General features: G+C 62.3%; 46 protein-coding genes and 1 tRNA gene (1 of these 47 running past the window's edge). 25 read left to right on the forward strand and 22 right to left on the reverse strand.

Annotated elements, in window-relative coordinates:
• Positions 1–645 (reverse strand): HNH endonuclease (locus N7650_RS16450; protein ID WP_279899143.1); only part of this gene is annotated, 645 nt, incomplete at its 3' end.
• A gap of 352 nt (positions 646–997) precedes the next feature.
• Here N7650_RS16450 and N7650_RS16455 point away from each other — a divergent pair.
• The gene (locus N7650_RS16455; protein WP_279899144.1) at positions 998–2,056 is read left to right on the forward strand and encodes a DNA cytosine methyltransferase; all 1,059 of its coding nucleotides are present in this window, start codon (positions 998–1,000) and stop codon (positions 2,054–2,056) included.
• Here the strand turns inward: N7650_RS16455 and N7650_RS16460 are convergent.
• From N7650_RS16460 to N7650_RS16470, 3 genes are all read right to left on the reverse strand, one after another.
• Complete coding sequence (locus N7650_RS16460; RefSeq protein WP_279899145.1) at positions 2,022–3,206, reverse strand: hypothetical protein; 1,185 nt, start codon at positions 3,204–3,206, stop codon at positions 2,022–2,024. The genes N7650_RS16455 and N7650_RS16460 overlap by 35 nt on opposite strands.
• Positions 3,199–5,178, reverse strand: a complete 1,980-nt coding sequence (locus N7650_RS16465) for an ATP-binding protein (RefSeq protein ID WP_279899147.1) — start codon at positions 5,176–5,178, stop codon at positions 3,199–3,201. The genes N7650_RS16460 and N7650_RS16465 overlap by 8 nt, the downstream gene beginning before the upstream one ends.
• Positions 5,179–5,254: 76 nt before the next feature.
• The gene (locus tag N7650_RS16470; RefSeq protein WP_009395495.1) at positions 5,255–6,073 is read right to left on the reverse strand and encodes a pyruvate, water dikinase regulatory protein; all 819 of its coding nucleotides are present in this window, start codon (positions 6,071–6,073) and stop codon (positions 5,255–5,257) included.
• 188 nt (positions 6,074–6,261) lie between these two features.
• On the opposite strand from N7650_RS16470, the gene ppsA reads away from it, so the two are divergent.
• The 9 genes from ppsA (at position 6,262) to N7650_RS16515 (ending at position 15,134) form a co-directional block, all read left to right on the forward strand.
• Complete coding sequence (gene ppsA / locus N7650_RS16475) at positions 6,262–8,637, forward strand: phosphoenolpyruvate synthase (RefSeq protein WP_279899148.1); 2,376 nt, start codon at positions 6,262–6,264, stop codon at positions 8,635–8,637.
• A 97-nt stretch (positions 8,638–8,734) separates the two neighbouring features.
• Positions 8,735–9,733 carry an alpha/beta fold hydrolase gene (locus N7650_RS16480; RefSeq protein WP_279899149.1) on the forward strand — a complete coding sequence of 333 codons (999 nt, stop codon included), beginning with the start codon at positions 8,735–8,737 and terminating at the stop codon, positions 9,731–9,733.
• 45 nt (positions 9,734–9,778) lie between these two features.
• Complete coding sequence (locus N7650_RS16485) at positions 9,779–10,078, forward strand: Rieske (2Fe-2S) protein (protein ID WP_279899150.1); 300 nt, start codon at positions 9,779–9,781, stop codon at positions 10,076–10,078.
• Between the two features lie 97 nt (positions 10,079–10,175).
• On the forward strand, positions 10,176–10,664 hold the full coding sequence (rraA, locus tag N7650_RS16490; RefSeq protein ID WP_009404503.1) for a ribonuclease E activity regulator RraA: 489 nt from the start codon (positions 10,176–10,178) through the stop codon (positions 10,662–10,664).
• 27 nt (positions 10,665–10,691) lie between these two features.
• The gene (locus N7650_RS16495; RefSeq protein WP_279899153.1) at positions 10,692–11,687 is read left to right on the forward strand and encodes a zinc transporter ZntB; all 996 of its coding nucleotides are present in this window, start codon (positions 10,692–10,694) and stop codon (positions 11,685–11,687) included.
• A gap of 542 nt (positions 11,688–12,229) precedes the next feature.
• A complete protein-coding gene (locus N7650_RS16500) occupies positions 12,230–12,475 on the forward strand; it encodes a hypothetical protein (protein ID WP_009404506.1) in 246 nt (81 codons plus the stop codon).
• A 2-nt stretch (positions 12,476–12,477) separates the two neighbouring features.
• A complete protein-coding gene (locus N7650_RS16505) occupies positions 12,478–13,302 on the forward strand; it encodes a mechanosensitive ion channel domain-containing protein (protein WP_279899155.1) in 825 nt (274 codons plus the stop codon).
• An 89-nt stretch (positions 13,303–13,391) separates the two neighbouring features.
• Positions 13,392–13,982 (forward strand): RNA polymerase sigma factor SigX, encoded by a 591-nt coding sequence (gene sigX, locus N7650_RS16510; protein WP_170394408.1) that lies wholly within the window; start codon positions 13,392–13,394, stop codon positions 13,980–13,982.
• Positions 13,983–14,093: 111 nt separating this feature from the next.
• Entirely contained in the window at positions 14,094–15,134 is a 1,041-nt protein-coding gene (locus N7650_RS16515; RefSeq protein WP_009404513.1) for an OmpA family protein, read from the forward strand.
• Positions 15,135–15,195: 61 nt separating this feature from the next.
• On the opposite strand, the gene N7650_RS16520 is transcribed toward N7650_RS16515, so the two are convergent.
• The 4 genes from N7650_RS16520 to N7650_RS16535 all read right to left on the reverse strand — a co-directional run bounded on the left by N7650_RS16520 (position 15,196) and on the right by N7650_RS16535 (position 20,347).
• Positions 15,196–16,866, reverse strand: a complete 1,671-nt coding sequence (locus tag N7650_RS16520) for a bifunctional protein-serine/threonine kinase/phosphatase (RefSeq protein ID WP_279899158.1) — start codon at positions 16,864–16,866, stop codon at positions 15,196–15,198.
• A gap of 5 nt (positions 16,867–16,871) precedes the next feature.
• Positions 16,872–18,083: a nitrate/nitrite transporter gene (locus tag N7650_RS16525; protein WP_009404517.1), complete on the reverse strand. Its 1,212-nt coding sequence runs from the start codon at positions 18,081–18,083 to the stop codon at positions 16,872–16,874.
• A gap of 483 nt (positions 18,084–18,566) precedes the next feature.
• A complete protein-coding gene (locus N7650_RS16530; protein WP_009404519.1) occupies positions 18,567–19,142 on the reverse strand; it encodes an ANTAR domain-containing protein in 576 nt (191 codons plus the stop codon).
• Positions 19,143–19,156: 14 nt separating this feature from the next.
• Positions 19,157–20,347, reverse strand: a complete 1,191-nt coding sequence (locus N7650_RS16535; protein ID WP_279899161.1) for a CmpA/NrtA family ABC transporter substrate-binding protein — start codon at positions 20,345–20,347, stop codon at positions 19,157–19,159.
• A gap of 157 nt (positions 20,348–20,504) precedes the next feature.
• Between N7650_RS16535 and N7650_RS16540 the strand changes: the two genes are divergently transcribed.
• The gene (locus N7650_RS16540) at positions 20,505–21,530 is read left to right on the forward strand and encodes a quinone-dependent dihydroorotate dehydrogenase (RefSeq protein WP_279899163.1); all 1,026 of its coding nucleotides are present in this window, start codon (positions 20,505–20,507) and stop codon (positions 21,528–21,530) included.
• Positions 21,531–21,676: 146 nt separating this feature from the next.
• Here the strand turns inward: N7650_RS16540 and rmf are convergent, their stop codons facing one another.
• Positions 21,677–21,892, reverse strand: coding sequence for a ribosome modulation factor (gene rmf / locus N7650_RS16545; RefSeq protein WP_009404525.1), 216 nt, complete (start codon positions 21,890–21,892; stop codon positions 21,677–21,679).
• A 551-nt stretch (positions 21,893–22,443) separates the two neighbouring features.
• Between rmf and rlmKL the strand changes: the two genes are divergently transcribed.
• Together rlmKL and N7650_RS16555 are read left to right on the forward strand one after the other, a co-directional pair.
• A complete protein-coding gene (rlmKL, locus tag N7650_RS16550) occupies positions 22,444–24,636 on the forward strand; it encodes a bifunctional 23S rRNA (guanine(2069)-N(7))-methyltransferase RlmK/23S rRNA (guanine(2445)-N(2))-methyltransferase RlmL (RefSeq protein ID WP_279899165.1) in 2,193 nt (730 codons plus the stop codon).
• 99 nt (positions 24,637–24,735) lie between these two features.
• Complete coding sequence (locus tag N7650_RS16555) at positions 24,736–27,114, forward strand: diguanylate cyclase (RefSeq protein WP_279899167.1); 2,379 nt, start codon at positions 24,736–24,738, stop codon at positions 27,112–27,114.
• Positions 27,115–27,342: 228 nt separating this feature from the next.
• Here the strand turns inward: N7650_RS16555 and dacB are convergent, their stop codons facing one another.
• The gene (dacB, locus tag N7650_RS16560) at positions 27,343–28,797 is read right to left on the reverse strand and encodes a D-alanyl-D-alanine carboxypeptidase/D-alanyl-D-alanine-endopeptidase (RefSeq protein WP_009404531.1); all 1,455 of its coding nucleotides are present in this window, start codon (positions 28,795–28,797) and stop codon (positions 27,343–27,345) included.
• Between the two features lie 216 nt (positions 28,798–29,013).
• On the opposite strand from dacB, the gene N7650_RS16565 reads away from it, so the two are divergent.
• Entirely contained in the window at positions 29,014–29,355 is a 342-nt protein-coding gene (locus N7650_RS16565; RefSeq protein ID WP_009404533.1) for a YggL family protein, read from the forward strand.
• Between the two features lie 40 nt (positions 29,356–29,395).
• Here N7650_RS16565 and N7650_RS16570 read toward each other — a convergent pair whose 3' ends face one another.
• The 7 genes from N7650_RS16570 to N7650_RS16600 all read right to left on the reverse strand — a co-directional run bounded on the left by N7650_RS16570 (position 29,396) and on the right by N7650_RS16600 (position 37,580).
• Positions 29,396–33,058 carry a transporter substrate-binding domain-containing protein gene (locus N7650_RS16570; RefSeq protein ID WP_009404536.1) on the reverse strand — a complete coding sequence of 1,221 codons (3,663 nt, stop codon included), beginning with the start codon at positions 33,056–33,058 and terminating at the stop codon, positions 29,396–29,398.
• The gene (locus tag N7650_RS16575; RefSeq protein WP_009404540.1) at positions 33,055–33,681 is read right to left on the reverse strand and encodes a response regulator transcription factor; all 627 of its coding nucleotides are present in this window, start codon (positions 33,679–33,681) and stop codon (positions 33,055–33,057) included. Before N7650_RS16575 ends, N7650_RS16570 begins: the two co-directional genes overlap by 4 nt.
• A gap of 225 nt (positions 33,682–33,906) precedes the next feature.
• The gene (locus N7650_RS16580) at positions 33,907–35,238 is read right to left on the reverse strand and encodes a deoxyguanosinetriphosphate triphosphohydrolase (RefSeq protein WP_009404548.1); all 1,332 of its coding nucleotides are present in this window, start codon (positions 35,236–35,238) and stop codon (positions 33,907–33,909) included.
• Positions 35,239–35,302: 64 nt separating this feature from the next.
• On the reverse strand, positions 35,303–36,466 hold the full coding sequence (locus N7650_RS16585) for an EAL domain-containing protein (RefSeq protein WP_009404550.1): 1,164 nt from the start codon (positions 36,464–36,466) through the stop codon (positions 35,303–35,305).
• 79 nt (positions 36,467–36,545) lie between these two features.
• Positions 36,546–36,890: a hypothetical protein gene (locus N7650_RS16590; protein ID WP_009404552.1), complete on the reverse strand. Its 345-nt coding sequence runs from the start codon at positions 36,888–36,890 to the stop codon at positions 36,546–36,548.
• Positions 36,887–37,255 (reverse strand): phage holin family protein, encoded by a 369-nt coding sequence (locus tag N7650_RS16595; protein WP_279899168.1) that lies wholly within the window; start codon positions 37,253–37,255, stop codon positions 36,887–36,889. The genes N7650_RS16590 and N7650_RS16595 overlap by 4 nt, the downstream gene beginning before the upstream one ends.
• Positions 37,256–37,265: 10 nt before the next feature.
• Positions 37,266–37,580, reverse strand: coding sequence for a YqjD family protein (locus N7650_RS16600; RefSeq protein WP_279899169.1), 315 nt, complete (start codon positions 37,578–37,580; stop codon positions 37,266–37,268).
• A gap of 308 nt (positions 37,581–37,888) precedes the next feature.
• Between N7650_RS16600 and N7650_RS16605 the strand changes: the two genes are divergently transcribed.
• Positions 37,889–39,097 (forward strand): ammonium transporter, encoded by a 1,209-nt coding sequence (locus N7650_RS16605; protein WP_279899170.1) that lies wholly within the window; start codon positions 37,889–37,891, stop codon positions 39,095–39,097.
• A gap of 121 nt (positions 39,098–39,218) precedes the next feature.
• Here N7650_RS16605 and N7650_RS16610 read toward each other — a convergent pair whose 3' ends face one another.
• The gene (locus N7650_RS16610; protein WP_279899171.1) at positions 39,219–41,177 is read right to left on the reverse strand and encodes a monovalent cation:proton antiporter-2 (CPA2) family protein; all 1,959 of its coding nucleotides are present in this window, start codon (positions 41,175–41,177) and stop codon (positions 39,219–39,221) included.
• A 167-nt stretch (positions 41,178–41,344) separates the two neighbouring features.
• On the opposite strand from N7650_RS16610, the gene N7650_RS16615 reads away from it, so the two are divergent.
• From N7650_RS16615 to N7650_RS16630, 4 genes are all read left to right on the forward strand, one after another.
• Entirely contained in the window at positions 41,345–41,581 is a 237-nt protein-coding gene (locus N7650_RS16615) for a glutaredoxin family protein (RefSeq protein ID WP_009404566.1), read from the forward strand.
• A gap of 120 nt (positions 41,582–41,701) precedes the next feature.
• On the forward strand, positions 41,702–42,133 hold the full coding sequence (locus N7650_RS16620; protein WP_009404568.1) for a D-Ala-D-Ala carboxypeptidase family metallohydrolase: 432 nt from the start codon (positions 41,702–41,704) through the stop codon (positions 42,131–42,133).
• Positions 42,134–42,227: 94 nt separating this feature from the next.
• Positions 42,228–42,539, forward strand: a complete 312-nt coding sequence (locus N7650_RS16625) for a transcriptional regulator (RefSeq protein ID WP_279899172.1) — start codon at positions 42,228–42,230, stop codon at positions 42,537–42,539.
• A 50-nt stretch (positions 42,540–42,589) separates the two neighbouring features.
• Positions 42,590–43,474 (forward strand): pseudouridine synthase, encoded by an 885-nt coding sequence (locus N7650_RS16630; RefSeq protein ID WP_279899173.1) that lies wholly within the window; start codon positions 42,590–42,592, stop codon positions 43,472–43,474.
• Between the two features lie 159 nt (positions 43,475–43,633).
• Here the strand turns inward: N7650_RS16630 and N7650_RS16635 are convergent, their stop codons facing one another.
• Positions 43,634–45,199: a PAS domain-containing methyl-accepting chemotaxis protein gene (locus N7650_RS16635; RefSeq protein ID WP_009404571.1), complete on the reverse strand. Its 1,566-nt coding sequence runs from the start codon at positions 45,197–45,199 to the stop codon at positions 43,634–43,636.
• A 310-nt stretch (positions 45,200–45,509) separates the two neighbouring features.
• A complete protein-coding gene (acnA, locus tag N7650_RS16640) occupies positions 45,510–48,197 on the reverse strand; it encodes an aconitate hydratase AcnA (RefSeq protein WP_279899174.1) in 2,688 nt (895 codons plus the stop codon).
• A 225-nt stretch (positions 48,198–48,422) separates the two neighbouring features.
• On the opposite strand from acnA, the gene rlmM reads away from it, so the two are divergent.
• The 4 genes from rlmM (at position 48,423) to pdxB (ending at position 53,253) form a co-directional block, all read left to right on the forward strand.
• Positions 48,423–49,487: a 23S rRNA (cytidine(2498)-2'-O)-methyltransferase RlmM gene (rlmM, locus tag N7650_RS16645; RefSeq protein ID WP_009404573.1), complete on the forward strand. Its 1,065-nt coding sequence runs from the start codon at positions 48,423–48,425 to the stop codon at positions 49,485–49,487.
• A gap of 24 nt (positions 49,488–49,511) precedes the next feature.
• The gene (gene tusA / locus N7650_RS16650; protein ID WP_009404574.1) at positions 49,512–49,754 is read left to right on the forward strand and encodes a sulfurtransferase TusA; all 243 of its coding nucleotides are present in this window, start codon (positions 49,512–49,514) and stop codon (positions 49,752–49,754) included.
• 212 nt (positions 49,755–49,966) lie between these two features.
• A complete protein-coding gene (locus tag N7650_RS16655; RefSeq protein WP_279899175.1) occupies positions 49,967–52,024 on the forward strand; it encodes a methyl-accepting chemotaxis protein in 2,058 nt (685 codons plus the stop codon).
• An 89-nt stretch (positions 52,025–52,113) separates the two neighbouring features.
• Positions 52,114–53,253 (forward strand): 4-phosphoerythronate dehydrogenase PdxB, encoded by a 1,140-nt coding sequence (gene pdxB, locus N7650_RS16660; RefSeq protein WP_279899176.1) that lies wholly within the window; start codon positions 52,114–52,116, stop codon positions 53,251–53,253.
• A gap of 117 nt (positions 53,254–53,370) precedes the next feature.
• Here the strand turns inward: pdxB and N7650_RS16665 are convergent, their stop codons facing one another.
• Entirely contained in the window at positions 53,371–53,541 is a 171-nt protein-coding gene (locus N7650_RS16665) for a PA1571 family protein (RefSeq protein WP_009404578.1), read from the reverse strand.
• A gap of 196 nt (positions 53,542–53,737) precedes the next feature.
• On the opposite strand from N7650_RS16665, the gene N7650_RS16670 reads away from it, so the two are divergent.
• Positions 53,738–55,501 (forward strand): ABC transporter transmembrane domain-containing protein, encoded by a 1,764-nt coding sequence (locus tag N7650_RS16670; RefSeq protein WP_279899177.1) that lies wholly within the window; start codon positions 53,738–53,740, stop codon positions 55,499–55,501.
• A 346-nt stretch (positions 55,502–55,847) separates the two neighbouring features.
• On the forward strand, positions 55,848–57,434 hold the full coding sequence (mqo, locus tag N7650_RS16675; protein ID WP_279899178.1) for a malate dehydrogenase (quinone): 1,587 nt from the start codon (positions 55,848–55,850) through the stop codon (positions 57,432–57,434).
• A gap of 228 nt (positions 57,435–57,662) precedes the next feature.
• On the opposite strand, the gene N7650_RS16680 is transcribed toward mqo, so the two are convergent.
• Positions 57,663–57,671, reverse strand: a tRNA-Pro gene (locus N7650_RS16680) (it continues 68 nt past the right edge of the window).

Raw genomic sequence — 57,671 nt, forward strand, 5'->3', positions numbered from 1 at the left:
GACATCGATAATGCCCTCACCTGCCGGGCCATACGTCTCGGCGAAATCGAAGCCACAGACTTCGCATTGCAGGCGCCCTTGCTTTTGCAATACTTCCTTCTTTTTTGCATTGACTAAGCTTCGATTACGCTCCCTATACCGATGTAGCCGGGTTAGCACTTTTCCTTCTTCTGCTTCCATGATTTCGGGTTCTTCCCAACCAGTCAATGCATCGGGCTCCAAGGTATGGGTCTCCACCGCGCCGCGAATTGCAGCAACCGCGATAGATAGTTTGATGGGGGAATCTGCAAATTGATCCCATACCACTTTCTCATTTTTATTGCCCTTAGCCAGTCCTGTCTTACCATCCTTGACATACTCTGGATCCCAGCGTCGGAAATTACCGAGTTTCATGTAGACGCCGTTCTCATTGCGAAAGCTACCGCCTTTGTTTAGGCCGAGTGCTTTACCAAGCATGCCAAGTAGCTGAGACAGTTCCTTTACTTCCGGATGATATTTTCCGGGTAGCGAGTAGCGATGTTTTAGGTAGAGGTCAAGGGCTAGGATTAATTCGTCTTGAGTCCAGGCAGGATTGGATTGAGATCTCTGGATAGGCTCGTATAGAGCTTGGACCTTCGATTCCTTTGATGCTGCTTTGATCGCCACGAGGGTATGCCTTTTCGCTAATCTGCGTAGGAAATTTCGTACGATCGCAAAAATAGCCTAATGTTTTAGCATAAGCAATAGTCAAGTGCTGTCGCTCTTTAGAGATTTGGTCGGGTAATTGAGGGGAAGGTTGTCATGTTTTAATGTCTTGAATTTCCAGAGCTTTGGATTTCGGCAAGATATTTGTTGGCGGTTGCAAGTTTCGGCGATGGTGGGCTGTGTCTTGGTTGGTTTGTATTGGTTCTGCTGGTCTTGAAGTTTAAATTCTTTTAGTGGCAGGGGGTCGTGAAATGTAGTATAGTGCCAGATTTTAAATTGGCCTGATTATTATGGCTTGCACTCTGAGGATTGTATGTTACTGAGCTTGTTTTGTGGCGCCGGCGGGCTCGATCTTGGCTTCGAAGAAGCTGGTTATGATGTAGGGCTCGCTTTTGATATTCGGCCAGATAGCATTGCTTCGTACAACCATAATAGAGTTGCGGGTGCGAAAAATGGACACTGCATAGATATTAGGGATTTGACGTTAGATAGGCTTGATGCTTTTCACGGTGGCGTTTTCACTCCTATAGGAGTGATTGGTGGGCCGCCTTGTCAAAGCTTTAGTCGAGCCAATAAAAACCCTAAAGAAAATGATCCTCGGCACGACTTGCCATTTATCTATGCGGATATAATAAGGCAGCTAAATGAGCGCGCTCCGCTTCATTTTTTTGCTTTTGAGAATGTTCCTGGTCTCAATGAGGGAGATCATAAAGAGCATTTTGAAAAGATTAAGAGTTACTTAGAAGGGATTGGATTTAATGTTCAGGTGCAGATTGTAAACGCGACTGACTTTGGAGTTCCGCAAAGTCGCGAACGTTTGTTGATGGTGGGCATTAATGCGCATCTATACCCGCAATCGTTGTGGTGTGGTCTAGTGAAGCAATACTTTGAGCCTGCTCAGCTTACGGTAGGTTACGCGATAGGTGATCTCCCGGAGCCAACGTTCTATCGTCGGGGGATTTCAAAGGATGCGATCTCTTACCATCCTAATCATTGGTGCATGCAGCCAAAATCCAAAAAATTCACTACTCCAGGTGCCTTGGCTCCTGGAAAAAGAGCTAATCGTAGCTTTAAAACATTAGAACTCGGAAAACCTAGTATTACAGTTGCATATGGTAATAGAGAAGTTCATATTCATCCGAACTGCCAGCGGCGGCTCAGTGTGTTTGAAGCGATGCGTTTGCAGGGTTTTCCTGATAGTTACGAACTGTTGGGTTCGTTATCCTCCCAAATAACACAAGTGAGTGAGGCTGTTCCGCCACCTATGGGAAGGGCCTTGGCAGAGTCAATATCGTTGACTCTGCCTGGTATGCGGGGGCGGTGTAGGTTAAGTAATGCTATTGAGCATGCGCATTGTCTGTCACCTGGCTAATCAGCTCTTGTGAATAGTTGGCTGATCTCAACAGGTTGTGAGTCTCCTGCGTCAAGTCGTTTAGCAAGTTCGCATCATTTGCCACCTTTAAGTCTATATCAATGAGAGATGTAGTCTTCTGGGCGGCAGTGATGCCTGCTGCTATTTCTACCTCTTCGTGGTTTATTTCAGGTCCTTGGTCGAACGCTGTCCTGACTTGTGGGGAGCACTTGTAGACCAGGGATAGCATATCTTTACTCCCTTGTTCCACAGAGTAAATTTGACTGCTTTGCATTTCTAGGGCAATCGCTGGCCTAGCAGTGCAAAGATTTCCTATAAGCCATTTTGTAAAGCCTAGACAGAAAAACCGCACAAATGCATCTAGCGGTAAGTTCTTAGGATTTTCAAGTGCGATCTCTTGGTCGACTTCATGGGCTTCACAAAGCTTGTTGAATTCCTCTTGGAATTCTGCTGAGGCTGCTATGTTAGAGTTGACTGCTTTTAAGAAATTGGCCACGTGTTCGTCTGGAGTATTTCCCTGTTCTATTTTAGTTGTGATAAATAAGAGCCAAGGTTCGCTGTTGTGTCGGCACTGAATTCTAAATACCTTAATTAAGGCATCTATTATCGTTGGTGCTCCTCCTCGTTGGAGGGTGATGTTCTGGCATAGATCAAAGTTTATCGCGTGATAAGGGCCGTGACGTTCTACTGCTCGAAGTGCGGTCGAGCGTTCTCCTGCAGCGATATCTTCTAGTCTGTGCCAAAGAGTTTCGGAGTTGCGATCAATCCATTCATAGCTGCGTATTTGATTTTGAGCTAATAATATTTCGGCTTCATCCTTAGACCCTTTTGGGCTGAAGCCAGTATATTTTAGCTTGTATCCAGATTTTACGGTTGCGTCTTCCAGTTGGCGGATATCTAACATGTCTGGACCTGCCAAGGTTAGATATCTGAATGTGGGAATAGCCCCCTTAGGAAAATGCAGTCTCCTCATCAAGTCTCGAATGTGATGAGTCCAGCTGCGTCTAACTAATTGTTTTCTGGGTTTGTGCCAGGGCCGAATTTGTTTTACGATCGCGACGGCTCTCTGGCCTGGTGGTGGGGCGGCTGGTGGGACCACCGACTCAGCAAAGTCATCATCAGTCGCGACATCCTGTGTAATTTCAGTCATTGTCAAGCTCCGGAGACAATGCGTTGATAATATCTGTAAATAAATCTTGTTGTTTTATGTAGGGTATTTCATCCAATAAGTTGTACGCTGAGAGCACGACCATAACTGCTTTGGCCTGTTCAATAGTAGTTAGTGGTGGCTGTGTAGGTGGTCTCGATAGAACTTCTAGTCGCTGTTTGTCGAGTTTAAATACAAGTTCGGAATCTTGATGGGCAGTCTTCTCAGTGAAATCTGTTTGTCCGTCTTTTGGATCGGAAATAATGATTATGTCTGGCTTGCTAGTGAGTGCGTCAGCCTTTTTTTCCCAGACGTCATTCAAATGGCTTTCAATTGCCGTTAGAACTGTGGCGCGAACGTTGCTTTTTTCTTCGTCGCGAGATTTTTTTCCTACATCTTTTAGCTTGTTGGTTACTTGCCTTAAGGCAGCGTGTACCCATTTTGTTAAGTATTGGTAGTGGGGGTGGCTTACGTTGAACGACTCGCGGTCTATGTTTAGGGCAGGGTCAAGCCCTTTAATGATGAAGATTTCCGCTGTTATTTGGGAAAGCCTATTAAGTTCGGATATTTGATAGTCCATAAAGCGATCATCATAAAGTACGCCGCTGGCGTTGTTTATCCTGATCAATATTCCCCTGTTTTGCTTGGGGACTATGAGCGAGTTCCAGTAAAAATATGCTTCGAATTCGAGGCCGCCGCCGCCTCGATCTGCAGGTATGGTCCCTAATGAAGTTTGGACCTTTCCCACGAACATCATTGGGTTTTCGGCTCTTACTTTCTTTCGATTGCCGAGTAATGTATCAGGTAGTAATACTGGTCTCTTTAATGCAATTCCGTCGACGAAAACGGAGAACCCGCCGCATGGATCCGGAGAGTTTGATTCCAGATTCATTGCTTCTGAGATTGTTTCATCTTTGCTGATGGTCAAAGGCTGAGCTTGGCTTCTGGCTTTGTTTTGTAATTGATAAAAGTCTATGGTTTTAGAGCCGCGAAATAATAAAGGGTTTTCGTCTAGGTATTCGAGTGGTGCGGACAAGCTCAAGAGCCAAATCATTCCCAGGTAGGTGTCTAGGTACTCTTCTATATCTGGGTTTTTAGTTGTGGTCCCCGTTCCCTCTACAACTTTTCTGTAGAGTTCGCGAAAACGCTGAGTGTCGTCGTCGCTATCTGCCCATGGCATCTTTGGGGGGATCGTATACTCGATTTCATTTTTCCTCACATAACCTATATGAAACTGCGGGGGTAAGCGCTCTGATTTCTGGTCGAGAGGATCGGTGGCTTGAGTCGTTTCAAGATGGTTTTCCCAGAAATCCGATGATTTTAGATTGTTTCTAGTCTGTTCCCGAATTTCTAAAAGTACAATTTCGGTGCCGTGAGTGTCAGGATCGGAGGCCGGCTCAACAGAGAACACAACGTCACCGGTTACAAACTCACCATCATCTTCCGGAGCATTGCGTAGGTTTTCTTCCGTCCAAGTCTTCATCCAGACTTCAGCAATTAGTCTATGGCTTTGTCCTTTTCTTTTTGTAATAACCCTGAAGTGGGTAGTTAGGTGGGTGACCGCGAACATGCCTATCCCTATTTTTCCAATAAGCTTACGGCCCATTGGAGTAAGGTCTGGGTCTTCACTATGGACGGTGCCCAGTTCAATGCCTTTGTGAGTTCGCTTTGAGCTGCCGCCGATATGTTTGAATAAGTTGGCTAGTGTATGTTCATCCATGCCGCGGCCATTGTCACGGACTGATATATATTCAAATCTCGGGGCTCCGGTATCAATTACAACCTCCGTGGCGTCTGCATCATAAGCATTAAATATTAGCTCGCGAAGTGCTGCGGATGGGCGTCGGTAGATTCCGTCGGTGATTCTCGCTAGGACGCGGTCGTCAACTGTGAGCTGAGAGGGGAGATCGCCTCCTCGTTCCTTCAGCTCGTTAATCTGTTTCGCTAGTAGTGTTGCATCATCTGTATCGATCATTTGGTAACATCCATTTAAATTACCTACTTGAGCTGCGTAGTTTTTGCTAGATTCCTTCGCTCGCCAATAAATATTGCTACTTAAACCGCCGCTCCACCCCTTTCTCCACCAAAATCTTCGCCGAAATCTCCTCCACCGAAAAATGCGTGGAGTTGATATGCGGAATATTCTCCCGCCGGAACAGATTCTCCACCTCCCTTACCTCGAACTCGCACTGCGCAAAGCTCGCATACCGGCTATTGGGCTTCCGCTCATGCCGAATAGCCGTCAACCGATCCGGATCGATGGTCAAGCCAAACAGCTTGTGCTGATGATTCTTCAACGCGGCCGGCAGCTGCAGCCGCTCCATATCATCCTCGGTCAGCGGATAGTTCGCCGCCCGAATCCCAAACTGCATAGCCATGTACAGACAAGTCGGCGTTTTCCCGCAGCGCGATACCCCCACCAGGATCAGGTCCGCCTTGTCGTAGTAGTGCGTCCGCGCGCCGTCGTCGTTGTCCAGCGCGAAGTTCACCGCCTCGATCCGTTCCATGTAGTTGGAGTTCCCGCCGATCGAGTGGGATTTGCCTACGGAATACGACGAGTGGGCCGTCAGCTCCTGTTCCAGCGGGGCGAGGAAGGTGGAGAAGATGTCGATCATGAAGCCGTTGGAGGTGGCGAGCACCTCGCGGATGTCCTGGTTGACGATGGTGTCGAAGATGATCGGGCGTACGCCGTCACGCTCGGCCGCGGCGTTGATCTGCTGGACCATCACTCGGGCCTTGTCGACGCTGTCGATGTACGGGCGGGTGAACTTGTTGAACGGAATGTTCTCGAATTGGGCTAGAAGACTTTGCCCGAGGGTCTCCGCGGTGATGCCGGTGCCGTCGGAAATGAAGAAGGCGGATCGTTTCATTTGCGCCATGGGCCTTAAGCTGGTGACGATTCTTGGATATGATAGGTTCGGTTTGCCGAACGCCATCGTAACGACATCGTCGGCATTCTCACTTATTTTCCAGGTCCAGGCCACAAGCGCCCGGCCAGCCCCAGCGGGGATTCGCCGGCGTCCTGAGCTTTTCCAATACAGTTAGTGGAGAGATCACCTTGGTAGAGTACGTAGTTTCCCTCGATAAGCTCGGCGTCCATGATGTGGAGCATGTGGGGGGCAAGAACGCATCCCTGGGCGAGATGATCAGTAACCTCGCAGGTGCCGGTGTTTCGGTACCGGGCGGCTTTGCCACTACGGCTCAGGCGTACCGTGACTTCCTCGAGCAGAGCGGCCTGAACGACAAGATCCATGCCGCACTCGATGCGCTGGATGTGGACGATGTGAACGCCTTGGCCAAGACCGGCGCGCAGATCCGCCAGTGGGTGATGGAAGCCGAGTTCCCGGCGCGCCTGGACGCGGAAATCCGTACCGCCTTCGCCGCCATGGCCAACGGCAACGAGAACATGGCCGTGGCCGTGCGCTCCTCCGCCACCGCCGAAGACCTGCCCGACGCGTCCTTCGCCGGCCAGCAGGAAACCTTCCTTAATATCCGTGGCGTGGACAACGTGATCCGCGCGGCCAAGGAAGTCTTCGCCTCCCTCTTCAACGACCGCGCCATTTCCTACCGCGTGCACCAGGGCTTCGACCATAAGCTGGTGGCCCTGTCTGCCGGTGTGCAGCGCATGGTGCGTTCGGAAACCGGAACGGCCGGCGTGATGTTCACCTTGGATACCGAATCGGGCTTCCGCGACGTAGTCTTCATTACCGGTGCCTACGGCCTGGGTGAGACCGTGGTGCAAGGCGCGGTCAACCCGGACGAGTTCTATGTCCACAAGAACACCCTCGAAGCCGGCCGCCCGGCCATCCTGCGCCGCAACCTGGGCAGCAAGGCGATAAAGATGGTCTACGGCGATGAAGCCAAGGCCGGTCGTTCGGTCAAGGTGGTGGATGTGGACCGCGCCGACCGCGCGCGTTTCTGCCTGACCGACGCCGAAGTGGCCGAGCTGGCCAAGCAGGCGATGATCATCGAGAAGCACTACCAGCGTCCGATGGACATCGAGTGGGCGAAAGACGGCGACGACGGCAAGCTGTACATCGTGCAGGCCCGCCCTGAGACCGTGAAGAGCCGCGCCAGCGCCAACGTGATGGAGCGCTACCTGCTGAAAGAGAAGGGCACCGTGCTGGTCGAAGGCCGTGCCATTGGTCAGCGCATCGGCGCTGGTAAGGTCCGTGTGATCCACGACGTATCGGAAATGGACAAGGTCCAGCCGGGCGACGTGCTGGTCTCCGACATGACCGACCCGGACTGGGAACCGGTGATGAAGCGCGCCAGCGCCATCGTGACCAACCGCGGCGGCCGTACCTGCCACGCGGCGATCATCGCCCGTGAGCTGGGTATTCCGGCGGTGGTCGGTTGCGGCAACGCCACCCAGGTGCTGAAAGACGGCCAGGGCGTGACCGTTTCCTGCGCCGAAGGCGATACCGGTTTCATCTTCGAAGGCGAACTGGGCTTCGATGTGCGTCAGAACTCGGTAGACGCCATGCCCGAGCTGCCGTTCAAGATCATGATGAACGTCGGCAACCCGGACCGCGCCTTCGACTTCGCCCAGCTGCCGAACGCAGGTGTCGGCCTGGCCCGTCTGGAATTCATCATCAACCGCATGATCGGCGTGCACCCCAAGGCACTGCTGAACTACGCGGGCCTGCCGCAAGAGCTGAAGGACAGCGTCGACAAGCGCATCGCCGGTTACAACGATCCGGTCGATTTCTACGTCGAGAAGCTGGTCGAGGGCATCAGCACCCTGGCCGCGGCGTTCTGGCCGAAGAAGGTGATTGTGCGTCTGTCGGACTTCAAGTCCAACGAATACGCCAACCTGATCGGCGGCAAGCTGTACGAGCCGGAAGAAGAGAACCCGATGCTGGGCTTCCGCGGTGCGTCGCGCTACATCAGCGAGTCGTTCCGTGACTGCTTCGAGCTGGAATGCCGTGCGCTGAAGCGTGTGCGCAACGAGATGGGCCTGACCAACGTCGAGATCATGGTGCCGTTCGTGCGTACCCTGGGCGAAGCCAGCCAGGTGGTCGACCTGCTCGCCGAGAACGGGCTGGGCCGCGGCGTCAACGGCCTGCGCGTGATCATGATGTGCGAACTGCCGTCCAACGCCATCCTGGCGGACGAGTTCCTCGAATACTTCGACGGCTTCTCCATCGGCTCCAACGACCTGACCCAGCTGACCCTGGGCCTGGACCGCGACTCCGGGATCATCGCCCACCTGTTCGATGAGCGTAACCCGGCGGTCAAGAAGCTGCTGGCCAACGCCATCCAGGCGTGCAACAAGGCCGGCAAGTACATCGGCATCTGCGGCCAGGGCCCTTCGGACCACCCGGACCTCGCCAAGTGGCTGATGGAGCAGGGCATCGAAAGCGTGTCCCTGAACCCGGACTCCGTGCTGGAAACCTGGTTCTTCCTGGCCGAGGGTCAGGCTGCGGTCTGATGTAGATAGGCGTCGGCATTCCCTGTGAATGTCGGCGCGGCGCTTTTATCCAGGGCGTGTCCAATGACGGACGCGCCCTTTTTCGTACAAGAACCCTATGCAAAGCAGCAGCTCCCTATTTCCCGTGGCCCTGCTCAGGGCCGAACGTTGCGGTGACCTGAGCGAGGACGTGTACCGCCTGAAGGCCGGCAACAGCCCTGACCCGAGTGTCGAGCTGGCGCTGACCCGCCTTGGCCTGGCCGACCAGGAGCGGGCCCGGGGCGTGCCGGTGATCCTTCTGCACGGCAGTTTTTCCAACCGGCGCTTCTGGTTTTCGCCGAAGGGCATCGGCCTGGGCGCCATGCTGGCGCGGGCCGGTTTCGATGTGTGGATTCCGGAAATGCGCGGCCACGGCCTGTCGCCGCGCAATCGCGACTATGCGCGCAATCGCGTGGCCGACTACGCGGGCTACGATCTGCCGGCCATCGCCGCCTTCGTCCACGAGCAAACCGGGCAGCCGGCGCACTGGCTCGGCCATTCCCTCGGCGGCACCACCCTGGCGGCAGCTTTGGGCGGGCGATACCTGGACGAGTCGCTGATCGCCAGCGCCGCCTTCTTCGGCACCCAGGTCAGCCGTACCTATTGGCCGCTGAAGATCCCGCCGGTGGAGTGGGGCAGTCGCCTGCTGCTCAAGCGCTTCCCGCATATTTCCGGCTCGCGGCTCAAGCGCGGGCCGGAAGACGAGCCGATCGGCCTGGCCATCGAGAGCATGCGCTGGTTCGGGCTGTTCGGGCGTTTCGGTGAGAAAGACCGCGACTGGTGGGCCGGCCTGGCCGAGGTTCGTGTGCCGGTATTGGCCGTGGGCGGGGCAGGGGACTTCCAGGATCCGGTCTGGGCCTGCCGCAAGCTGTTCGAGCAGATCGGCAGCGAGGACAAGCGCTTCGTCACCCTCGGCGTGGCCAACGGATTCGACAACTTCGGACATGTGGATATGCTGGTGAGCAAGGCGGCGCAGGCGCAGGTCTGGCCGTTGGTGGAGCGCTGGCTGCGCGATCCGTTGTCGATGGTCGAGCGTCCGGCGCCGGAGGAAGTTTCGCAGGAAGTGGTTAGCGGCTAAGATGTGACGCTTTTCGGATAACTGGTCATTTTCTGGGTTATTTTCATGTTCGTTGCCCTCGAGCGTCTGATCAATCTGCACGACGGATATCGCAAGACCTTCCGCGTCAACGGCCAGGCCTTGTTGCTGCTGGTGGTGGATAACCGCCCGGTGCTGCTCGAAGACCGTTGCCCGCACCAGGGCGCGCCGCTGGCCGCGGCTACCCTGGAGGGCGAGGTGCTGAGGTGTCCGCGTCATGGGTTGAGCTTCAGCCTGGCCTCGGGGCGCGCCCTGCAGCCGGGCTGCGCGGCGCTGAACCTGATCACCCTGGCCTATGAAGGTGACCGTATCGGCATTGACCTGTAGGCTGGATCTGGTCTAAAGCCGTATTGCCAGGTTTCGTCCGTTTCAGTGATCGTGAATTCCGACATCCATTCATCTTGGTACTGACAGGAGTTTTCCCATGCATTACGTAACGCCCGATTTGTGCGACGCCTACCCTGAACTGGTGCAGGTGCTGGAGCCGATGTTCAGCAACTTCGGCGGTCGCGATTCGTTCGGCGGCGAAATCGTCACCATCAAGTGCTTCGAAGACAACTCGCTGGTCAAGGAGCAGGTCGAGCTGGATGGCAAGGGCAAGGTCCTGGTGGTCGATGGCGGCGGTTCGCTGCGCCGTGCGCTGCTGGGCGACATGCTCGCCGAGAAGGCGGCGAAGAACGGCTGGGAAGGCCTGGTGATCTACGGCTGTGTGCGCGACGTGGACGTGCTGGCGCAGACCGATGTCGGCGTGCAGGCCCTGGCCAGCCACCCGATGAAGACCGACAAGCGTGGTATCGGCGACCTGAATGTCGCGGTGACCTTCGCCGGTGTCACCTTCCACCCGGGGCAATACGTCTATGCGGACAACAACGGCGTGATCATCTCGCCCAGCCCGCTGAAGATGCCCGAGTAATCACGCAGACAGGACGATGGGGTAAGGATGTTCGAGGAAGAAAACGCGCAATGGGGGCTGGTTCATGCCCTGGTGCTCGATGGCAGGGGCGGTGCGCGCTCCATCGCTCGGACGCAGCTCGACGGCCTGGTCCTGCAGCCGGAGGAAAGCCTCTGGCTGCACTGGGACCGCGGCCACCCGCAAACCCAGACCTGGCTGCGCCAGGACAGCGGGCTGAACGAATTCTCCTGCGATCTGCTGCTGGAAGAAAATACCCGCCCGCGCATGCTGCCGCTGCCCGATGCGCAGATGCTCCTGTTCCTGCGCGGGATCAACCTCAATCCCGGTGCCGAGCCTGAAGACATGGTCTCGGTGCGTATCTTCGCCGAAGCGCAGCGGGTGATCTCGCTGCGCCTGCGGCCGTTACGGGCCACCGACGAGCTGTTGCAGCAACTGGATGAAGGACGCGGGCCGCGTACCGCGTCGGAATTGCTGCTGAGCCTGGCCCAGTTGCTCACCGACAAGATCCAGGCGGTGGTTTCCGACCTGTCGGAACTGGTCGATGACCAGGAAGAAAAGCTCGAAGCCGACGAACGCTACACCCCGGAGCACGGCGCCCTGCAGCAGATGCGCCGCCGCGCCGCGGGCCTGCGCCGTTTTCTCGCGCCGCAGCGGGAAATCTACGCGCAACTGGCGCGCAACAAATGCCCGTGGTTCGTCGAGGACGATGCCGACTACTGGAACGAGCTGAACAACAGCCTGATCCGCTACCTCGAAGAGCTGGAACTGACCCGCGAACGGGTGGCGCTGGTGCTAGAAAGCGAGGACCGGCGGCTGAATGAGCGGATGAACCGGACCATGTACCGGTTCGGCATCATTACCTGCATTTTCCTGCCGATGAGTTTTGTCACCGGGCTGCTGGGCATCAATGTTGGCGGGATTCCGGGGTCGGAAAGTCCCTATGGCTTCCTCTATGCCAGCCTGCTGGTGGTGGGCCTGGCCCTGGGTCAATGGTGGCTGTTCCGCCGGTTGCGGTGGGTTTGACGCCATGCTGATCAAAGCACACCGCGAATCCTGTGGGAGCTGGCTTGCCAGCGATAGCAACAGTGGCCCCACCACCGCAATCGCGGGTAAACCCGCTCCCACAGTGACCGTGTCGAACACAAAACCCGCGGTTGGCCGAGAAACCTGTGGGAGCGGGTTCACCCGCGATTACGATAGTGGCCTCACCACCGCAATCGCTGGCAAGCCAGCTCCCACAATGACCGTGTCGCACACAAAACCCGCGGTTGGCCGAGAAACCTGTGGGAGCTGGCTTGCCAGCGATAGCAACAGTGGCCTCACCACCGCAATCGCGGGTAAACCCGCTCCCACAGTGACCGTGTCGAACACAAAACCTGCGGCTGGCCGAGAAACCTGTGGGAGCTGGCTTGCCAGCGATAGCAACAGTGGCCTCATCACCGCAATCGCGGGTAAACCCGCTCCCACAGGGTCCGAGGCGACGGCAAAACCTGTTTCAGGCCAAATTGTTCATGTGACCCACAACAACGCGACCTCGTCTCTGACAGACATTACGCGAGGTGCCCATGCACGATCCGTTTGAACAATCCCTGCGCGACATGCTCAAGGCTTCGCCCTCCGCCCTGGAGCGCGATGACGACGCTTGCCTTGGGCGTGTGCTGAAAACCGCCAACCGCCAGGTCGGCGCCGGCGATATGTTCAGCCTGCTTGGCCGTTGGGGCCAGGCGCTGATGATCGCCATCAACAATGGCTCGGCGCATGTCGCGCCGGTTCGCCGCACCGCTTCCAAAAAAGCTGATAAGGCCGATTGAATATGGAACTTGATCTCTGGACCCAGAGCCTGGTCACCGCAATGACCGCGTTGTGGACCAAAGTCGCGAACTTCATCCCCAACCTGTTTGGCGCCCTGGTCGTCGTGCTGCTTGGCTTCGTGGTCGCCAAGCTGCTCGATACCCTGCTGTCCAAACTCCTGGCCAAGCTGGGCCTGGACCGCCTGATGAGCGGTACCGGCCTGACCAAGATGCTCGGACGGGTCGGCATCCAGGTGCCGATCTCGACCCTGATCGGCAAGATCGTCTATTGGTTCGTGCTCCTGGTATTCCTGGTTTCCGCCGCCGAGTCCCTGGGCCTGGAGCGGGTGTCGGCGACCCTCGACATGCTCGCCCTGTACCTGCCGAAAGTGTTCGGCGGTGCCCTGGTGCTGCTCGCCGGCCTGCTGCTGGCCCAGGTGGCCAACGGCCTGGTGCGGGGCGCCGCCGAAGGCATCGGCCTGGAATACGCCGCCGGCCTGGGGCGCATCGCCCAGGGCCTGGTGATCATCATCAGCATCTCGGTGGCCATCAGCCAGCTCGAAGTCAAGACCGACCTGCTCAACCACGTGATCGTCATCGGCCTGATTACCGTTGGTCTGGCCGTTGCGCTGGCCATGGGCCTGGGCAGCCGCGAGATCGCCGGGCAGATCATCGCCGGCATCTATGTGCGCGAGCTGTACCAGGTAGGGCAGGACGTGCGGATTGGCGACGTCGAAGGGCAGATCGAAGAGATCGGCACGGTGAAGACGGTAGTGCTGACCGACGAAGGCGACCTGGTCTCGCTGTCCAACCGGACCCTGCTGGAACAGCGTGTCAGTAGCCGCTGACCGGGCAAATCTCTGCTAATGTATGCCGCCGCAAAACTGCCCCCTCCGGGCAGGCGGCGATGAATACCTGACTGTCGGCCTGATTTGTTTTGAATAGAACCTCACCGCTGCCCATGCGTTACGACCCCCGCGAACTCACCGATGAGGAGTTGGTGGCGCGTTCGCATGAGGAGCTTTTTCATGTCACCCGCGCCTATGAAGAACTCATGCGGCGCTATCAGCGCACCCTTTTTAACGTATGCGCACGTTATCTCGGGAACGATCGCGATGCGGACGATGTCTGTCAGGAGGTGATGCTGAAGGTGCTCTATGGGTTGAAGAACTTCGAGGGCAAGTCCAAGTTCAAGACCTGGCTCTACAGCATCACTTACAACGAGTGCATTACCCAGTACCGCAAGGAGCGACGCAAGCGCCGGTTGATGGATGCCCTGAGCCTGGACCCGGTCGAGGAGGCCTCTGAAGAGAAGTCGCCGAAGCCGGAAGAGAAGGGCGGGCTGGACAGGTGGCTGGTTCATGTGAACCCCATCGACCGAGAAATTCTGGTGCTGCGATTTGTCGCAGAGCTGGAGTTCCAGGAAATAGCCGACATCATGCACATGGGCTTGAGCGCAACGAAAATGCGTTACAAGCGCGCGCTGGACAAGCTTCGCGAGAAATTTTCCGGGCAGATGGAAACTTAGTCTGTCGGAAAATTCTCTAACGGTTCGGTGAGTTCTGCTAAACTTGCCGACGAGTTGTCCCCCGGTTATTGGTGGGGACTACTTAACAATCACCAAATGGGGATTTAACGGATGAAATTGAAAAACACCTTGGGCTTGGCCATTGGTTCGCTGGTCGCCGCCACTTCCTTCGGCGTACTGGCTCAAGGCCAAGGCGCAGTCGAAATTGAAGGCAACGTCACCAAGCAGTACTACGACAGTGAGCGTAACTTCAAGAATGACGGCACCAACCCTGGCGTGCGTCTGGGCTACTTCCTGACCGACGACCTGTCCCTGGACCTGGGCTACAACGAGACTCACAACGCTCGTGGCGAAGTCTTCAACAAGGACATCAAGGGTTCCAAAGCCAAGCTGGACGCTACCTACCACTTCGGTACCGTTGGTGACGCGCTGCGCCCGTACGTTTCGGCCGGTTTCGCCCACGAAAGCCTGGGTCAAGCTACCCGCAACGGCCGTGATCACTCCACCTTCGCCAACCTGGGCGCTGGTGCCAAGTGGTACATCACCGACAACTTCTTCGCCCGTGCCGGCGTTGAAGCCAACTACAACATCGACGGCGGCTACACCGAGTGGGGCCCGAGCGTTGGTGTTGGTCTGAACTTCGGCGGCAGCGGCGGCAAGCAACCAGCTCCAGCACCGGCTCCGGTTGCTGAAGTCTGCTCCGACAGCGACAACGACGGCGTTTGCGACAACGTCGACAAGTGCCCTGACACCCCGGCCAACGTTACCGTTGACGCCGATGGCTGCCCGGCTGTTGCCGAAGTCGTTCGCGTTGAGCTGGACGTCAAGTTCGACTTCGACAAGTCGGTCGTGAAGCCAAACAGCTACGGCGACATCAAGAACCTGGCTGACTTCATGAAGCAGTACCCACAAACCACCACCACCGTTGAAGGTCACACTGACTCCGTCGGTCCTGACGCTTACAACCAGAAACTGTCCGAGCGTCGTGCAAACGCCGTTAAGCAGGTTCTGACCCAGCAGTACGGTGTTGAGTCGAGCCGCGTTCAGTCGGTTGGCTACGGTGAGACCCGTCCGGTTGCCGACAACGCCACTGAAGCTGGCCGCGCCGTTAACCGTCGCGTAGAAGCTCAAGTAGAAGCCCAAGCCAAGTAATTGGTCTAAGCGCTACTAGAAAAACCCGGCCTCGGCCGGGTTTTTCTTTTTCTGCGGTTCGTCAGCCTTTCAGCAGGCCGATCAGCAACACCAGGTTCAACAGCAGCGACAACAGCGCCAGGCCACGCCAGACTTTCAGCGGTTCGCGCTCCAGCAAGGGTTTCGCGCGCAGGGCCAGCGGCTGGTGTTCGCCCTGGTCGAGCAGCAACAGCCATTGCTCGGCGGTTTCGAAGCGCTGACGCGGGTCGCTGGCCAGCGCCTGGGCCAGGTTGTGCTCCAGCCATTCCGGTAGGTCCGGGCGCAGGCGTGCAGCGCTGGTGGGCGTGGTGAAACGCGGATGCTGGAAGGCTTCGATCTCGCCGTAGGGATAATGCCCGGTGAGCAGCCAGAAAAGGCTGACGCCCACGGCGTAAAGGTCTTGTTGCACCGACGGCGGTTGCCCCTCGTAGGCTTCCGGCGCGATGAACGAGGGCGTGCCGGGCAGATCCTGCGAAGGCGCCTCCGACAGGCCCGGGCAGAAGGCCAGGCCGAAGTCCAGCAGGCGTACCTGGCCGTCATCGCCCAGGTGCAGGTTCTCCGGCTTGATATCGCGGTGCAGGATGTTGCGCCGGTGCAGCATGCCTGCTGCGCGCAGGGTCTGGCGGGCGATATCCAGCCATTGCGCCAGGGGCAGCGGGCCATGTTGCTGGAAGTGCCCGGCCAGGGTCTGGCCCGGGTACTCGCGCATCAGGTAGTACAGGTGCTGGCGCTGGTTGCCCGGGTGTACTTCGGGAAAGCAGCGCCCGGCTACGCGGCGCAGGAACCATTCTTCCATCAACAGCGCTTGCTGGGCGCCTGCGTCCTGTTCGCGGCTGGCCGGCAGGGTTTTCAGCAGCCAGGCTTGTCCCTGGCGATCGAGCACGCGGTAGAGCAGGGATTGACGGCTCTTGCCGACGATACTTTCGACCTGCCAGCCCTCGAAGGACTGCCCCGAGCGCAGATTCGGCGGCAGCGGCCAGTGGTGCAATTGCGCCAGGGTGTCGCCAAGGCTGCTGGCACCGAGTTCCTCGACCCCGGCCAGCACCGCACTGGCATTGTCCTGGCTGCCGGCCAGGTGAGCCATGCGCACCAGGGTGTCGGCTGCTTGCTGAAGATCCGGGGTATCGCGCAGCACACTGGCGATCTGCCTGTCGTTGAGCACGCACCAGACACCATCGCTGAGCAGGACGAAGCGTTCGCCCTGCTGCAACTCGCCTTCCTGGTAATCCACCAGCAGATGCTCATCCAGGCCGAGGGCGCGCTTGAGCACATGCTGCATGCCGGGCTGGTCCCAGACATGGTCCTGGCTGATGCGCCGCAACTGCCCGGTATGCCAGCGATAGGCCCGGCAATCGCCGACATGGGCCAGGGTAAAGCGCCGGCCACGCAGCACCAGTGCGGTCAGGGTGGTCAGCAGCGGCTGGCCGCCGCCGTTCGCCCGCAGCCAGCGATTCTGCGCCGACAGCAGACGGTCCAGGGCCTGGGCCACGCCCCAGGTGGGCGGCGTGGCGTAGTAGTCCATGGCCAACGCCTGCAGGCTGGCCCGCGCCGCCAGGCCGCCGTCGGCGCACTGGCTGACACCGTCGGCGAGGGCGACCAGGTAGCCCTTGCTCGCCGCCAGCTCGGGCCCTGGGGTAACCAGGCGCGTGGCGTCCTGGTTTTCTTCCCGCGGGCCGCTGGCGCTGGCTTGGGCGATGCTCAGTCGCAGGCTCACCGGCGTCAGACCCGCGCTGCCGTAACGGCGGCGGAGCCCCAGGTGGTGCGCCAGCGGCGCTTGACCCCATGCAGGCCGAACCAGGCCAGCACGCCGAGGCTGGCGAACAGCCACAAGCCCAGCTGGTAATCACCGCTGTGTTGCTTGATCGCGCCCAGGCCGGCGGCCAGGAGGAAGCCACCGATACCGCCGGCCATGCCGATCAGCCCGGTCATGACCCCGATTTCCTGGCGGAAGCGCTGTGGCACCAACTGGAACACCGCACCGTTGCCCGCACCAAGGCCGAGCATGGCGCTGACAAACAGGGCCAGCGCCGCTATCGAACTGGGCAGGTTGAAGCCGACTGCGGCAATGCACACCGCCGCCACGCTGTACATCGCCAGCAGGGTGCGAATGCCGCCGAAGCGGTCGGCCAAGGCGCCGCCCAGCGGACGCATCAGGCTGCCGGCGAAGACGCAGGCGGCGGTGTAGTAGCCGGCCTTGACCGGGTCGAGGCCGTACTGGTCGTTGAAGTAGCCGGGCAGGGCGCTGGCCAGGCCGATGAAGCCGCCGAAGGTCACGCTGTAGAAGAACATGAACCACCAGCTGTCACGGTCGCCCAGGGCCTTGAGGTAATCGGCCACGGCCTTGGGTTTCGGCCGCTGCGGGGCGTTGCGCGCCAGCAGGGCGAAGAGCACGACCGTCAGCGCCAGCGGCAGTACAGCAAAGCCGAACACGTTGTTCCAGCCGTAGGCGGCGGCCAGCACCGGCGCCAGCAGGGCGGCGAACACGGTGCCGGAGTTCCCCGCGCCGGCGATACCCATGGCCTTGCCCTGATGCTGCGGTGGATACCACTGCGAGGCCAGCGGCAGGGACACCGCGAACGAAGCCCCGGCCACACCGAGGAACACCCCGAGCAGAAGGGCCTGCTCGTAGCTGTTGACCCCCAGCTTCCAGGCGCTGAACAGGGCGACGATAACGATCACCTGGCCGATCAGGCCGGCGGTCTTGGGGGAGAGGCGGTCTACGAGGATGCCCATGACGAAGCGCAGCACCGCGCCGGCAAGAATCGGCGTCGCCACCATCAGCCCGCGTTGTTGCGCGGTGAGTTGCAGGTCGGTGGCGATCTGTACGGCGAGCGGGCCGAGCAGGTACCAGACCATGAAGCTCAGGTCGAAATACAGGAAAGCGGCAAACAGGGTCGGGACATGCCCGGATTTCCAGAAGCTCGTATTCATGGGACACCTCACGGGGCTGAAACAAAAAAACGCCGCTTCCCGGCTCGCATGGGTGGCGAGGGGGAGAGCGACGTCTTTGTCGGTATTGGGGGTTGGGGCAACCGCCGTTGGCTACCGGAATATTCCTAGCAAGAGCTGGGCCAGATGCCTGTCATGGGATTTGTGTCCGACACATAGCCCTGTGGGAGCTGGCTTGCCAGCAATGGGGCCGGCTTGAGCAATGATGGTGTCAGGCCAGGCGCAATCGCTGGCAAGCCAGCTCCCACCAGGTTTTGGGCCAGCTATGGGATGTGTGTTCGACACATAGCCCCTGTGGGAGCTGGCTTGCCAGCGATGGGGCCGGCTTGAGCAATGATGTTGTCAGGTCGTGCCCAATCGCTGGCAAGCCAGCTCCCACAAGGTTTTGAGCCAGCTATGGGATGTGTGTTCGACACATAGCCCTGTGGGAGCTGGCTTGCCAGCGATGAGGCCCTGAAGAACACCTCAACCCAACAAGTCATGCATCGCGATGATCTGCTCCGCCACCTGCACCAGCTTCTGCTGCTTGCTCATGGCCTGCCGGCGCATCAGGGTGTAGGCCTGTTCTTCGTCGCAGTCCTTCATCTTCATCAGCAGGCCCTTGGCCAGTTCGATGCGCTTGCGCTCCGCCAGTTGCTGGTCGCGCGCCTGGAGCTGGGCCTTGAGCGCCTGGTCGCTTTCGAAGCGGGCCATGGCCACGTCGAGGATCGGTTGCAGGCGCCGGGCATGGATGCCTTCGACGATATAAGCGCTGACCCCGGCCTGGATCGCCTGGCGCATCACCGCCGGATCGTGCTCGTCGGTGAACATCACGATCGGCCGCGGCAGGTCGCGGCTGACCAGCACCACCTGGTCCATCACGTCGCGGCCCGGTGACTCGGTATCGATCAGGATCACGTCCGGACGCACCGCTTCGACGCGCGCCGGCAGGTCGATGGTCAGGCCGGACGCCTCGATCACTTCGAAACCGGCCTCGACCAGCGCCGTGCGCAGGCGGCCGACCTTTTTTTCGGTGTCGTCGATCAACAGGATTCGCAGCATCAGGGCAACTCCCGTTACTGGCCGGACAGGGCATGCAGGCGGAAGCCATGGGCGTAGCCGCGCGGGTCGCTGCCATCCCAGACGCTGCCATCGATCAACTGGCTGCTGCGCATCGACGCCACGGGACAGTCGATGCCCAGGCTGGTCGCCGCATCGCGGTACAGGCCCAGTTGCTGCACCTCGCGGGCGACCGCGAGGTAGTCGGGGTCGTCGCGCAGCAGGCCCCAGCGGCGGAACTGGGTCATGAACCACATGCCGTCCGAAAGCCACGGCAGGTTGGACCGGCCATCGTCGTGCAGGCGCAGGCCGTGGGCATCGTGCCAGTGATTGCCGAGGCCGTCGCTGTAGTCGCCCAGCATGCGCGGCTCGATGTCCGCCAGCGGCGCATCAAGATAGTTTTCGGCGCTGAGCAGGCGTGCGGTGGCCTGCAGGTTTTCCGGGCTTTGTTCGATAAAGCGGCTGGCGGAGAGTACCGAGGCGACCAGCGCGCGGGCGCTGTTGGGGTATTGCCGGGCGAAGCCGGCGGTGCTCGCCAGGACCTTTTCCGGGTGGTCCGGCCAGATCGACTGGCTGGTGGCCAGGGTAAAGCCCATGCGCTGGTTCACCGCATTGGCCGACCAAGGCTCGCCTACGCAGAAGCCGTCGATGCGTCCGGCACGCAGGTGCGCAACCATCTGCGCCGGTGGCACCACCACGCTGTTGACGTCCTGCAAAGGGTGAATGCCCTGGCTGGCGAGCCAGTAGTACAGCCACATGGCGTGAGTGCCTGTGGGAAAAGTCTGCGCGAACGTCAGTTTTGTCCGACTTTGGTGCACGTGACGTTCCAGTGCCTCAGGGCTGGTCACGCCAATCGCCTGCAAGTCCGGCGACAGGTTGATCGCCTGTCCGTTGTGGTTCAGGCCCATCAGCACCGCCATGGGCGTCGGGGCAACGCCGCCGATGCCCAGGTGTACCGCGTAGGTCAGGCCATACAGGCAATGGGCGGCATCCAGTTCGCCGCTGAGCAGCCCGTCGCGCAGCCCGGCCCAGGAGGTCTGGCGCTTGAGGTTGAGGGTCAGGCCGTGGGGCTGGGCAAAGCCCTGGGTGGCGGCCACCACCAGCGGCGCGCAGTCGCTCAGGGCCATGAAGCCGATGTTCAGGCTGGTTTTTTCCGGTGCATCGCTGCCATGCAGCCATGCCAGGGGGGAGGGAGAAAAATCGGTCATCGCAGTGCAGTCGCCCGGCAGGTAAAGCGCTTGGCCGGTGCGCGCACGGCGCCGGCCCCATGCAGGCGCTCAAGCAACCCATATGCCAAGGCGCTGTCATGCAACCGCCGCCATGGCTATAATCGCCACCTCTCCAAATCCTGAGCCAAGCCCGCCCATGTATACCCTGGCCCGCCAGCTGTTGTTCAAACTGTCCCCGGAAACTTCCCACGACCTGTCGCTCGACCTGATCGGTGCCGGCGGCCGCCTGGGCCTCAACGGACTGTTGACCAAGGCGCCGGCGCGCCTGCCGGTGAAGGTCATGGGCCTGGACTTCCCCAATCCGGTGGGCCTGGCCGCTGGCCTGGACAAGAACGGCGCGGCCATCGACGGTTTCGCCCAGCTCGGTTTCGGCTTCGTCGAGATCGGCACCGTGACCCCGCGCCCGCAGCCGGGCAACCCGAAGCCGCGGATCTTCCGCCTGCCGCAGGCCGAGGCGATCATCAACCGCATGGGCTTCAACAACCTCGGCGTGGACAACCTGATCGAGCGCGTGCGCGCCGCTCGCTACCAGGGCGTGCTGGGCATCAATATCGGCAAGAATTTCGACACACCGGTCGAGCGCGCCGTGGACGACTACCTGATCTGCCTGGACAAGGTCTACAACCATGCCAGCTACATCACCGTCAACGTCAGCTCGCCCAACACCCCGGGCCTGCGCAGCCTGCAGTTCGGCGACTCGCTCAAGCAACTGCTGGACGCCCTGGCCGTGCGCCGTGAAGAACTGGCCCTGAGCCACGGCAAGCGGGTACCGGTGGCGATCAAGATCGCGCCGGACATGACCGACGAGGAAACCGCGCTGGTTGCTTCGGCCCTGCTGGAGTCGGGAATGGATGCGGTGATTGCTACCAACACCACCCTCGGCCGCGAAGGTGTCGAAGGGCTGGAGCATGGCAACGAAGCGGGCGGCCTGTCCGGTGCCCCGGTGCGTGAGAAGAGCACCCACACGGTGAAGGTCCTGGCGGGCGAGCTGGCCGGGCGCATGCCGATCATCGCGGCGGGCGGTATCACCGAAGGTCGCCATGCGGCCGAGAAGATCGCAGCCGGTGCGAGCCTGGTGCAGATCTACTCCGGCTTCATCTATAAGGGCCCGGCGTTGATCCGTGAGTCGGTTGATGCTATCGCTGCGATGCCCGGAAGATAATTCGTAAGAGAAGGGTCTGCGCAGCATGATCCTCGCGCAGGCCCTTCGAAGCCAATAAAAAGGGCCCCGAAAGGGGCCCCTGGGCCTTAGCCCGCCGCCCGGATAGGGCGCGCATGTAAAACGGTTGAAACGGTTACGCTCCTCGATCAGCCAACGGCGTGAACTTCGTTGAGTCTATGGATACCTGCGGTGCCGGTCATTCCATCCCAGTTGTCGCCCCGTCCCTCGCGCCAGCCATTGATCCATGCCTGGCGCACCGACGGTAGGGTGAAGGGGCAAAGCTCCCGGGATTTGCCGGTGACTCCGTATTGGTAGCCACGTGAAAATGCTCTTTCCAACGGATCACGCTTAAGTCTTCTCATAGGGTACTGCCCTCATTTGTTGACTGTAATGTCCCGTCGACCTCGTTGAGGTCGGGCAGATTCTTTCTGCCGGTGTGCGCTCGCTGCCGGCGTGGCGAGCAGAAGTGTCGTACCGTTGCGGTCACGACCTGAGTTGAGTTCTAACCAATGGGGCGAAGCGTGTGAACGAACGAATTGTCATAAGCACGTAACCTTTCCATGGGTGAGGGGATAAGTAAAAAATTGCGTCAGAGGCAGATCCAGGGTAAAGCCAACTATCATCAGGAGTTACCCGGCCTTTGAAGCAAAAGGCCATCGCCGCGAAGGTTTTCCGGCGCTGACCGACTAAACGACGAAGGGTCGCATTCGCATCCTTCAGCAACAGAATTTTTCGTTCTGCCTGGCGATCAAAGCCTTTTTGCTGTCCGCGAAAAGGCATCGCGGGTGGCCCGGCATATCGGGTTTGTACTTATCGTACAAAGCCAGTGCCACTCGGGTGCTTGCGGAAGGCACCCGATCAAACTCTGGAGAGCGATGCGTTCGCTTCTTCACTACAAGGCTGGACTTGACCCATGTCGGACCGTTTCGAACTTTACCTCACCTGTCCCAAAGGCCTGGAAGGCCTGCTCGCCGATGAGGCCCGCGGCCTCGGCCTGGAGGATGTGCGCGAGCACACTTCTGCCCTGCGCGGCTCGGCCGATATGGAAACTGCCTACCGGTTGTGCCTCTGGTCGCGCCTGGCCAACCGCGTGCTGCTGGTGCTCAAGCGCTTCACTATGAAGAACGCCGACGACCTGTACGACGGCGTCCATGACGTTGACTGGCAGGAGCACCTGGACGCCGCCGGCACCCTGGCCGTGGAGTTCAGCGGCCACGGTTCGGGCATCGACAACACCCACTTCGGTGCCCTCAAGGTCAAGGACGCCATCGTCGACAAGCTGCGCAACGCCCAGGGCGAGCGGCCGTCGATCGACAAGCTCAACCCGGACCTGCGCGTGCACCTGCGCCTGGAGCGTGGCGAGGCCATCCTGTCCCTCGACCTGTCCGGCCACAGCCTGCACCAGCGCGGCTACCGCCTGCAGCAGGGCGCCGCGCCGCTCAAGGAAAACCTCGCCGCCGCCGTGCTGATTCGCGCCGGCTGGCCGCGCATCGCCGCCGAAGGCGGAGCCCTGGCCGACCCGATGTGCGGTGTCGGGACCTTCCTCGTCGAAGCAGCGATGATCGCCGCCGATATCGCGCCCAACCTCAAGCGCGAGCGCTGGGGCTTCACCTCCTGGCTCGGCCACGTGCCGGCGCTGTGGCGCAAGGTCCATGACGAAGCCCGCGCCCGTGCCGAAGCCGGGCTGGCCCGTCCGCCGCTGTGGATCCGCGGTTACGAAGCCGATCCGCGCTTGATCCAGCCTGGGCGCAATAACGTCGAGCGCGCCGGGCTGAGCGATTGGGTCAAGATCTACCAGGGCGAAGTCGGTACCTTCGAGCCGCGCCCGGACCAGAACCAGAAAGGCCTGGTGATCAGCAACCCGCCCTACGGCGAGCGCCTTGGCGACGAAGCCAGCCTGCTCTACCTCTACCAGAACCTTGGCGAGCGCCTGCGCCAGGCCTGTCTCGGCTGGGAAGCGGCGGTGTTCACCGGTGCCCCGGACCTGGGCAAGCGCATGGGCATTCGCAGCCATAAGCAATATGCGTTCTGGAACGGCGCCTTGCCGTGCAAGCTGCTGCTGATCAAGGTGCAGCCGGACCAGTTCGTCACCGGCGAACGCCGCAGCACCGAGCGCAACCAGGACCAGGAGCGACCGGCCCAGGCCGCTGCCGCCGAGCCGGCGCGCCTGAGCGAAGGCGGGCAGATGTTCGCCAACCGCCTGCAAAAGAACCTCAAGCAACTGGGCAAGTGGGCCAAGCGCGAGCACATCACCTGCTATCGCCTGTATGACGCCGACATGCCCGAGTACGCCCTGGCTGTCGATCTCTACCAGGGCTGGGTGCATGTGCAGGAATACGCCGCACCGCGTTCGGTCGATCCGGAAAAGGCCCAGGCCCGGTTGTTCGATGCGCTGGCGGCCATCCCGCAGGCGCTGGGCGTCGATCAGAGCAAGGTGGTGGTCAAGCGCCGCGAGCGGCAGAGCGGCACCCGCCAGTACGAGCGGCAGAACAGCCAGGGACAATTCCTCGAAGTCAGCGAAGGCGGGGTCAAGCTGCTGGTCAACCTGACCGACTACCTGGACACCGGCCTGTTCCTCGACCACCGCCCGATGCGCATGCGCATCCAGCGCGAGGCTGCCGGCAAGCGCTTCCTCAACCTGTTCTGCTACACCGCCACGGCCAGCGTGCATGCGGCCAAGGGCGGCGCGCGCAGCACCACCAGCGTCGACCTGTCGAAAACCTACCTGGACTGGGCGCGGCGCAACCTGTCGCTCAATGGCTACTCCGACAAGAATCGCCTGGAGCAGGGCGACGTGATGGCCTGGCTGCAGGGCAACCGCGAGCAGTACGACCTGATCTTCATCGACCCGCCGACCTTCTCCAACTCCAAGCGCATGGAAGGGGTGTTCGATGTGCAGCGCGACCACGTGCAACTGCTCGACCTGGCCATGGCCCGCCTGGCGCCGGGGGGCGTGCTGTACTTCTCCAACAACTTCCGCAAGTTCCAGCTCGACGAGCACCTGCAGGCGCGTTACGCCGTGGAGGAAATCAGCGCCACCACCCTGGACCCGGATTTTGCCCGCAACAGCAAGATCCATCGGGCCTGGCGCATCCAGGCCCGGTGATCCGAATGACGACCGAGGGGCTCTCGCTGATGTGGCGACTGGCTATTATTGAAGAGAGCCCTGAGAGCCGTTACCGGCTGGCGTCCTGAGTGCTTGCCCATGTCGAAGCCGAAAATGCTCGGTTTTATCAGCGAAGAAGTGTCCGCCTGGCTGGTGGCCTTCGTCGCCCTGGTGATTGGCGGCCTGCTGACCGCCTTGCTCGCGCTCGCCGCCAGCAAGCTATCCCAGCAGCAACTGGCGCAGCGTTTCGAGCTGCTCGCCAACGAGCGCTATAGCCGCATCGAAGAGCGCATGGAGGACCAGGTGCAACGCCTGGACAGCCTGCGCCGGTTCTTCGTCTACGCCCAGGAAATCACCCACGACGAATTCGATGGCTATGTCGGACCTCTGCTGCACCGCTCCCAGGCGTACTCCTGGGCGCCACGGGTCAGCGCGGAGCAACGCGCGGGTTTCGAGCGCCAGGGGCGCAGGCTGTTCAGCCAGGACTTCAGCATCCGTGAAGTCGGTGAGGGTGGGGTGCTGCAACCGTCGCCGGCGCGGCCCCTGTACTATCCGGTGCTGTTCAGCCAGACCCTCAGCCAGTTGCCTCCGCCGCTGGGCTTCGACCTGCTGTCCCAGCCGCTGCGTCGAGACACCGTGCAACGCGCCAGCACCCCCGGTTCCATGGCCGCCTCCGCACCACTCGACCTGATCGGCGTGGCGCCGGCCTATACCCGCGGCATGCTGATGGTTGCGCCGGTGTTTGCCGCCGATGCCAGCGGCGGGGAACCCAAGGGCTACGTGATGGCGGTGCTGAGCATGCGCCAGCTGATGGCCGATGGCCTGCCCAGCGCCGCCGAGGACAACCTGGTGGTGCGGATTCTTGACCTGTCGTTGCCGTCCGGGCCGGAATCGCTGTTCGAATCGGGCAACCAGGCTGCCGAATCATCGTTGCAGGTGCGCAAGGTCCTGCATCTGGCCGACCGTACCTATCAACTGGATATGTCTCCCAGCCAGGAATTTCTCCAGGACAATCGCTCCTCGGCCATGGGCGTGGCCTTCGTCGGCGGCCTGCTGAGCCTGTTGCTCAGCGCCTTGCTGTTCAGCCTGTTCAGCCAGCGGCAGCGCGCGCTGACCCTGGTGGAACAGCGCACCGCCGAGCTGCGCATCAGCGAACAAAGCCTGCGTGATACCCACAACCAGCTGCGCAGCGTGCTGGACGCAGCCACCCAGGTCGCGATCATCGCCACCGACCTGCACGGGGTGATCAGCACCTTCAATGCCGGTGCCGAGCGCATGCTGGGCTACAGCGCTGCCGAGGCGGTGGGCAAGCTGACCCTGGAAAGCCTGCTGCTGCCCGAGGAAGTCCAGCAACGTGCGCGCTCCATCAGCCTGCGGTTCGGCCGGGAGATCAGCGGCAGCCAGGCCCTGCTGGGCGACGACCTGTCCGCGGCGGACCAGGAACCCGGCGAATGGACCCTGCGGCGCAAGGACGGCAGCCTGCTGCCAGCGAACATGCTGGTGACCGCGGTGCTGGATGAATATGGCCTATGGGTCGGGCACCTGGCGATCTGCATCGACATCACCGAGCGCAAGCGCGTGCACGAGGCGCTGGAAGCGCGCGATCGCCTGCTGGAGAAACTCACGGCCCAGGTGCCAGGCGGCATCTATCAGTTCCGTCTCGATCCCGATGGCCGTTCCTGCTTCAGCTATTCCAGCGAGGGCCTGCGGGACATCTACGAGGTCGAGCCCGAGTTGCTCAGGCAGGACGCAACCACGGTGTTCGAGCGGATCCATCCCGATGACCTGGTGCGGGTGCGCAGCTCGATCCGCGACTCCGCCGCGCAACTCACGCCCTGGCGCGAGGAATACCGGGTCAACCTGCCCAAGGCCGGCGTGCGCTGGGTGCGCGGCGAAGCGACGCCGGAGCGGCTGGCCAATGGGGGGACCCTGTGGCACGGCTATCTCACCGACATCTCCGATCTGAAACGGGTCGAAGAGGAACTGCGCGCGCTGTCTGTCACCGACTCGCTGACCGGCATCCACAACCGCCGCTATTTCCAGGAGCGACTCAAGGCCGAACTGGAGCGTGCGCAGCGCGGTGGCCAGGACCTGGCGGTGATCATGCTGGATATCGACCACTTCAAGCAGATCAACGACCACTTCGGCCATGCGGTGGGCGACCTGGTATTGCAGAGCCTGTGCCAGCGCATCAGCAACCGGCTGCGGCGTACCGATGTGTTCTGCCGCCTGGGGGGCGAGGAGTTCATGGTGTTGTGCCCGGGCAGCAATGCCAGCCAGGCGCACTCGCTGGCGCTGGAGTTGTGGCAGGGCGTGCGCAGCGTGCCGGTGGAGGGAGTAGGGCGGGTGACTGCGAGCTTCGGTGTGGCCGGCTGGCGACCGGGGGAAGGGGCTGATGCCTTGCTGTTAAGGGCAGACTCCGGTGTCTATGCCGCCAAGCAAGGTGGGCGGGATCGGGTCGAGGCCGAGCAGCTCTGATATTCATCGCTCATACCGGCCTCATCGCTGGCAAGCCAGCTCCCACAGGTTCGGCAGCGACGCGGACACTGATGTCTTGCTGCTGGGGCGGGACCGGGTCGAGGCGGAGCAGCTTTGATCTTTGTCGCTCATGCGGGCCTCATCGCTGGCAAGCCAGCTCCCACAGGTTATGCGATCCCTGTGGGAGCTGGCTTGCCAGCGATGAGGCCATCAGCAACGGCGCGAATCTCAGGGCTGGCTTGCCAGTGCCGCCTTCGGCTGCTTGTACAGCTCCAGCAATACTTGGTCCAGCACCGCCGAAGCCCCCCAGGGGCGCGGGTCGTTGAGGATCGCCGTGACCGCCCAGGTGGTGCCGTTGCTGTCACGGCTGAACCCGGCGATCGCCCGCACGGTGTTCAGGGTACCGGTCTTGATATGCGCTTCCCCGGCCATCGCCGTGCGCTTCAGACGCTTGCGCATGGTGCCGTCCATGCCGGTCAACGGCAGCGAGCTGATGAACTCGGCGGCGTACGGGCTCTTCCAGGCGGCCTGCAGCATGGTCGCCATTTCCCGTGCGCTGACCCGCTCGGCACGGGACAGCCCGGAGCCGTTTTCCATCACCAGGTGCGAGGCGATGATGCCTTTCTTCGCCATCCATTGCCGCACCACCCGCTGCGCAGCGCGGGCGTCGTCACCGTCGGCATCGGTGCGGTAGCGCGCGCCAAGGCTGAGGAACAGTTGCTGGGCCATGGTGTTGTTACTGTACTTGTTGATATCGCGGATGATCTCCACCAGGTCCGGCGAGAAGGCGCGGGCCAGCAGGCGCGCGTTCTTCGGCACTTCCTCGACCCGGTTGCGGCCCTGGATGGTACCGCCCAGTTCGCTCCAGATCGCCCGCACTGCGCCGGCGGCGTAGGTCGGGTGGTCGAGCAGCGACAGGTAGGTCTGCGAGTTGCAACCTTCGGCGAGCTGGCCGGTTACGGTCACGCTGACGCCGTCGGCCTGTTGCACAGGGTTGTAGCGCACATCACCCGTGCATTGCTTGCCGGCCACGGCCTTGACCTGGTTGTCGATGCGGATGCTGGCGATCGGCGGCTCCACCGAAACCAGGACCCGGCCACCGTCATTACGGGCAACGAAGCGCAGTGCCTTGAGGTTGACCAGCAACGAATCGGGCTTGACCAAGAACGGCTTGTTCTCGTCGCCACCATCATCGTTGAACTGCGGCAGTTGCGGCTGGATGAAATGGCTGCGGTCGAGGACCAGGTCGCCGGTGATGGTCTGCACGCCGTTGGCCCGCAGGTCGCGCATCAGCAACCAGAGTTTTTCCATGTTCAGCTTGGGGTCGCCGCCGCCCTTGAGGTACAGGTTGCCGTTGAGCACGCCGTTGCTCAGCGGCCCGTCGGCATAGAACTCGGTTTTCCATTGGTAGGTAGGGCCGAGCATTTCCAGGGCGGCGTAGGTAGTGACCAGCTTCATGGTCGAGGCCGGGTTGACCGAAACGTCGGCATTGAAAATGGTCGGGGTGCCCGGGCCGTTGAGCGGGATCATCACCAGGGACAGGGCGGAATCGTCGAGCTTGTTGGCCTTGAGCGCCTGCTGCACCTTGGGCGGCAGGCTGGAATTGGCAGGTGCGGCGGATGCCGGCAAGGCGAAGGGCAGAAGCAGGCCGGCGAACAACAGCGAACGAAGGGATGGGGTCATAAGCACTGGAACCCTGCACGCAGAAGGGTGAATTGAAACGGGGCTTTACAGGATGATGGCCCCGACTGGCAAAAATGATAGCGCGCATTATGCCCCAAGCCTGCGCCGGTGTGCGTTGCCATACGCATGCGTGCTGCGGTTTTGTCGGGTTTTCCCGGGCATAAGGAGGGCGAAACTGGTAAAGTGCGCGGCGTTATTACTCAAGAGGATTGTTTCATGGCTACCAACCGTTCCCGCCGTCTGCGCAAAAAGCTCTGTGTAGACGAATTCCAGGAACTGGGTTTCGAGCTGAACCTGGGCTTCAAGGAAGACCTGAGCGATGAAGCCATCGACGCCTTCCTCGACGCATTCCTGGCCGAAGCCATGGATGCCAACGGCCTGGACTATGTTGGCGGCGACGACTTCGGCCTGGTTTGCCTGGCCAAGCGTGGTTCGGTCAGCGAAGAGCAGCGCGCTGCCGTCGAAGCCTGGCTGAAGGGCCGCAGCGAACTGACCAGCATCGAGGTCGGTCCGCTGGTCGACGCCTGGTACCCGGAAAAGCCGATCAACAAGGCCTGATGAACGTAGCGCGGCAGCCCATGGGCTGCCGCGCTGCTTTTCAGCTCTTGTCTTCCCCGCCAGCGTTCGCTGGCCCCGGCAGATTCCCAAGGGTCTGGCGCAGGGTCTGGTCGACCCTGCGCATCTGCCGCAGCACCTGCCGCTTGCGGCGCCTGAGCACCGGCTCGGGCGCATAGCGCGCACAGACTTCCTCTAGTTTTTCACAGGCCAGGATCAATTCCTCGGCCTGGACGATGCGTGCCACCCCGAGAATCTGGTGCGCGACGCTTTTCAGTTGTTGCGGGTCGCCGTGGGTGTCGGTGGCGATGAGCCGTTGCTGGTCATCGGGGCTGCTGCGCAGCAGGGTTTCCAGCAGGCGCCGCAGTTCCTGCGGACAATCGCCGATGATCGGTTGCAGGCCGCTCAGGTCGATCAAGGCCGGCGCCTTGTGCAAGGTTACACCGGCCAGGCGCTGACCCAGGGTGTGCAAGCCGATGGGCTTGAGCAGGCAATCGTCCATGCCGGCCTGCTGGCATTGTTCGCGGACTTCCGGCTGGGCGTTGGCGGTGTAGCCGAGGATGATGCAGGCGGGGCGTTGCCGACGTTTTTCTTCCTCGCGTACGGCCCGGGTGAACTCATAGCCGTTCATGCCGGGCATGTTGCAATCGACGATCAACACATCGAAGCGAGCTTCGCGCCAGAGCGCCAGGGCCTCTTCGCCGTTGTCCAGGCAGTGGTAATGCACGCCGAGGAATTCCAGTTGCTGGGCCACCAGTTGCAGGTTGGCGGGATGGTCGTCCACTACCATGACCCTGAGGTTGGTGCTGGGCATGGGCGGTGCTGCTTCGCCGGGTTGCGCTTCGCTGCTTTCCGGCAGGCTGCGCAGGGGCAGGGTGACGCGGATTTCCGTGCCCTCGCCGGGCTTGCTGAACAGGCTCAGCCTGCCGCCCATCATTTCGCACAGGCTGCGGCTGATCACCAGGCCCAGGCCGGTACCGCTGCGCGCCTGGGCGCTGTCCGGTTCGACCTGGACGAAGGGCTGGAACAGGCGCTGCTGGTCTTCCGCCGAGATACCGACGCCGGTATCGCACACCGACAGTTCCAGTTGCAGGTCGTGCCGCCCGTTGTCGCCGCCCTCGGGCAGGCTGGACAGGGCGAGGTCGATCCTGACCTGGCCCCAGGTGGTGAACTTGATGGCGTTGCTGACCAGGTTGGAGAGGATCTGCCTGACCCGCAGCGGGTCGAGCAGTACGTCGCGGTTGGCGCTGCGCGAGATGGTCAGCTTCAGTTCCAGGCCCTTTTCCCGGGCCATGCCGTCGAATACTTCGCCCACCGACTGCACCAGGTGCGCGGGGTTGGCCCGCTCCGGGCTGAGGTTGAGATGACCCGACTCGATGCGCGCGATATCGAGGATATCGCCGATGAGCGCCAGCAGGTCGCGGGCGGAGCGGTAGGCGACCTCGATAGCGGCATGCTCCCTTTGCGGGTCGCCGGTGCGCTTGAGGGCCAGCTCCAGCATGCCGATGAGTGCGTTCATGGGCGTGCGGATTTCATGGCTCATGGTTGCCAGGAACACGCTTTTCGCGCGGTTGGCCGCATCGGCCTGCTCCTTGGCCAGGCGCAGGTCGTGGATCAGTTGGCGGCGTTCGCTGATGTCCAGCCAGCCACCGATGATGCCCTTCACCTCGCCCAGCGAGTCACGGTAGGGCAGGACCCAGTGATAGATGGTCTGCTCGGTATCCTTGAGCATCAGCGGGCGATCGACGATCAGCGGCCGGCCCTCGTTCATCACCCGCAGGTAATCGGCCTGGATCTTGCGCGCATCCTCGGTGACGCCCAGGGGCGCGTCGTGGATCGACTTGCCAAGCACGGCCTCCAGTTCCACGCCGAGGGCCTGCAGATAGCTGTCGTTACAGGTCTGCAGCAGGCCGTGGCGATCGCGTACATAGATGGGATGGGGGGTGCCGTTGACCATGGCCCGCATGAATTCGAGCTGGTCGTTGAGCGCCCGCTCGACAGCCTCGCGCTGCTTGATCTGGCGGCGCATCCAGGCATTCCAGGCCAGGGACAGGAGCAATAGGACCATGGTCCCGAGAATGATCTTCAGAATGCTCTGCTGATGGCTTTGCCAGTACGAATACGAGCCGCCGTTATAGCCTCGCCAACGGCTGTTGATGATGCCCATTTCCTCGGGGACGATGCTGGTCAGGGCCTTGTCGAGGATCGATGCCAGTTCCGGGTCGTTGCGTGAGGTAGCCAGGGAGAAGGTCGCCGGTATATCGCTGACAGTGGCACGTATCATCAGGTGGCGCTGGGTAGTGAGGTTGAAGTTGGCATTGATCAGGGCCATGACCATGCCGTCCACCTGTCGAGAGTGCAGCATGCTGGCGGCGGCGGCGGTGTCTTCGGTGGAGACCAGCTGGATGTCCGGGTAACGTTGGCGGATGCCTTCGTTCAGCAGGTTGCCGCGGCTGACGGCCAGGCGCCGGCCTTGCAACGCTTCCAGGGACTGGGGCGCATCCTTGCCGTCGCGGGTGACCAGGACATAGGAGTTTTCCAGGTATGGGCGGCTGATATGCAGCGCCGCTTCCCGTTCGGGGCTGCTGGAAATGGCCGCGATCAGTTCGGCGTGGCCATGTTGCACCTGCTCGATCATGTCGCTGATGCCGTTGCTGCGCTTGATTTCGAAATGCAGGCCGGTGCGCAGGCGGATGAGTTCCAGCAGGTCGGCGGCGATACCCCGCAGATTGCCCGCGCGGTCGAAGAAGGTCAGGGGGGCGGCATGCTCGTCCACCGTGACCCGCACCACCGGATTCTTCGCCAGCCACTGTTCTTCGCTGGGTGACAATTGCAGCTTGCGATCGGTGAGCAGGATGCTGCTGCCCGCGCTCCAGCGCTGGAAAATACTGGCGCGGGTGGTGCTGGTCACGGCTTCGAGGGTCTTGTTGATCAGGGTCAGCAGCACCTGGTTGCCCTGTTGCACGGCAAAGCCGAAGCCGGTGGCTTCGTGCTTGGCGAAATTGGCCATCTTGAGGTTGCGCAGGTGACTCTGGTTCAGCAGGTAGTGGGTCGACAGGGTGTCGCCGAGGAAGACGTCGGCCTGGTCGAAGGCGACTGCGTTGAGCGCGTTATGGTAGGAGCTGTAGGTGCGGATGCTGGCGTATGGGTAGGTGGCGCGCACATCGGCCAGCGGCAGATAATGCTCGATCATGCTCAGGCGCAGGTCCTTCAGGCCGGTATCCAAGGGCCGGTTCTCGTTTTCCCGTGTCACCAGGACCGGCTGGTCTTCGGCGTAGGGCTGGGAAAGGGCGACGCCTGGCACGGCGAGATCGTAGCTGTTGGCGCTGCCGAGCAGATCGATCCGACCTGCGACCAGTGCCTGTAGTGCCAGGTCGCGGCTGGCGAAGCGCTTGATCCTCACGGGCAGCCCGAGGGTTGCGCCGAGCAGGCCGGCGTAGTCGGCGGTGACCCCTTCGTAGTCGCGGCCGCTGGCGGTCATGTCGAACGGCGGGTAGTCCGGCGCCGAGATGCCCAGAACCAGTTCGTGCCGGTTATGCAGCCAGGCCTGCTGGGCAGGCGTCAGGGCGATCCGCAAGGGCACCTGGGCGCTGCGGCTGAAGAGTTTGAGCGTGTCGTCCAGCGACGTATTCGCCTGCGCGCGTTCGAGACAGAGCCCGAGCAGCAGGCCGAGCAGGAGCGCCTTGCCAAGCATGCGTGCATTCATACCAGTTCGTTGCGTTTGGCCATTTCGATTAGCTCCACCAGCGAGCGCGCCTTGAGTTTTTGCATCAGGCGTTTCTTGTAGGTACTTACCGTCTTGTTGCTCAGGAACATGCCTTCGGCGATTTCCTTGTTGCTCCGGCCCTGGGCGAAAAGTTGCAGGACCATCAATTCGCGGTCATTGACCGATTTGAAGCGTTCTATTTCCTCGGGGGTTTCAATCTGCTGGCGCAATGGACTGATGGCCTGGCTGGGGAAATAGTTATATCCGGAAAGTACCGCGCGGATGGCACTTAGCAGTTCGCTCAGGTCTTCCTGTTTGCATACATAGCCGCAGGCGCCGGAGAGCATGCAGCGGATGGCGAACAGCGCCGGCGATTGTGCGGTGAGCACCAGGATCTTCAGCGATAGCGACATGGTATTGAAGCGTGACAGCACTTCCAGACCGTCCAGGCGGGGAATGCCGATATCGAGGATGACCAGGTCGGGCGGGCTTTCCCGGACCATCTGCATGGCGTCGACCCCGTTATCGGACTCACCGGCGATCCGGTAGCCTTCGTTCTCCAGCAGCATTCGCAGGGCCAGGCGAATGACAGGATGGTCATCGACAATAAAAACAGAGTGCATGCTCAATCTTCCAAAGGAATGCTTGTAGAAGCGGCACCATAGCCCAGATGAGAAGCCCGCACATAAAATGAGTGGGGGTTGGCTTTAATATAGGAATTTTCCTACTTTGTATTTTCTTAATGGCTACAAAGTTGTTTGGGAAGGTTCCACTTTTATGTCGGAAGATAGAGGCAAAGAGCCATGTTGCTATTGTCTAGCGGGGTCCCCAGGGGACCCCGCTGCCTGTCAGATCGGACTTGAACGCCCGGTCATTTCCCGTGCCATCTCGGTGGCGTAGCTGTCGGTCATTCCGGCAATGAAGTCGATCATGCGCAGGAACGCTGCATGCAGGGAGCCGTTCGGGTCCGGCGCGTTGTTACCGAGCAGATCAAGGATGCGTCGGTGCTTGAACGACGGCGTGCGCCCGCCATGCTGCTCCAGGGCCGCGCCACAGAAGGCGTTGAGGAGAATCTCGAGGGTGGTGTAGGCGCCGATTTCATGGAGCGTCTTGCGTTTGTCCTGGAAGATTTTCTTGCGCGCGATGTCCTTGGCCTGAAGCACGCAGCGCTTGGCCGGGCCATCCATGTGTTCCACCAGGTCGCCTTGCAGGGTGCCGGCCAGCAAGGCGTCCTGCTGTTCGACGAAGGCCCGCGCGGCGGCGTTGGTCAGGTGTTCGATGGCCTTGCCGCGAAGGATCGCCAGCTTGCGCCGCCGTGAGTCCTGCGGGCCGAGCTGGCGGTAGGTTTGCGGAAGGTCGTCGCCGACCAGGCCAAGCAGCAGTGCTTCCACTTCCTGGTAATCCAGCAGCTCCATCTCCAGGCCGTCTTCCAGATCGATCAGGGCGTAGCAGATGTCATCCGCCGCTTCCATCAGGTACACCAGTGGATGGCGGGCCCAGCGCTGGTCTTCCAGTTGTGGCAGGCCGAGCTTGCGGGCGATCTGTTCGAGCAGCGGCAGCTCGCTTTGGTAGCAGCCGAACTTGTGCTTCTTGTAGCCAAGGGCGTCGGCGTGACGTGCGGTCCAGGGATATTTCAGGTAGGTGCCAAGGGTGGCGTAGGTCAGTCGGGTGCCGCCGTCGAACTGGTGATATTCCAGTTGGGTCAGTACCCGGAAGCCCTGGGCATTGCCTTCGAAGTTGAGGAAGTCGGCGCGCTCGGTGGGGCTCATCGCGTCGAGCCAGCCGCGCCCGGCAGCCTGCTGGAACCAGTGGCGGATGGCGTCCTCACCCGAGTGGCCGAAGGGCGGGTTGCCGATGTCATGCGCCAGGCAGGCCGATTGCACCACCATGCCCAGGTCGCTGGGCTCGCACCAGTCCGGCAGGACTTCGCGCAAGGTTTCGCCAACGCGCATGCCCAGCGAGCGGCCCACGCAACTGACTTCCAGCGAGTGGGTCAGGCGGGTGTGGATATGGTCGTTGCTGGTGACCGGGTGGACCTGGGTCTTGCGTCCCAGGCGGCGGAAGGCACCCGAGAAGATGATGCGGTCGTGATCCTTGTGGAACGGGCTGCGGCCCAGTTCCTCGGAGCTGTGCAGGGTTTTGCCGAGGCGTTCGCGGGTAAGCAGGGTGTGCCAGTCCAAGGCCGGGTCTCCATAACAAGGGGCAGGGGCCTAGCTTCCCGTGTTCCAGGGCCGCGCCGCAAGCTCAAAGTCCGGCGGCGTCCACGTCGATCAGTAACAGGCGGCGTCCGCTGTCGAAGAACTGCCCGGCGGTCAGGCAGTACTGGTTGGTCGTGGCATCGCGATAGGTGTTGGACAGGATCAGCCGGCGCTCGTCCCAACCCTCTGCCAGCAGGTGGTAGAAATACGGCCGCCACGACCAGTTGTGCCCCAGGTAGCTGGAGTCGATGTGCCAACTGTCCTGGCGCCATTCCAGGTTCGGCGTCAACTGGGTGCCGTGGCGATCGCAAAGGAAGAAGCGCAGCAGCCAAGGGTAGGCCTTGAGGTCGGGCAGCTTTTCCAGGGCGGCATTGGCCAGGACCCACTGCTGCAATTGCGGCATCAGTTCCACCAGTTGCTGGCGCCGCTGCATCAGCCTCGCCCGCTCTGCCAGCTTGCCATGCACGTACTGCTCGCGTAGTTGGGCGAAGCGCCCGGCGAAGGTTTGCGCGGGGAAGAAGCCAGGTTCGGCGCCAGCGAAGAGAAAGCCTTGCAGGTAGCGCGCACCGCATTCCAGGGCGAAGTTCAGCTCGGCCTCGGTCTCGACCCCTTCGGCGATGATCACGCAGCCGGTTTTCTCGGCCATCTGCGCCAGGGCCTTGACCACTTCGCTGCTGGGGCCGCCCCGGGCCGCCGCCTGGAACAGGCGCATGTCGAGCTTGAGGATATCCGGTTGCAGCGAGAGCACGCGGTCCAGTTGCGAGTAGCCGGCTCCGAAATCGTCGATGGCGACCCGCGCACCGGCCTCCCGGTAGCGCTGCACGACCATCGCCAGACGTTCGCGGTCACCGCCGGTCTCGGTGATCTCGAACACGACCCGGCGCGGATCGATGCCTTGCTGCTGCAACTGGACCAGGCTTGGCAGCGGCTCGCCAGGTTGCAGTTCGCTGACCCAGCGCGGCGAGATGTTGAGGCTGAGAAACCAGTCTCCCGGGGCCTGGTGGAATTGTCTGAACGCCTGTTCCCGCAGGGTCCGGTCGAGTTTCAACAAGTCGGCGGAGGGCATGTGCGGATCGTTGAACAGCGGCCCCACCGAGCGCAACTGGCCGTCGCTGCGGCGCAGGCGCCCCAGGGCTTCGACGCCAGCGATACGCCCTGTGGCGGTGTCGATGAACGGCTGGAAACAGGCGAGCGGTTGCTCGTCGGACACGGCGACTCCTTGTTGTTCTTGGACGCGGAAGGGCGGCGGACCGCCCGGTCAACGTTCTGCAAGAATGCCGCCAGTTCCGTTAACGACGATTCGGCGGTTGCTGCATGAACAGGCGAATCAACGGCAGCAGGCCACTGGCCAGCCTGGTCATGCGCGACAGGTTGCCGCTGCGCGCGCCCTTGCCGGTGATGAACCCCAGCAACACCACGGCACCAATGCCCCACAGCGGCGCATGCTTGATGCCAAGGCCGCCCTGCAGGCCGCTGTGCAGGCTGTCACCCATGCTGCGCAGGCGGGTCAGGGGTTGCAGGGCATTACCGGCTTCGTTGCGGATTTCCTGGCGATGCATCTCCATGCGCAGGCGCACCATGGCCTTGCGCAGTTCCCGGCGATCGGAGGTCTTGGGCAGTTCAGGCAGGCTCATGGCAACAGGCGCTCCCGGTCCTTGGCAAGTTCTTCGAGGGTGCCGCGGAACGGCGACAGCTCGTCATGCACCGCAGTTTTCAGGCGTATGGCGCAGAACAGCGCAGCGATGCCGTAGAACACGCACAGCCCGATGATACCGGCCAGGCGATAGCTGTCCCATAGCAGCACCAGCAGCAGCGCCGACAGCGCGGTCAGCAGGAGCAGGGCGAAGACCAAGGCCAGGCCTGCGAAGAGCAGGAGGTTGAGGGTGCGGGCCTTCTGTTCCTGCAGTTCGATGCCGAACAGCTCGACATGACCGTGCAGCAGCCCGAGGATCGCCGCGCCGAGGCGCCGCGACGACGAGCCGGGGGATTGGTTTTCCATGGCCAGGCCCTCAGCGCCGACTGGCCAGCAGACCGATCAGGAAGCCCACTCCGGCAGCGATGCCGATGGATTGCCATGGATTGTTCTGCACGTAGTCCTCGGTGCTGGTCAGCGCCGCCTGGCCGCGCTCGCGCAGATCATGATTGGTCTGTTGCAGGGTTTCCCGGGCACGCAGCAGGCTGTCGTGGATCTGCGCGCGCAGCTCGTCGGCCTGGTCCCCGGCGAGGGTAGCGGTGTGTTCAAGGAGTTTCTCGGTGTCGCGCACCAGGGTCTGGAAATCCGACATGAGGATTTCCTGGGCGGTTTGTGCCTGTTTGCTGGCCATACGGTTCTCCATGAAAGGTTGGCAATCGGAATTTCGAGTGCAGGGCGTTGCTGAAGGTTCAGTCAGACGTCGCTGGTACAGCAATTGCTACGCAGTGGTGCGTTTGGCCTGCGGCTTGCGCCTTTTCCGGGCGTCGAGCCGTCTGGCCTGCTGTTCAACCATAACCCAATTCAAGCCAACCCCGGAAAAATCACCTCGCTCGGGTTTTTTCACCCACGGATGGGCGTCCGACTGATCCAGTCTGGTGCGTCATGGATGTCTCTCGAACTGCTTTGGTGCTTTTTTCTTTTTGCAGGCCTGCCGTCTTCATGGAAAATTTGCAAAGCGCAGTGGACTCCCTGGTCCAGGGCTCCAATACCCTGTTCATCCTTCTCGGCGCAGTCATGGTGCTGGCCATGCATGCCGGTTTCGCCTTTCTTGAAGTCGGCACCGTACGCCACAAGAACCAGGTCAACGCACTGTCGAAGATTCTCAGCGACTTCGCCGTCTCGACCCTGGCGTACTTCTTCATCGGCTACTGGCTGTCCTATGGCACGCATTTCCTGCATCCGGCAGCGACCCTCGGTGCCGAGCATGGCTATGGCCTGGTGAAGTTCTTCTTCCTGCTCACCTTCGCGGCGGCGATCCCGGCGATCATCTCCGGAGGTATCGCCGAGCGGGCACGCTTTGCCCCGCAATTGTGCGCGACCTTGCTGATCGTAGCGTTCGTCTATCCGTTCTTCGAGGGCATCGTCTGGAATGGCAACCTTGGGGTGCAGGCCTGGTTGACCGCGGCCTTTGGCGCGCCGTTCCATGACTTTGCCGGCTCCGTGGTGGTGCACGCCATGGGCGGCTGGCTGGCACTGGCGGCGGTGCTGCTGCTGGGCCCGCGCAACGGCCGCTACCGCGAAGGGCGCCTGGTCGCCTTCGCGCCGTCGAACATTCCGTTCCTCGCGTTGGGTTCGTGGATCCTGATCGTCGGCTGGTTCGGCTTCAACGTGATGAGCGCCCAGACCCTGACGGCGGTCAGCGGCCTGGTGGCGGTCAACTCGTTGATGGCCATGGTCGGTGGCACCGTCGCCGCGCTGCTGGTGGGGCGCAATGACCCTGGCTTCCTGCATAACGGACCGCTGGCCGGCCTGGTGGCGATCTGCGCCGGTTCCGACCTGATGCATCCGGTGGGCGCGCTGGTCACCGGGGCGGTGGCGGGTGCCTTGTTCGTCTGGTGCTTCACCGCGACCCAGAACCGCTGGAAGATCGACGACGTGCTCGGTGTCTGGCCATTGCACGGCCTGTGCGGGGTATGGGGCGGGATTGCCTGCGGGATCTTCGGGCAGCAGGTGTTCGGCGGGCTGGGTGGGGTGAGCTTCGTCAGCCAGTTGATTGGTAGTGCCGCTGGCGTGGTCGTGGCCCTTGCCGGTGGTTTCATCGTCTACGGTCTGATCAAGCGCGTGCATGGCCTGCGCCTGAGTCAGGAGCAGGAGTACTACGGCGCCGACCTGTCGATCCACAAGATCGGTGCCACCAGCCAGGACTGAAATGCTTTCTTAGGAGCACCACTGAACCTGTGGGAGCTGGCTTGCCAGCGATGACGTCGGTGAACTCACTACTGCCATCGCTGGCAAGCCAGCTCCCACAGGGTGCGCGTCGCGTCTTTGATCAGCGGCCGGCCAGCAGGCGCGCCTCGCTGGTCTTGATCGCACTCAGCGGCCCACAGACCAGTATCGAATCCCCGGCATGCAGGAACGTCCCGGTGTTCAGGGCCAGTTCGGTGCCGTTACGCTGCACCGCCTGCACCTCCACGCCCAGTTGCTCCAGCGCCAGGTCATCCAGGCGCCGCCCGCAGGCATAGGCACTGGATGGCAATTGCACCGCATGCATCAGCACCTTGGGCTGGCCTTCGCTGTCCACCAGGTCGGTCTGCGCGCCCTGGTAGAAACCTTGCAACAGGCGGTAGCGGCTCTGGCGCACTTCCTCGACGGTCTTGCGCACCCGGTCCTCGGGAACGCCGAGCATCACCAGGGCATGGGACGCCAGCATCACGCTGGACTCCAGCACCTCGGGGACCACGGCGCTGGCCCCGGCGGCGCGCAGTTCATCGCGCAGGCTGTCGTCGCGGGTGCGCACCAGGATAGGAATCTGCGCGTTGCGCTGGCGTGCGGCCTTGAGTACCTGCATGGCCACGTCGGTATTGTCCACGGCCACCACCAGCAGCCGTGAACGCTCCAGGCCGATGGCTTCGAGTAACTCGCCACGCCGCGAATCGCCATAGTGCACGCAGCTCTCGCCGGCCGCCGCCTCCTGCACCCGCACCGGATCATCGTCCAGGGCGATGAAGGGCAACTGTTCGCGGCGCAGGAAACGGCCGATGGACTGGCCGACCCGACCATAGCCACAGATGATCACGTGCCCCTTGATATCGGCACTCTGCGCTTCGATTTCTTCCAGGTGGACTTCTTCGTTGGGCTTGCGGTGCAGGCGCAGGGCCACGGCCGGCGCGGCGCGCAGAAGAAGGGGAGTGACCAGCATCGAGCAGAAGGTCGCCGCCAGCAGCAATTGGCCCAGTTCGGCGGGAAGCAGGTTGCTTTGCTGCATCTGCGCCATCAGGGCAAAGCAGAACTCGCCGCCCTGGGCCAATGCCAGGCCGCTGCGCCAGGCGGTTTCCGCATCGCTGCCGCGCACCCGCACCAGCGCCGCCACCACCAGGCCCTTGAGCGATAGCAGGCCTAGGGTCAGGGCGAGGATTTCCAGGCCATTGCTGGCGAACAGGTGCAGGTCGATAAGCATGCCGATGCTGACGAAGAACAGGCCCAGCAGGATGTCGCGGAACGGGCGGATATCGGCCTCGATCTGATGGCGGTAGTTGCTTTCGCCCAGCAGCATGCCGGCGAGGAAGGCGCCCAGTGCCGGCGACAGGCCGAGCAGGTGGGTCAGCCAGGCGGTGAGCAATACGATCACCAGGGCCAGCAGCACGAACAGTTCGGCCGAATGGGAACTGGCGACTTCATGGAACAGCCTCGGCAGCAGCCAGCGGCTGGCCAGCAGCAGGCCGACGAACAGGATCACGGTCTTGCCCAGGGTCAGCGGCAGGGCCCAGTACCAGGCCTGGCTGGATTCACCGGCGAACACCGGGACCAGGGTCAGCAGCAATACCGCCACCACATCCTGGAACAGCAGCACGCCAATGGCGTTCTGCCCGTGAGTGCTGAAGATCTCGCCCAGGCTGGTCAACTCCTTGGACACGATGGCCGTGGACGACAAGGCCAGGCCGCCACCGAGCAGCAAGGCTGCCGTGCTCGGCATGCCCAGCAGCGACAGGGCGCCGGCCAGGGCCAGGCCGCAGAACACTACCTGCAGGCTGCCCAGGCCGAACACCACCTTACGCAAGGCCAGCATTTTCGACAGGGAGAATTCCAGGCCGAGGGAAAACAGCAGGAAGACTACGCCCATTTCCGCCAGGTCCGGCAGTTCCTCGCTTTCGTTGACCCAGTCCAGTGCCGTAGGGCCGACGAACAGTCCGACGCACAGATAGCCGAGTACCGGCGGCAACTGCAGGCGCCTGAACACCGCGATGACGACCAGCGATGACGCCAGGATGATCAGCAGATTTGCGAACACACCACATACTCCCTGTAAAAACGGCAAAAAACGTCTAGCGTACGGCAAACCCGAGCCAGGCCCCTTGATCCCGGTCAGGTCGTCGCGTTGCGCGCATGCCTGCCTCGACGGACCCGGGGGTGCCCCCTAGAATGAACCTCCCGTTCATTTTGTATCGGTAATTTTCAATGCTTCCTGAATGCCAATTGTTCGGCACCCTGGGTTGCCACCTGTGCGAAGTGGCCGAAGCGCTGCTGATGCCGCTGGTGGAGCATGGCCTGCTGGTGGAGCTGGTGGATATCGCCGACGATCAGTTGCTGTTCGAGCGTTACGGTTTGCGCATCCCGGTGTTGCGGCGCTGCGACACCGGCGCGGAACTGGACTGGCCGTTCGACGTCGACCAGGTGGTGGCTTTCCTCGGCTAGGTCACCGTTTCACATTTTGATGCACAAGGACGCATGCAATCGTCATCGCGGCGGTTGGAGAATCCGCTGGCACCGGCCGTGGTGGCCGCTGCGGATTTTTTCAGCCAAGGAGTGGCATGCATGTTCCTCACCCCCCATTTCACCCTCGCCGAAATGACGGCCTCGCAGGTCGCCAACCGGGCGGGGCTCGACAACAATCCCGACAGCCAGGTGATCGCCAACCTGGTCCGGTTGTGCCAGACCCTCGAGTCGGTACGCAGCCTGATCGGCCAGCCGGTCCTGATCACCAGCGGCTATCGCAGCGAAGCCTTGAACCGCCAGATCGGCGGTTCGGGGGCCAGCGCCCATATTCGTGGGCTGGCAGCCGACATCATGGCCGTCAGCCTTTCGCCCCGCGAGCTGGCCCTGCGGATCATGGACAGCAACCTGGACTTCGACCAGTTGATCCTGGAATTCGACGGCTGGGTCCATCTGGGCCTGGCCGAACACAAGCTCCGCCGCCAGGTGCTGACCATTCGCAAGGGCACCGGCTACCTGCCGGGCTTGCAATGATTCGTTACGTCAATTGACGTTCAACCCGCTCGCCTCCTATGCTGTACATAAATACAGTATGCGGGGCGGGCAGCTTCATGCCCGGAGAAACATGATGGTCAACGTCGAACAACTCAAAGCCAGCGTCAATGCCATGTCCGTCGACCAGGTGCGCGGGGCCGTGGCGGAACTGCGTCTGGAAGGCCTGGTCACCGACGACCGTACGCCATTCGGCAAGGTTCACTTCAACACCTGCTTCGCCGAGATCGAAGCCCTGTTCCAGCGCGCCGGTTTTCACCGGCCGCTGGATGTGGTGGGCTTCGACGGCCAGGCCTATGCCTTGTACGACGCCGGCCGCTGGGAGGCAGTCGATGTGTTGCGCTGGTTGAAGGCGGCCTGCGACACGGCGTCGGTCGAGGCTGGCTGAAGCTGTAGGCATGCCGGATAATGCCCGGCCCCCAGCTTGCGAGGCTTCCCATGAGCGTTGTTTTCGATCCGGCCAGCCAGCAGGCCAGTACGGTCTGCCTGCCGCCGGGCAATTGGTCCACTGTGCTGGACTGTCTTTGCGAGCACTTCAAGGCGATCGGGCGCGAGGTCTGGCTTGATCGTTTCGCACGCGGCCGGGTGCTGGATGCCCAAGGCCAGCCGATCGCGGTCGATCATCCTTATCGCGTGGGGCTGCGTATCCATTACTTCCGCGAAGTGCCCAACGAAAAACCCATTCCGGTGCTGGAGGCTATCCTGCACGTGGATGAGCATCTGGTGGTCGCCGACAAGCCGCACTTCCTGCCAGTAACCCCGACCGGCGAGTATGTCGAGCAGACCTTGCTGCGCCGCCTGATCCGCCGTCTCGACAACCCTCACCTGGTGCCGCTGCACCGTATCGACCGGCATACCGCCGGGCTGGTGCTGTTTTCTGCCAATCCGCAAAGCCGCTCGGCGTATCAGCAGCTGTTCCCGACCCGACGCATCGACAAACAGTACCAGGCCATTGCACCGGCCTTGCCCGGCTTGGATTTTCCATTGGTGCACAAGAGTCGCATGGCCAACGGCGAGCCGTTTTTCCGCATGCAGGAAGTGCCAGGGGCGAGCAACAGCGAGACCCATGCCGAGGTACTGGAGAAGCAGGGTGGCCTGTGGCGCTACGGTCTGTCGCCGGTGACCGGCAAGACCCACCAGTTGCGCGTGCATATGGCGGCGCTGGGGGCGCCTATCTGCAACGATCCGTTCTATCCCGAGGTGGTTCAGGGCGAGGATGATTATGCAAAGCCGCTGAAACTGCTGGCGCGCAGCCTGAGGTTCGAGGATCCGTTGACGGGACAGGAACGGTATTTCGAGAGTCGTTTGAGGCTTGATTGGTGAGGTGGCCTTTCGGGCCTCATCGCTGGCAAGCCAGCTCCCACAGGGGTTGCATGCACCGCAGGACCTGTGGGAGCTGGCTTGCCAGCGATGAGGCCCGAAAGCCCAACAAAAAGGCCCGGAAGCTAAGCACTTCCGGGCCTTTCGCATTTCCAGCAACGATCAGCGGTTGAACCGCTCCACCAGCGAGTACTGCGTGGTCGCCGTATGGGTCAGCTCCTCGCTGAGCTGCGCCGAGTGCTGAGCCTGCTCCGAGGTCTGGTCGGCCAGCGCCGCGATGGTACTGATGTTGCGGCTGATTTCCTCGGCCACCGAGGTCTGCTGCTCGGTCGCTGCGGCAATCTGGGTTGCCATGTCGGTGATGTTGGCCACCGCTTCGCTGATGCCCACCAGCGCCTCGTCGGCTTCCATCACCCGTTGCACGCCTTCTTCGGCCTGGCGATGCCCGGCTTCCATGGTCTGCACCGCATTCGAGGCGGTTTGCTGCAGCTTGGCGATCAGGCTATGGATCTGCCCGGTGGATTCGCTGGTGCGCTGGGCCAACTGACGGACCTCGTCGGCCACCACGGCGAAGCCACGGCCCATTTCTCCGGCCCGGGCCGCTTCGATGGCGGCGTTGAGGGCCAGCAGGTTGGTCTGGTCGGCAATGCCCTTGATCACATCGACCACGCCACCGATCTCATCGCTGTCGCGAGCGAGCTGGGTGACGGTCTGCCCGGTTTCGCCGACGGCAGTGGACAGGCGCTGGATCGCGTCGCGGGTTTCCCCGGCGATGTTGCGCCCGCGATCGGTCAGGCGGTTGGCGGCCTGGGTCGCATCGGCGGCACGTTGCACATGGTTGGCCACTTCCTGGGTGGTGGCGGCCATCTGGTTGACGGCAGCGGCGACCTGCTCGGTTTCCACGCGCTGGCGTTCCAGGCCCGAGGAACTGTTGTGGGCCAGTGCGTCGGACTGACGAGCCTGCTCGTTGAGGTGCTCGGCGGTGTCCTGCAGGCGGGTCAGGCAGGTCTTCAGGCGTGCATCCTGGCTGAGCATGGCCATTTCCAGGCGCGCCTGGACGCCGCGGCTGTCGGTGTACATCTGCGCGATCAGCGGGTCGGAGGTGGTCTGTTCGGCCAGGCGCAGCAGGCGCTTGAGGCCGCGCTGCTGCCAGCCCAGGCCGAGCAGGCCCAGGGGTACGGAGAGCGCGGCGGCGAGGGCGAAGCCCCAGGAGTGGCCGAGCCAGATACCGATCAGGAAGCCAATCTGGCTGATCATGATGAACGGCAGCCAGTCCTGCAGCACCGGCAGCCACTTGTCGCGCCGCGGGATGGCCGACTTGCCGTCATTGATGCGTTTGTACAGGGCTTCGGCGCGGCGAACCTGCTCGGCGGTCGGCTTGACCCGCACCGACTCGTAGCCCACCACCTGGTTGTTCTCGAAGATCGGCGTGACGTAGGCGTTGACCCAGTAGTGATCACCGGACTTGCAGCGGTTCTTGACGATACCCATCCACGGCAGGCCCTGCTTCAGGGTTGCCCACATGTGGGCGAACACCGCCGACGGCACATCCGGGTGGCGCACCAGGTTATGCGGTGCGCGCATCAGTTCCTCGCGGGAAAAACCGCTGATCTCGATGAACGCATCGTTGCAATAGGTAATGACACCCTTGGCATCGGTAGTCGAAATCAACCGCTGTTGGGCAGGGAAAGTCCGTTCTCTCTGGGTAATCGGTTGGTTGTTGCGCATAAGCTGTTCAATCCGCAAGGCTTTCGTGGGTTATCGGCGGCCCTACGAAATTATTGAATGAATATTTGACTTACGTTGATCTCGCTCAATGAAAACCAGGTGCGCCTGGGTTAAGCGAAGTCTTCACGTTCATGAAATTTGCGCGCATTCTTTCACATTTTCGCAACATAAGTCAGAGCATTCAGCTTCGGCTGCGGTGATGGCGTTCTGGTCATCTGGTTTTGTGTTGTGGCTGATGGCCTCATCGCTGGCAAGCCAGCTCCCACAGGGATCTGTGGGAGCTGGCTTGCCAGCGATGGCTTTTGTGCGATCACCGCCCGATCATCTGCCGCAACACATAATGCAGAATCCCGCCGGCCTTGAAGTACTCCACCTCATTCAAGGTATCGATCCGGCACAGCACGGCGATTTCCTCGACGCTGCCGTCCTCCCGGGTGATCCGCAGGTTCAGGCTCATGTGCGGCTCGATCTTCACCCCATCCAGCCCGAGGATGTCGATCTTCTCCCGCCCGGTCAGCCCTAGTTGCTTGCGATCCTGCCCGGCGCTGAACTGCAGGGGCAGCACGCCCATGCCCACCAGGTTCGAGCGGTGGATGCGCTCGAAGCTTTCCGCCAGCACCGCCTTGATGCCCAGCAGGTTGGTGCCCTTGGCCGCCCAGTCGCGACTCGATCCGGTGCCGTATTCCTGCCCGGCGATCACCACCAGCGGCGTGCCTTCGTCGCGATAACGCATGGCCGCATCGTAGATCGCCAGCTTCTCGCCAGTGGGCACGTGCAGGGTATTGCCACCTTCTTCGCCACCGAGCATTTCGTTGCGGATGCGGATGTTGGCGAAGGTGCCGCGCATCATCACTTCGTGGTTGCCACGCCGCGAACCGTAGGAGTTGAAGTCCTTCGGTTCCACGCCCTTGTCGCGCAGGTAGCGCCCGGCCGGACTGTCGGCCTTGATGTTGCCGGCGGGGGAGATATGGTCGGTGGTCACCGAATCACCGAGCAGGGCGAGGATCCGCGCGCCGTGCACGTCCGCGATCTTCGGCGGCGGGCCGGAAATGCCGTCGAAGAACGGCGGATGCTGGATGTAGGTGGAGTCGTCCTGCCAGACGTAGGTCGCCGCTTGCGGCACCTCGATGGCTTGCCACTGTTCATCCCCGGCGAATACCTCGGCATATTCCTTGTGGAACATCCGCGTGTCCACCTGGGCCACCGCCGCCGCGATTTCCTGCTGGCTCGGCCAGATATCCCGCAGGTACACCGGCTGGCCATTGGCGTCCCGGCCCAACGGGTCGTTGCTCAGGTCGATGCGCACCGTGCCGGCCAAGGCATAGGCCACCACCAGTGGCGGCGACGCCAGCCAGTTGGTCTTGACCAGCGGGTGCACCCGTCCCTCGAAGTTGCGATTGCCGGACAGCACCGAGGCCACCACCAGGTCGGCCCTGGCGATGGCGGCCTCGATCGGATCGGCCAGCGGACCGGAGTTGCCGATGCAGGTGGTGCAGCCGTAGCCGACCAGGTCGAAACCCAATTGGTCCAGATAGGGCGTCAGGCCCGCTGCCTGGTAATAGTCGGTAACCACCTTCGAGCCCGGTGCGAGGGAGCTTTTCACCCAGGGTTTGCGCTGCAGGCCTTTTTCCACGGCCTTCTTCGCCAGCAGGCCGGCGGCCATCATCACGCTGGGGTTGGAGGTGTTGGTGCAGGAGGTGATGGCGGCGATCACCACGGCGCCGTCCCTCAAGGTGTGTTCCTCGCCGTCCAGGCCGAGGCGGATCTCGCCGCTGCCCTCGGCATTGGCCTTGCGCACGTTGAGCCCGAGGAAGTCATCGAAGGCCTTGCCCACGCCGGGCAGGGCGACGCGGTCCTGCGGGCGTTTCGGCCCGGCCAGGCTGGCCTGGACCTCACCCATGTCCAGCGCCAGGCTGTCGCTGAACAGCGGCTCCTGGCCCGGCTCGCGCCACAGGCCCTGGGCCTTGCAATAGGCTTCGACCAGTTCGACGGTTTCCGTCGGTCGGCCCGAGAGGCGCAGGTAATCGAGGGTGACGTCGTCCACCGGGAAGAAGCCGCAGGTGGCGCCGTATTCCGGGGCCATGTTGGCCAGGGTGGCGCGGTCGGCCAGGGGCAGGGTGGCCAGGCCGTCGCCGTAGAATTCGACGAACTTGCCGACCACGCCCTTCTTGCGGAGCATCTGCGTCACCGTCAGCACCAGGTCGGTGGCGGTGATGCCTTCGCGCAGCTTGCCGGTGAGCTTGAAGCCGATCACCTCGGGGATCAGCATCGATACCGGCTGGCCGAGCATGGCGGCCTCGGCCTCGATGCCGCCGACGCCCCAGCCGAGCACGCCGAGGCCGTTGATCATGGTGGTATGCGAGTCGGTACCGACCAACGTGTCAGGGAAGGCATAGGTGCGCCCGTCTTCCTCGCGGGTCCAGACGGTACGGCCGAGGTATTCCAGGTTGACCTGGTGGCAGATGCCGGTGCCCGGCGGCACCACGCGGAAGTTGTCGAAGGCATTCTGCCCCCAGCGCAGGAAGGCATAGCGTTCGCCGTTGCGCTGCATTTCGATATCGACGTTTTCGCCGAAGGCGGCGGGGCTGGCGTAGCGGTCGACCATCACCGAATGGTCGATCACCAGGTCCACCGGCGACAGCGGGTTGATCCGCTGTGGATCGCCGCCGGCCCGGGCCATGGCGGCGCGCATGGCGGCCAGGTCGACCACCGCCGGTACGCCGGTGAAGTCCTGCATCAGGACCCGGGCCGGACGGTACTGGATCTCGCGGTCGGAGCTGCGCTCCTTGAGCCAGTCGGCCAGGGCCTTGAGGTCGGCGCCGGTGACGGTTTCGCCGTCTTCCCAGCGCAGCAGGTTTTCCAGCAGCACCTTGAGCGACATCGGCAGCCGGCCCAGGTCGCCGAGGGCCTTCGCCGCCTCGGGCAGGCTGTAGTAGTGGTATTCGCGGCCGCTTACGGCCAGGGTCTTGAGGGTTTTCAGGCTGTCGAGCGAGGACATTGACCAACTCCTTCTGTGCCGGTGAGCGGCTGCCTTCCTTGCTGTTGCCGCTGCACCGCCTCTTTCTGGGTCCGCACGGCACGGACCTGGCTAAGCGGTCAGGGTAGCCCTGTTTGGCGCGCCTGACCAAGTACTGGACCGGCGGGGCGTGTCGCCAGTTCCGAAAGTCCTTTATCATTCGCCGATTTTCCACCGGGGCGCAGCCGTCCCCGTCCGGAGTGAGTGATGAATACCCTGTTCCTGCATTGCCGGCCCGGTTTCGAGAGCGAGGTCTGTTCCGAAATCAGCGAGCACGCCGCGTTGCTCGGCGTTGCCGGTTATGCCAAGGCCAAGCCGCAGACCGCCTGCGCCGAGTTCATCTGCAACGACGCCGAAGGCGCTGCGCAGATCATGGGCGCGCTGCGTTTCAAGCAGTTGATCTTCCCGCGCCAGTGGGCCCGGGGCAGCTTCGTCGAATTGCCGGAAAGCGATCGCATCAGCGTGCTGCTGGAGTACCTGGCCGACTATCCGGTGGCCGGCAGCCTGTGGCTGGAGGTCATGGACAGCAATGACGGCAAGGAACTGTCCACCTTCTGCCGCAAGTTCGAGGTGCCGCTGCGCAAGGCCCTGGTCAAGGCCGGGCGCCTGGTGGAAAACGGCCCGGGTCCGCGCCTGCTGCTGACCTTCATCAGTGGCCGGCGGGTGTTCCTTGGCCTGGCCGATGCGGACAACTCGGCCATGTGGCCCATGGGTATCCCGCGCCTTAAGTTCCCCCGCGAGGCGCCGAGCCGTTCGACCCTGAAGCTGGAAGAGGCGTGGCACCATTTCATTCCTCGCGAGCAGTGGGAGCAGCGCCTTGGCGATGACATGACCGGCGTTGACCTGGGCGCCGCTCCGGGCGGCTGGACCTACCAGCTGGTCAGGCGCGGCATGCTGGTGACCGCCATCGATAACGGCCCCATGGCTGAAAGCCTGATGGATACCGGCCTGGTGCAGCACCTGATGGTCGATGGCTTTACCTGGAAGCCGAAGCAGATGGTCGACTGGATGGTGTGCGATATCGTCGAGAAGCCGGCACGTACCGCGTCGATGATCGAAGAATGGCTGGGCGACGGGCATTGCCGCGAGGCGGTGGTCAACCTCAAGCTGCCGATGAAGCAACGTTATGCCGAGGTGCGGCGCCTGCTGGAGCGCATCGAGGAGGGCTTCAAGGCACGCAAGGTCAAGGTCTCCATCGGTTGCAAGCAGCTTTATCACGACCGCGAGGAAGTGACCTGCCACCTGCGCCGCCTCGACATCAAGCCTCGCTGACTTTTCGCTTACGGAGTGCTCCACATGACCGATTTCACCCCTGACGCCGTGCTCGACGCCACCGGCCTGAACTGTCCCGAGCCGGTGATGATGCTGCATCAATACGTGCGCGACCTGGGCGCCGGCGGCCTGCTCAAGGTCATCGCCACCGATCCCTCCACCCGCCGCGACATTCCCAAGTTCTGCGTGTTCCTCGGGCACGAGCTGGTGCAGCAGGAAGAAGAGGGCGGCACCTACCTTTACTGGATTCGCAAGAAGCTCGACTGAGCTACAGCTGTTACACCCCTGTTTCCTCCGGTGACGCCCGCACCGGCAGCGTGCATGGAATGGGTGCAAGCCTTTTGGCTGCATCCTTTACCGGGCGGTCTCTCTCCTGGGTTCTCTGTATCCGGCATACAGGTTGCTAGCGAAACGCTATCACCCTGGGCGGCTGCAGAAACGTTTGCGCTCAAGGGTACCCCTATGCGCAGGAGTGAGTCATGAATCGTCTGTTGTCACCGGGTGCGCGTCTGTTGGGGCGTTTCGGCTTCGCGCGCAAGTTCCAGTTGCTGTTTCTGCTGTTCATGTTGCCGCTGTTGTTCAGCCTGGGGCTGATCGGCATGGATTACCGCGCCCGGCTGGCGGTGATCGCCGGCGAGCAGTCCGGGGTGCGCCAGTTGCGGGTGCTCGACGAGCTGGAACGCGAGCTGTCGGCCCAGCGCTATCGGGCCGCGCGCTGGAAAGCCGTGGATATCCTGCGCGAGCCGACTGCCGAGGCGCGCCAGTTGATGGGCGAGATCGACGCGGCGCTGCCGCGTATCGATCAATCGCTGAAGAACCTCAAGGTCGCTCTGGTCGATGAGAAGGCCGGCGCCGACGCCCTGGCCCGCTACGACACCCTGCAAGGCTCGGTGTCCGGCCTGGACAGCCAGTCCCTGCGCGGGATCGGCTGGTGGCCGGACGGCTACGAGCGCTTCACCGCGAGCGTCGGCCATCTGCAAGCCTTGCGCGAACAGATCGCCATGGACAGCGGGCTGATTCTCGACCCCTGGCTGGAAACCTACCTGTTGATGCAGCTCTCGACCCAGCAGGCGCCCGAACTGATCGAGCGCATCGGACGCATGGCGAGCATCGGCCAGACCTCGGTGGTTTCCGGCCAGTTCAGCCTGCAAAGCCGCCTGCAGATGCGCGATTTGCGCAGCCGTATCGGCGATGCCCGCGAGCAGATGGTCAAGACCGCCGCTGCCCTGCAAACCCGGCTGCCGCCCGAGCTGCAGGGCTGGAGCACGCGCTACGAGGCGGGCACCAAGGCGCTCGATGCCGAACTGGCGGTGCTGGATGACGGCGTGTTCGGTGGCGCGATCAAACTCAAGCCGGCCGATTTCGAAGCCAGCATCGGCCGCTTGCTGGACGACATGTCCGGCCTGCGCGAGCAGTCATTGCAGTCGCTGCATGAGCGGCTGGACTACTACCACGCCAAGTCCAATCGCGAGTTCATCCCGGTGGGCGCCACCATCGGCCTGTTGCTGCTGCTGGCGTTGTACCTGTTCGCCTGCCTGCAGGCTTCGATCCGCCGTAGCGCCAGCGGTATCACCACCCTGGCCGAGTCCTTGCGCGACGGCAACCTGTGCGTCGAAGTCTCGGTGCAGGGGCGCGACGAGCTGGCGGCGATCAGCCAGGCGCTGAACGTCGCCGTGGTGCAATTGCGTGCCAGCCTGCTCGGGGTCAACCACGAAACCCGGCAACTGGGCTCGGCGGTACAGACCCTGAACGTCCAGGCCAACGGCACCTTGCAGGATGTCGAGCGCCAGCAACAGCAGATCAGCCAGATCGCTGCGGCTGCCACGCAACTGGCGGCCACTTCCCAGGAAGTCGCCAGAAGCTGCGAGCATGCCTCCGACAGCGCCCGGCAGACCCGGCGCATCGCCGAAGACAGCAGCCGGGACAGCCAGCGCACCACCGACAGCATCCAGCAGCTCAATCGCCGCCTGACCGATACCGCCGAGGCGTTGGGGCGGGTCAGCGAGCAGGGGCAGCAGATCCAGTCGGTGGTGGATGCCATTCGCGGCATTGCCGAGCAGACCAACCTGCTGGCGCTCAACGCTGCCATAGAGGCAGCGCGGGCCGGGGAGCAGGGGCGCGGGTTCGCAGTGGTGGCCGATGAAGTGCGCAGCCTGTCCCAGCGCACCCAGGCCTCCACGGCGCAGATCGCCGGCACGGTGGACAGTTTGCGCGCCACCGTGACCCAGGCGGTCAGCCTGATGGAGCTGGCCTGTGGCCAGGCCGTACAGGACGCGCAGTCGGTGACCGGGCTGGGCGAGCGCCTGGGGCAGATCGCCGGGGCGGTGCAGGGCGTCACCGATACCCTGGCGCAGATCCTCACGGCGGTCGAGGAGCAGACCGGCACCGCCGATGAAGTCAGTGGCAGCATCCAGCAGGTCGACCAGGCCGCCGGGCGTTTGCTGGACGGTGCGCGGGCGGTGAACCAGGCCGCGGACACCCTCAGCCAGGGCAGCCGCGCGCTCAACGACAACACGGCGCGCTTCAACCTGGGATGAGCATGCTCCTTTGAGGGGCCGGTGCAGACAGCGCTTGGTCATTGTCCTGTGCAGCCCCTACACTGCAGCCCCTCACAGGAGTCCCGCCCATGCTGATCGTTGCCGACGAAAACATCCCCCTGCTCGATGCCTTCTTTGCCGGTTTCGGCGAGATCCGGCGTTATCCGGGGCGGGCCATCGACCGTGACTGCGTGCGCGACGCCGACGTGCTGCTGGTCCGTTCGGTGACCCGGGTCGACCGCGCCTTGCTGGAAGGCAGCCAGGTGCGCTTCGTCGGCACTTGCACCATTGGCACCGATCACCTGGACCTCGGCTATTTCGCCGACGCCGGCATCCACTGGTCCAGTGCGCCGGGCTGCAACGCCCGTGGGGTGGTCGACTACGTGCTGGGCAGCCTGCTGACCCTGGCCGAGCTGGACGGCGCCGACCTTTCGCAGCGGACCTATGGCGTGGTCGGTGCCGGCCAGGTCGGTGGCCGCCTGATCCAGGTGCTGCGCGGCCTGGGCTGGAAGGTGCTGGTCTGCGATCCGCCACGGCAGGCGGCGGAGGGCGGGGATTATGTAGCGCTGGAGCGGATCCTGGCCGAGTGCGATGTGATCAGCTTGCACACCCCTCTGACCCGCGTCGGCGAGCAGCCGACCTGGCATTTGCTCGATCACGAACGCCTGGCCCGGCTGCGCCCGGGCGCCTGGCTGATCAACGCCGCCCGTGGCCCGGTGATCGACAACAGCGCCCTGCGCGAGCTGCTGCTGGAGCGCGAAGACGTGCTGGCGGTACTGGATGTCTGGGAGGAGGAACCGCTGGTGGATGTGGAGCTGGCCGACCTGTGCGTGATCGCCACCCCGCATATCGCCGGCTACAGTCTCGACGGCAAGCAGCGTGGTACCGCGCAGATCTACCAGGCGTATTGCGCCTGGCGCGGCGAGCCGGAGCAGGTGCAGCTCGCCGACCTGCTGCCCGCTCCCTGGCTGGCCCGGGTCGAGCTGCAGGCCGATACCGACCCGGCCTGGGCCCTGGCGACGCTGTGCCGTGCGGTGTATGACCCGCGCCGGGACGACGCGGATTTTCGCCGCAGCCTGGGCAATGATCCGGCGGCGCAGAAGCTGGCCTTCGATCTGTTGCGCAAGGGCTATCCGGTGCGGCGCGAGATCGAGGGATTGAAGGTTCGGGCTGAAGGGCAGGAGGTTCGGAAGGTGGCGGCGGCGCTGGGGTGTGTGGTCGAGGGCTGATCGCTTTGCCGGCCCTCAGGGCCTCATCGCGGGTAAACCCGCTCCTACAGGGTTCGCGGGGGCCTGCGGGCAATAAAAAACCCGGCACCAGGGCCGGGTTTCGAATAGGCGAGGGTCTCAGCCCTTCTTCACCGGGTTGACCCGGCTGTTATCCAGCTCGCGGCAGGCCTGCTGGATCATCTGTTCGGTGATCGGGATCTCGCGGCCTTGCGCGTCGATGACCGAACCGAATGCCGGCACAGGCTGGGCCGGGCGTTGTTGGGTGTTGCTGCTTTGCTGCAAGCTCATTTCCTGTCTCCTCCTCAGGGTGGCTAAGCCCAGATTAATCACGCGTGATGACCAGGCTGTGACAACTCCTTTTCGCTGTCTCATCATGCGAACCGACAGTCCAACAGAAAGTTCCTTCAAGAACCAGCGCTACTTTAGACCGATGCGGTCTAAGGTTCTTCCCGACTCGTTGTAATTACCTACGGCAGCCGTCCACATGTTCGATCCGCTTTCTTCCCGCCAGCGCCGGGCCCTGCACCTGGCCTGGCGTTTCGTGCGTCCGTACCGCAGGCAGGCGCTGCTGGCCCTCCTGGCCCTGGTGGTCACCGCCGGCATTACCTTGTCGATGGGGCAGGGCATCCGCCTGTTGGTGGACCAGGGCTTCGTGACCCGCTCGCCCGACTTGCTGGGCCAGTCCATCGCCTTGTTCATGGCCCTGGTGCTGGCCCTGGCGGTGGGCACCTTCAGCCGTTTCTACCTGGTCTCCTGGATCGGTGAGCGGGTGGTGGCCGATATCCGTCGGCAGGTGTTCGATCATCTGCTTGGCCTGCATCCCGGCTTTTTCGAGCACAACCGTAGCTCGGAGATCCAGTCGCGGCTGACTGCCGACACCACGCTGCTGCAATCGGTGATCGGTTCGTCGCTGTCGCTGTTCCTGCGCAATGTGCTGATGGTGGTGGGCGGCATCATCCTGCTGTTCGTCACCAATCCGAAGCTAACCAGTATCGTGGTCCTGGCCCTGCCGCTGGTGCTGGCGCCGATCCTGGTGTTCGGCCGGCGCGTACGCAGCCTGTCGCGGCAAAGCCAGGACCGCATTGCCGATGTCGGCAGCTACGTCGCCGAGGCCCTCGGCCAGATCAAGACGGTACAGGCCTATAACCACCAGGCGCAGGACCGCCAGCGCTTCGGCGAAACCGTCGAGGCGGCCTTCGCCACGGCGCGCAAGCGCATTGTCCAGCGCGCCTGGTTGATTACCCTGGTGATCGTCCTGGTGCTCGGGGCGGTGGGCGTGATGCTGTGGGTCGGTGGCATGGACGTGATCGCTGGGCGCATCTCCGGTGGCGACCTGGCGGCCTTCGTTTTCTATAGCCTGATCGTTGGCAGTGCCTTCGGCACCGTCAGCGAAGTGATCGGCGAGCTGCAACGTGCTGCCGGTGCGGCCGAGAGGATTGCCGAACTGCTCGCGGCTCGCAGCGAGATCCTTGCGCCGGTCGACGGTGGGGTGAGGCTGCCAGAGCGGGTTCGCGGCGAACTGCAATTGCAAGGCGTGCGCTTCGCCTATCCGACGCGCCCCGATCGCCCGGCCATCGACGGACTGGATCTGCGCATCGAGCCCGGACAGACCCTCGCCCTGGTCGGGCCATCGGGTGCGGGCAAGTCGACCCTGTTCGACCTGCTGCTGCGCTTCCACGACCCGCAGGAGGGCCGCATTCTCCTCGACGGCCAGCCCCTGACCACGCTTGATCCCCAGGATCTGCGCCGCCACTTCGCCCTGGTAGCGCAGAACCCTGCGCTGTTCTTCGGCACGGTCGAGGACAACATCCGCTACGGCCGTGCCGACGCCAGCTTCGCCCAGGTCGAGGCCGCCGCCCGCAGTGCCCACGCCCATGAGTTCATCCTGCAATTGCCCGACGGCTACCAGACGCACCTGGGCGACGCCGGCCTCGGCCTATCCGGCGGTCAGCGCCAGCGCCTGGCAATTGCCCGGGCCTTGCTGGTGGACGCGCCCATCCTGCTGCTCGACGAAGCCACTAGCGCCCTCGATGCGCAGAGCGAACACCTGGTCCAGCAAGCGCTGCCAAACCTGATGGCAGGGCGTACCACGCTGGTCATCGCTCACCGCCTGGCGACGGTGCAGCACGCCGATCGCATCGCTGTGATCGATGGGGGAAAATTGGTAGCGATTGGCAGCCATCGGCAATTGATCGCGGAAAACCCGCTCTATGCGCGGCTGGCAGCGTTGCAGTTCGGTCCGCAGTAGAAGGGGCTTACGCCAGATACAGGGGGAAATCCGCCACTCTGGGGTTATACAGCGACGAATCATGGCGGAAACCCGCCAGATAAACCGCGCAATATGGGGTGCGACCATGCGCCTCGCCTATTGGCCGTTGGTCGCGGGAAAGTTGGCCCGCTTCGTGCTTTGTGAGGCGCCGGCGCGGGCCAAGTCCCCGCTTTACAAGACCATGGGCTGCCAGTGCAGCCACGGCATCAGACCGCACCCCGCTTCCAGATACCCCAGCCACCACCGAGTGAGCACAACGATAAAACCAGGGCGTGCACCCGGGCGCGGCGGTCCAGCCAACACCTTCACTTCAATTGGATGAATTATGAAAAAAGTCCTTTTGGCGCTCCTGTGCCTGAGCGTCATTGGTTGCTCCAAGCCCAGTGAACCGGAAAAGACCGTCGACGTGCTGCTGATCGGTGGCGGCATCATGAGTGCCAGCCTCGGCACCTACCTGCACGAGCTGCAACCTGACTGGTCGATCAATATCTACGAGCGCATGGACCAGGTTGCCGAAGAAAGCTCCAATGCCTGGAACAACGCCGGTACCGGCCACTCCGCCTTCTGCGAGCTGAACTACACCAGCGAAGCCGCCGACGGCACCATGGATATCAGCAAGGCCGTGGGCATCAACGAGCAGTTCGAGATCTCCAAGCAGTTCTGGTCCTACCAGGTCGAGCAGAAGGTCCTGAACAACCCGGGCTCGTTCATCAACAACGTGCCGCACATGAGCTTCGTCTGGGGCGACAAGAACGTCGAGTTCCTGCGCAAGCGCCACGCCGCCCTGCAGCACAGCTCGCTGTTCCGCGGCATGGAGTACTCCGAGGACCATGCACAGATCGCCAAGTGGGTGCCGATCGTCATGGAAGGCCGTGCTGCCGACCAGAAAGTCGCCGCAACCCGCATGAGCATCGGTACCGACGTCAACTTCGGCGAAATCACTCGCCAACTGGTGGGTTCGCTGACCAAGAGCGACAAGGTCAGCCTGAACCTGCGTCACGAAGTCCGCGACATCAAGCGCAACGCCGACAACACCTGGACCGTCGTGGTCGCCGACCTCGGCAACAAGGGCGTGGAAACCAGCGTCAAGGCGAAGTTCGTGTTCATCGGTGCCGGTGGTGGCGCCCTGAAATTGCTGCAGAAGTCCGGCATTCCGGAAGCTGACGGCTACGCCGGGTTCCCGGTGGGCGGCCAGTTCCTGATGACCGACAACCAGGACATCGTTTCCCGGCACAAGGCCAAGCTGTACGGCAAGGCGTCGGTCGGCGCGCCGCCGATGTCGGTGCCGCACCTCGACACGCGCATCATCGATGGCAAGGAAGTGCTGCTGTTCGGCCCGTTCGCGACCTTCTCCACCAAGTTCCTGAAAAACGGTTCGCTGCTGGACATGTTCGCTGCGCTGAACACCCATAACATCATGCCGATGACCCACGCCGGCATCGACAACATCGACCTGAGCACCTACCTGATGGGTCAATTGATGCTCAGCTTCGACGACCGCATGGCTGCGCTGCGCGAATACTTCCCGAACGCGAAGAACGAAGACTGGAAACTGCTGCAGGCCGGCCAGCGCGTGCAGATCATCAAGAAGGATGCGGTGCATGGCGGCATCCTGCAGTTCGGTACCGAGGTGGTGGCCTCCGAGGATGGCTCGATCGCTGCGCTGCTGGGCGCCTCGCCAGGTGCCTCGACCGCTGCGCCGATCATGCTGACCGTGCTGGAAAAAACCTTCAAGGACCGCATCAAGAGCCCCGAGTGGCAGGCCAAGCTGAAGGAAATCGTGCCGACCTATGGTCAGAAGCTGAACAACAATCTCGAGCTGACCAACAAGACCCGCGAGTGGACCAGCTCGCGCCTGGGCCTGACCTTCGTTCCGGTGTTGCCGGAAGAGCAGCCGGTGGCTGTTCAATAAGACTGTTCAAGGGGGCAAGGATCTTCTTTGCCCCTTATGGCCTCATCGCTGGCAAGCCAGCTCCCACAGGGTCAGCACAAATCTCAAGACCTGAGCAGTACCTGTGGGAGCTGGCTTGCCAGCGATGAGGCCGGACCAGTCAACCCAAGACTGACTGACCCACTCCAGGCAAAGTGGAAGGGACAAGCACGAAAAAGCCCGCACTAGGCGGGCTTTTTCGTGAGCGATTGGTCGGAG

The organism is Pseudomonas sp. GD04058 (assembly GCF_029836855.1).
GTDB lineage: Bacteria > Pseudomonadota > Gammaproteobacteria > Pseudomonadales > Pseudomonadaceae > Aquipseudomonas > Aquipseudomonas bharatica.

What these genes read in the sequence shown, in the direction of transcription:
- N7650_RS16455 (WP_279899144.1), top strand. Translation starts at nt 998, where the DNA reads ATGTTACTGAGCTTGTTTTGTGGCGCCGGCGGGCTCGATCTTGGCTTC.
- N7650_RS16460 (WP_279899145.1), bottom strand. Translation starts at nt 3,206, where the DNA reads ATGACTGAAATTACACAGGATGTCGCGACTGATGATGACTTTGCTGAG.
- N7650_RS16465 (WP_279899147.1), bottom strand. Translation starts at nt 5,178, where the DNA reads ATGATCGATACAGATGATGCAACACTACTAGCGAAACAGATTAACGAG.
- N7650_RS16470 (WP_009395495.1), bottom strand. Translation starts at nt 6,073, where the DNA reads ATGAAACGATCCGCCTTCTTCATTTCCGACGGCACCGGCATCACCGCG.
- N7650_RS16480 (WP_279899149.1), top strand. Translation starts at nt 8,735, where the DNA reads ATGCAAAGCAGCAGCTCCCTATTTCCCGTGGCCCTGCTCAGGGCCGAA.
- N7650_RS16485 (WP_279899150.1), top strand. Translation starts at nt 9,779, where the DNA reads ATGTTCGTTGCCCTCGAGCGTCTGATCAATCTGCACGACGGATATCGC.
- rraA (WP_009404503.1), top strand. Translation starts at nt 10,176, where the DNA reads ATGCATTACGTAACGCCCGATTTGTGCGACGCCTACCCTGAACTGGTG.
- N7650_RS16495 (WP_279899153.1), top strand. Translation starts at nt 10,692, where the DNA reads ATGTTCGAGGAAGAAAACGCGCAATGGGGGCTGGTTCATGCCCTGGTG.
- N7650_RS16500 (WP_009404506.1), top strand. Translation starts at nt 12,230, where the DNA reads ATGCACGATCCGTTTGAACAATCCCTGCGCGACATGCTCAAGGCTTCG.
- N7650_RS16505 (WP_279899155.1), top strand. Translation starts at nt 12,478, where the DNA reads ATGGAACTTGATCTCTGGACCCAGAGCCTGGTCACCGCAATGACCGCG.
- N7650_RS16515 (WP_009404513.1), top strand. Translation starts at nt 14,094, where the DNA reads ATGAAATTGAAAAACACCTTGGGCTTGGCCATTGGTTCGCTGGTCGCC.
- N7650_RS16525 (WP_009404517.1), bottom strand. Translation starts at nt 18,083, where the DNA reads ATGAATACGAGCTTCTGGAAATCCGGGCATGTCCCGACCCTGTTTGCC.
- N7650_RS16530 (WP_009404519.1), bottom strand. Translation starts at nt 19,142, where the DNA reads ATGCTGCGAATCCTGTTGATCGACGACACCGAAAAAAAGGTCGGCCGC.
- N7650_RS16535 (WP_279899161.1), bottom strand. Translation starts at nt 20,347, where the DNA reads ATGACCGATTTTTCTCCCTCCCCCCTGGCATGGCTGCATGGCAGCGAT.
- N7650_RS16540 (WP_279899163.1), top strand. Translation starts at nt 20,505, where the DNA reads ATGTATACCCTGGCCCGCCAGCTGTTGTTCAAACTGTCCCCGGAAACT.
- rmf (WP_009404525.1), bottom strand. Translation starts at nt 21,892, where the DNA reads ATGAGAAGACTTAAGCGTGATCCGTTGGAAAGAGCATTTTCACGTGGC.
- rlmKL (WP_279899165.1), top strand. Translation starts at nt 22,444, where the DNA reads ATGTCGGACCGTTTCGAACTTTACCTCACCTGTCCCAAAGGCCTGGAA.
- N7650_RS16555 (WP_279899167.1), top strand. Translation starts at nt 24,736, where the DNA reads ATGTCGAAGCCGAAAATGCTCGGTTTTATCAGCGAAGAAGTGTCCGCC.
- dacB (WP_009404531.1), bottom strand. Translation starts at nt 28,797, where the DNA reads ATGACCCCATCCCTTCGTTCGCTGTTGTTCGCCGGCCTGCTTCTGCCC.
- N7650_RS16565 (WP_009404533.1), top strand. Translation starts at nt 29,014, where the DNA reads ATGGCTACCAACCGTTCCCGCCGTCTGCGCAAAAAGCTCTGTGTAGAC.
- N7650_RS16570 (WP_009404536.1), bottom strand. Translation starts at nt 33,058, where the DNA reads ATGAATGCACGCATGCTTGGCAAGGCGCTCCTGCTCGGCCTGCTGCTC.
- N7650_RS16575 (WP_009404540.1), bottom strand. Translation starts at nt 33,681, where the DNA reads ATGCACTCTGTTTTTATTGTCGATGACCATCCTGTCATTCGCCTGGCC.
- N7650_RS16590 (WP_009404552.1), bottom strand. Translation starts at nt 36,890, where the DNA reads ATGAGCCTGCCTGAACTGCCCAAGACCTCCGATCGCCGGGAACTGCGC.
- N7650_RS16595 (WP_279899168.1), bottom strand. Translation starts at nt 37,255, where the DNA reads ATGGAAAACCAATCCCCCGGCTCGTCGTCGCGGCGCCTCGGCGCGGCG.
- N7650_RS16600 (WP_279899169.1), bottom strand. Translation starts at nt 37,580, where the DNA reads ATGGCCAGCAAACAGGCACAAACCGCCCAGGAAATCCTCATGTCGGAT.
- N7650_RS16605 (WP_279899170.1), top strand. Translation starts at nt 37,889, where the DNA reads ATGGAAAATTTGCAAAGCGCAGTGGACTCCCTGGTCCAGGGCTCCAAT.
- N7650_RS16615 (WP_009404566.1), top strand. Translation starts at nt 41,345, where the DNA reads ATGCTTCCTGAATGCCAATTGTTCGGCACCCTGGGTTGCCACCTGTGC.
- N7650_RS16620 (WP_009404568.1), top strand. Translation starts at nt 41,702, where the DNA reads ATGTTCCTCACCCCCCATTTCACCCTCGCCGAAATGACGGCCTCGCAG.
- N7650_RS16625 (WP_279899172.1), top strand. Translation starts at nt 42,228, where the DNA reads ATGGTCAACGTCGAACAACTCAAAGCCAGCGTCAATGCCATGTCCGTC.
- N7650_RS16630 (WP_279899173.1), top strand. Translation starts at nt 42,590, where the DNA reads ATGAGCGTTGTTTTCGATCCGGCCAGCCAGCAGGCCAGTACGGTCTGC.
- N7650_RS16635 (WP_009404571.1), bottom strand. Translation starts at nt 45,199, where the DNA reads ATGCGCAACAACCAACCGATTACCCAGAGAGAACGGACTTTCCCTGCC.
- acnA (WP_279899174.1), bottom strand. Translation starts at nt 48,197, where the DNA reads ATGTCCTCGCTCGACAGCCTGAAAACCCTCAAGACCCTGGCCGTAAGC.
- rlmM (WP_009404573.1), top strand. Translation starts at nt 48,423, where the DNA reads ATGAATACCCTGTTCCTGCATTGCCGGCCCGGTTTCGAGAGCGAGGTC.
- tusA (WP_009404574.1), top strand. Translation starts at nt 49,512, where the DNA reads ATGACCGATTTCACCCCTGACGCCGTGCTCGACGCCACCGGCCTGAAC.
- N7650_RS16655 (WP_279899175.1), top strand. Translation starts at nt 49,967, where the DNA reads ATGAATCGTCTGTTGTCACCGGGTGCGCGTCTGTTGGGGCGTTTCGGC.
- pdxB (WP_279899176.1), top strand. Translation starts at nt 52,114, where the DNA reads ATGCTGATCGTTGCCGACGAAAACATCCCCCTGCTCGATGCCTTCTTT.
- N7650_RS16665 (WP_009404578.1), bottom strand. Translation starts at nt 53,541, where the DNA reads ATGAGCTTGCAGCAAAGCAGCAACACCCAACAACGCCCGGCCCAGCCT.
- N7650_RS16670 (WP_279899177.1), top strand. Translation starts at nt 53,738, where the DNA reads ATGTTCGATCCGCTTTCTTCCCGCCAGCGCCGGGCCCTGCACCTGGCC.
- mqo (WP_279899178.1), top strand. Translation starts at nt 55,848, where the DNA reads ATGAAAAAAGTCCTTTTGGCGCTCCTGTGCCTGAGCGTCATTGGTTGC.